Origin of the sequence: Erythrobacter ani (genome assembly GCF_019204025.1) — a bacterium.
Taxonomy (GTDB): Bacteria; Pseudomonadota; Alphaproteobacteria; order Sphingomonadales; family Sphingomonadaceae; genus Erythrobacter; species Erythrobacter ani.
The window spans coordinates 1,242,447-1,299,342 of record NZ_JAGSPB010000001.1 but is presented as its reverse complement, the minus strand read 5'-3'; the positions used below and the strand labels follow the sequence as shown (position 1 = coordinate 1,299,342).

At 60.7% G+C, this 56,896-nt stretch carries 54 protein-coding genes and 1 tRNA gene (1 of these 55 running past the window's edge); 19 read left to right on the top strand and 36 right to left on the bottom strand.

What is annotated here, in order from left to right:
- Window positions 1–229 precede the first annotated feature (229 nt).
- Complete coding sequence (locus KCG45_RS06280) at window positions 230–661, top strand: protein tyrosine phosphatase family protein (RefSeq protein WP_218316199.1); 432 nt, start codon at window positions 230–232, stop codon at window positions 659–661.
- A gap of 3 nt (window positions 662–664) precedes the next feature.
- Here the strand turns inward: KCG45_RS06280 and KCG45_RS06275 are convergent, their stop codons facing one another.
- Window positions 665–2,119, bottom strand: a complete 1,455-nt coding sequence (locus KCG45_RS06275; RefSeq protein ID WP_255547974.1) for an amidohydrolase — start codon at window positions 2,117–2,119, stop codon at window positions 665–667.
- Window positions 2,120–2,158: 39 nt separating this feature from the next.
- Between KCG45_RS06275 and KCG45_RS06270 the strand changes: the two genes are divergently transcribed.
- The 3 genes from KCG45_RS06270 to KCG45_RS06260 are packed head-to-tail and all read left to right on the top strand — an operon-like array spanning window position 2,159 to window position 5,162.
- Window positions 2,159–2,593 (top strand): hypothetical protein, encoded by a 435-nt coding sequence (locus KCG45_RS06270; RefSeq protein ID WP_218316198.1) that lies wholly within the window; start codon window positions 2,159–2,161, stop codon window positions 2,591–2,593.
- A complete protein-coding gene (locus tag KCG45_RS06265; RefSeq protein ID WP_218316197.1) occupies window positions 2,586–3,542 on the top strand; it encodes a sterol desaturase family protein in 957 nt (318 codons plus the stop codon). Before KCG45_RS06270 ends, KCG45_RS06265 begins: the two co-directional genes overlap by 8 nt.
- A 24-nt stretch (window positions 3,543–3,566) precedes the next feature.
- Window positions 3,567–5,162 (top strand): GMC family oxidoreductase, encoded by a 1,596-nt coding sequence (locus tag KCG45_RS06260; RefSeq protein ID WP_218316196.1) that lies wholly within the window; start codon window positions 3,567–3,569, stop codon window positions 5,160–5,162.
- 222 nt (window positions 5,163–5,384) lie between these two features.
- Here KCG45_RS06260 and KCG45_RS06255 read toward each other — a convergent pair whose 3' ends face one another.
- The 12 genes from KCG45_RS06255 to hisN form a co-directional block, all read right to left on the bottom strand.
- Window positions 5,385–6,716, bottom strand: a complete 1,332-nt coding sequence (locus KCG45_RS06255) for an ammonium transporter family protein (protein WP_218316195.1) — start codon at window positions 6,714–6,716, stop codon at window positions 5,385–5,387.
- 16 nt (window positions 6,717–6,732) lie between these two features.
- Window positions 6,733–7,071: a P-II family nitrogen regulator gene (locus tag KCG45_RS06250; protein ID WP_190788754.1), complete on the bottom strand. Its 339-nt coding sequence runs from the start codon at window positions 7,069–7,071 to the stop codon at window positions 6,733–6,735.
- Between the two features lie 214 nt (window positions 7,072–7,285).
- Window positions 7,286–7,846, bottom strand: coding sequence for a pyridoxamine 5'-phosphate oxidase family protein (locus tag KCG45_RS06245; protein WP_218316194.1), 561 nt, complete (start codon window positions 7,844–7,846; stop codon window positions 7,286–7,288).
- Window positions 7,847–7,864: 18 nt separating this feature from the next.
- The gene (locus KCG45_RS06240; RefSeq protein ID WP_218316193.1) at window positions 7,865–8,761 is read right to left on the bottom strand and encodes an alpha/beta fold hydrolase; all 897 of its coding nucleotides are present in this window, start codon (window positions 8,759–8,761) and stop codon (window positions 7,865–7,867) included.
- A gap of 38 nt (window positions 8,762–8,799) precedes the next feature.
- Window positions 8,800–10,332: a peptide chain release factor 3 gene (locus KCG45_RS06235; RefSeq protein ID WP_218316192.1), complete on the bottom strand. Its 1,533-nt coding sequence runs from the start codon at window positions 10,330–10,332 to the stop codon at window positions 8,800–8,802.
- A gap of 21 nt (window positions 10,333–10,353) precedes the next feature.
- Entirely contained in the window at window positions 10,354–12,765 is a 2,412-nt protein-coding gene (pheT, locus tag KCG45_RS06230) for a phenylalanine--tRNA ligase subunit beta (protein WP_218316191.1), read from the bottom strand.
- The gene (pheS, locus tag KCG45_RS06225) at window positions 12,762–13,880 is read right to left on the bottom strand and encodes a phenylalanine--tRNA ligase subunit alpha (RefSeq protein WP_218316190.1); all 1,119 of its coding nucleotides are present in this window, start codon (window positions 13,878–13,880) and stop codon (window positions 12,762–12,764) included. Before pheS ends, pheT begins: the two co-directional genes overlap by 4 nt.
- A gap of 111 nt (window positions 13,881–13,991) precedes the next feature.
- Window positions 13,992–14,894: a helix-turn-helix domain-containing protein gene (locus KCG45_RS06220; protein ID WP_218316189.1), complete on the bottom strand. Its 903-nt coding sequence runs from the start codon at window positions 14,892–14,894 to the stop codon at window positions 13,992–13,994.
- Between the two features lie 155 nt (window positions 14,895–15,049).
- Window positions 15,050–15,409 (bottom strand): 50S ribosomal protein L20, encoded by a 360-nt coding sequence (gene rplT, locus KCG45_RS06215; protein ID WP_218316188.1) that lies wholly within the window; start codon window positions 15,407–15,409, stop codon window positions 15,050–15,052.
- Between the two features lie 57 nt (window positions 15,410–15,466).
- Window positions 15,467–15,670 (bottom strand): 50S ribosomal protein L35, encoded by a 204-nt coding sequence (rpmI, locus tag KCG45_RS06210; protein WP_190788746.1) that lies wholly within the window; start codon window positions 15,668–15,670, stop codon window positions 15,467–15,469.
- Window positions 15,671–15,989: 319 nt separating this feature from the next.
- Window positions 15,990–16,922 carry an oxidoreductase gene (locus KCG45_RS06205; protein WP_218316187.1) on the bottom strand — a complete coding sequence of 311 codons (933 nt, stop codon included), beginning with the start codon at window positions 16,920–16,922 and terminating at the stop codon, window positions 15,990–15,992.
- Between the two features lie 27 nt (window positions 16,923–16,949).
- Complete coding sequence (hisN, locus tag KCG45_RS06200) at window positions 16,950–17,720, bottom strand: histidinol-phosphatase (protein WP_218316186.1); 771 nt, start codon at window positions 17,718–17,720, stop codon at window positions 16,950–16,952.
- A 273-nt stretch (window positions 17,721–17,993) separates the two neighbouring features.
- On the opposite strand from hisN, the gene KCG45_RS06195 reads away from it, so the two are divergent.
- Entirely contained in the window at window positions 17,994–18,938 is a 945-nt protein-coding gene (locus tag KCG45_RS06195; RefSeq protein ID WP_218316185.1) for a helix-turn-helix domain-containing protein, read from the top strand.
- Between the two features lie 13 nt (window positions 18,939–18,951).
- On the opposite strand, the gene KCG45_RS06190 is transcribed toward KCG45_RS06195, so the two are convergent.
- The 3 genes from KCG45_RS06190 to glpX all read right to left on the bottom strand — a co-directional run bounded on the left by KCG45_RS06190 (window position 18,952) and on the right by glpX (window position 21,901).
- On the bottom strand, window positions 18,952–19,887 hold the full coding sequence (locus KCG45_RS06190; protein WP_218316184.1) for a ribose-phosphate pyrophosphokinase: 936 nt from the start codon (window positions 19,885–19,887) through the stop codon (window positions 18,952–18,954).
- A gap of 136 nt (window positions 19,888–20,023) precedes the next feature.
- On the bottom strand, window positions 20,024–20,647 hold the full coding sequence (locus tag KCG45_RS06185) for a hypothetical protein (RefSeq protein ID WP_218316183.1): 624 nt from the start codon (window positions 20,645–20,647) through the stop codon (window positions 20,024–20,026).
- Between the two features lie 231 nt (window positions 20,648–20,878).
- Window positions 20,879–21,901, bottom strand: a complete 1,023-nt coding sequence (glpX, locus tag KCG45_RS06180) for a class II fructose-bisphosphatase (RefSeq protein ID WP_218316182.1) — start codon at window positions 21,899–21,901, stop codon at window positions 20,879–20,881.
- An 85-nt stretch (window positions 21,902–21,986) separates the two neighbouring features.
- Between glpX and KCG45_RS06175 the strand changes: the two genes are divergently transcribed.
- Both KCG45_RS06175 and KCG45_RS06170 read left to right on the top strand, forming a co-directional pair.
- Entirely contained in the window at window positions 21,987–22,598 is a 612-nt protein-coding gene (locus KCG45_RS06175) for a hypothetical protein (protein ID WP_218316181.1), read from the top strand.
- Entirely contained in the window at window positions 22,595–23,191 is a 597-nt protein-coding gene (locus tag KCG45_RS06170; RefSeq protein ID WP_218316180.1) for a hypothetical protein, read from the top strand. Before KCG45_RS06175 ends, KCG45_RS06170 begins: the two co-directional genes overlap by 4 nt.
- Before the next feature lie 3 nt (window positions 23,192–23,194).
- Here the strand turns inward: KCG45_RS06170 and KCG45_RS06165 are convergent, their stop codons facing one another.
- Together KCG45_RS06165 and KCG45_RS06160 are read right to left on the bottom strand one after the other, a co-directional pair.
- Window positions 23,195–24,517: a homoserine dehydrogenase gene (locus tag KCG45_RS06165; RefSeq protein ID WP_218316179.1), complete on the bottom strand. Its 1,323-nt coding sequence runs from the start codon at window positions 24,515–24,517 to the stop codon at window positions 23,195–23,197.
- Between the two features lie 98 nt (window positions 24,518–24,615).
- Entirely contained in the window at window positions 24,616–25,515 is a 900-nt protein-coding gene (locus KCG45_RS06160; RefSeq protein WP_218316178.1) for a hypothetical protein, read from the bottom strand.
- Window positions 25,516–25,884: 369 nt separating this feature from the next.
- Here KCG45_RS06160 and KCG45_RS06155 point away from each other — a divergent pair, with 369 nt between their 5' ends.
- The 5 genes from KCG45_RS06155 (at window position 25,885) to KCG45_RS06135 (ending at window position 30,509) form a co-directional block, all read left to right on the top strand.
- Window positions 25,885–26,550 (top strand): energy transducer TonB, encoded by a 666-nt coding sequence (locus tag KCG45_RS06155; RefSeq protein ID WP_218316177.1) that lies wholly within the window; start codon window positions 25,885–25,887, stop codon window positions 26,548–26,550.
- Between the two features lie 72 nt (window positions 26,551–26,622).
- Window positions 26,623–27,414 carry a MotA/TolQ/ExbB proton channel family protein gene (locus KCG45_RS06150; protein WP_218316176.1) on the top strand — a complete coding sequence of 264 codons (792 nt, stop codon included), beginning with the start codon at window positions 26,623–26,625 and terminating at the stop codon, window positions 27,412–27,414.
- Between the two features lie 90 nt (window positions 27,415–27,504).
- Window positions 27,505–28,032: an ExbD/TolR family protein gene (locus KCG45_RS06145; protein ID WP_218316175.1), complete on the top strand. Its 528-nt coding sequence runs from the start codon at window positions 27,505–27,507 to the stop codon at window positions 28,030–28,032.
- 53 nt (window positions 28,033–28,085) lie between these two features.
- Window positions 28,086–28,538, top strand: a complete 453-nt coding sequence (locus tag KCG45_RS06140; protein WP_218316174.1) for an ExbD/TolR family protein — start codon at window positions 28,086–28,088, stop codon at window positions 28,536–28,538.
- 216 nt (window positions 28,539–28,754) lie between these two features.
- Window positions 28,755–30,509, top strand: coding sequence for a coiled-coil domain-containing protein (locus tag KCG45_RS06135; protein ID WP_218316173.1), 1,755 nt, complete (start codon window positions 28,755–28,757; stop codon window positions 30,507–30,509).
- Between the two features lie 12 nt (window positions 30,510–30,521).
- Here the strand turns inward: KCG45_RS06135 and KCG45_RS06130 are convergent, their stop codons facing one another.
- From KCG45_RS06130 to KCG45_RS06110, 5 genes are all read right to left on the bottom strand, one after another.
- Window positions 30,522–32,999 carry a ligase-associated DNA damage response DEXH box helicase gene (locus tag KCG45_RS06130; RefSeq protein ID WP_218316172.1) on the bottom strand — a complete coding sequence of 826 codons (2,478 nt, stop codon included), beginning with the start codon at window positions 32,997–32,999 and terminating at the stop codon, window positions 30,522–30,524.
- Between the two features lie 49 nt (window positions 33,000–33,048).
- Entirely contained in the window at window positions 33,049–33,930 is an 882-nt protein-coding gene (locus KCG45_RS06125) for a DUF2059 domain-containing protein (protein ID WP_218316171.1), read from the bottom strand.
- 28 nt (window positions 33,931–33,958) lie between these two features.
- The gene (pgmG, locus tag KCG45_RS06120) at window positions 33,959–35,389 is read right to left on the bottom strand and encodes a phosphoglucomutase/phosphomannomutase PgmG (protein WP_218316170.1); all 1,431 of its coding nucleotides are present in this window, start codon (window positions 35,387–35,389) and stop codon (window positions 33,959–33,961) included.
- An 82-nt stretch (window positions 35,390–35,471) separates the two neighbouring features.
- Window positions 35,472–35,786, bottom strand: coding sequence for a J domain-containing protein (locus KCG45_RS06115; RefSeq protein WP_218316169.1), 315 nt, complete (start codon window positions 35,784–35,786; stop codon window positions 35,472–35,474).
- A 4-nt stretch (window positions 35,787–35,790) separates the two neighbouring features.
- Window positions 35,791–36,615 carry a division plane positioning ATPase MipZ gene (locus KCG45_RS06110; protein WP_218316168.1) on the bottom strand — a complete coding sequence of 275 codons (825 nt, stop codon included), beginning with the start codon at window positions 36,613–36,615 and terminating at the stop codon, window positions 35,791–35,793.
- Between the two features lie 114 nt (window positions 36,616–36,729).
- On the opposite strand from KCG45_RS06110, the gene panC reads away from it, so the two are divergent.
- The 5 genes from panC to KCG45_RS06085 all read left to right on the top strand — a co-directional run bounded on the left by panC (window position 36,730) and on the right by KCG45_RS06085 (window position 41,376).
- Entirely contained in the window at window positions 36,730–37,593 is an 864-nt protein-coding gene (gene panC / locus KCG45_RS06105; protein ID WP_218316167.1) for a pantoate--beta-alanine ligase, read from the top strand.
- A gap of 55 nt (window positions 37,594–37,648) precedes the next feature.
- Window positions 37,649–37,722 (top strand) — tRNA-Gly (locus tag KCG45_RS06100).
- Window positions 37,723–37,766: 44 nt separating this feature from the next.
- A complete protein-coding gene (gene cysD / locus KCG45_RS06095; protein ID WP_439648915.1) occupies window positions 37,767–38,714 on the top strand; it encodes a sulfate adenylyltransferase subunit CysD in 948 nt (315 codons plus the stop codon).
- Window positions 38,714–40,630 (top strand): sulfate adenylyltransferase subunit CysN, encoded by a 1,917-nt coding sequence (cysN, locus tag KCG45_RS06090; protein WP_218316165.1) that lies wholly within the window; start codon window positions 38,714–38,716, stop codon window positions 40,628–40,630. The genes cysD and cysN overlap by 1 nt, the downstream gene beginning before the upstream one ends.
- A gap of 8 nt (window positions 40,631–40,638) precedes the next feature.
- A complete protein-coding gene (locus tag KCG45_RS06085) occupies window positions 40,639–41,376 on the top strand; it encodes a 3'(2'),5'-bisphosphate nucleotidase CysQ (protein WP_255547973.1) in 738 nt (245 codons plus the stop codon).
- Here the strand turns inward: KCG45_RS06085 and KCG45_RS06080 are convergent.
- The 8 genes from KCG45_RS06080 to pepN all read right to left on the bottom strand — a co-directional run bounded on the left by KCG45_RS06080 (window position 41,373) and on the right by pepN (window position 51,250).
- Window positions 41,373–41,963 carry an OmpA family protein gene (locus KCG45_RS06080; RefSeq protein WP_218316163.1) on the bottom strand — a complete coding sequence of 197 codons (591 nt, stop codon included), beginning with the start codon at window positions 41,961–41,963 and terminating at the stop codon, window positions 41,373–41,375. The genes KCG45_RS06085 and KCG45_RS06080 overlap by 4 nt on opposite strands.
- A 39-nt stretch (window positions 41,964–42,002) precedes the next feature.
- The gene (locus KCG45_RS06075) at window positions 42,003–43,922 is read right to left on the bottom strand and encodes a cation:proton antiporter (protein ID WP_218316162.1); all 1,920 of its coding nucleotides are present in this window, start codon (window positions 43,920–43,922) and stop codon (window positions 42,003–42,005) included.
- Between the two features lie 87 nt (window positions 43,923–44,009).
- Entirely contained in the window at window positions 44,010–44,561 is a 552-nt protein-coding gene (locus tag KCG45_RS06070) for an adenine phosphoribosyltransferase (RefSeq protein ID WP_218316161.1), read from the bottom strand.
- Window positions 44,562–44,642: 81 nt separating this feature from the next.
- The gene (locus KCG45_RS06065; RefSeq protein ID WP_218316160.1) at window positions 44,643–45,506 is read right to left on the bottom strand and encodes a cytochrome c1; all 864 of its coding nucleotides are present in this window, start codon (window positions 45,504–45,506) and stop codon (window positions 44,643–44,645) included.
- 52 nt (window positions 45,507–45,558) lie between these two features.
- On the bottom strand, window positions 45,559–46,935 hold the full coding sequence (locus tag KCG45_RS06060) for a cytochrome b (protein WP_218316159.1): 1,377 nt from the start codon (window positions 46,933–46,935) through the stop codon (window positions 45,559–45,561).
- A gap of 55 nt (window positions 46,936–46,990) precedes the next feature.
- Window positions 46,991–47,569, bottom strand: coding sequence for a ubiquinol-cytochrome c reductase iron-sulfur subunit (gene petA / locus KCG45_RS06055; protein ID WP_218316158.1), 579 nt, complete (start codon window positions 47,567–47,569; stop codon window positions 46,991–46,993).
- Window positions 47,570–47,802: 233 nt separating this feature from the next.
- Window positions 47,803–48,564, bottom strand: coding sequence for a peptidoglycan editing factor PgeF (pgeF, locus tag KCG45_RS06050; protein ID WP_218316157.1), 762 nt, complete (start codon window positions 48,562–48,564; stop codon window positions 47,803–47,805).
- Window positions 48,557–51,250 (bottom strand): aminopeptidase N, encoded by a 2,694-nt coding sequence (gene pepN / locus KCG45_RS06045; RefSeq protein ID WP_218316156.1) that lies wholly within the window; start codon window positions 51,248–51,250, stop codon window positions 48,557–48,559. The genes pgeF and pepN overlap by 8 nt, the downstream gene beginning before the upstream one ends.
- 53 nt (window positions 51,251–51,303) lie before the next feature.
- Here pepN and KCG45_RS06040 point away from each other — a divergent pair, with 53 nt between their 5' ends.
- Window positions 51,304–52,092, top strand: a complete 789-nt coding sequence (locus KCG45_RS06040; protein WP_218316155.1) for a Rossmann-fold NAD(P)-binding domain-containing protein — start codon at window positions 51,304–51,306, stop codon at window positions 52,090–52,092.
- Here KCG45_RS06040 and KCG45_RS06035 read toward each other — a convergent pair.
- Complete coding sequence (locus KCG45_RS06035) at window positions 52,069–52,968, bottom strand: DMT family transporter (RefSeq protein WP_218316483.1); 900 nt, start codon at window positions 52,966–52,968, stop codon at window positions 52,069–52,071. The genes KCG45_RS06040 and KCG45_RS06035 overlap by 24 nt on opposite strands.
- A gap of 31 nt (window positions 52,969–52,999) precedes the next feature.
- Entirely contained in the window at window positions 53,000–53,998 is a 999-nt protein-coding gene (locus KCG45_RS06030; RefSeq protein WP_218316154.1) for a threonine aldolase family protein, read from the bottom strand.
- A gap of 52 nt (window positions 53,999–54,050) precedes the next feature.
- Here KCG45_RS06030 and KCG45_RS06025 point away from each other — a divergent pair, with 52 nt between their 5' ends.
- The gene (locus KCG45_RS06025; protein ID WP_218316153.1) at window positions 54,051–54,377 is read left to right on the top strand and encodes a GNAT family N-acetyltransferase; all 327 of its coding nucleotides are present in this window, start codon (window positions 54,051–54,053) and stop codon (window positions 54,375–54,377) included.
- On the opposite strand, the gene KCG45_RS06020 is transcribed toward KCG45_RS06025, so the two are convergent.
- The 3 genes in view from KCG45_RS06020 to KCG45_RS06010 are tightly spaced (at most 46 nt apart) and all read right to left on the bottom strand, a layout consistent with a single transcriptional unit that may run on beyond the window.
- Complete coding sequence (locus KCG45_RS06020; protein WP_369410740.1) at window positions 54,374–55,948, bottom strand: PH domain-containing protein; 1,575 nt, start codon at window positions 55,946–55,948, stop codon at window positions 54,374–54,376. The genes KCG45_RS06025 and KCG45_RS06020 overlap by 4 nt on opposite strands.
- Window positions 55,949–55,950: 2 nt before the next feature.
- Window positions 55,951–56,502, bottom strand: a complete 552-nt coding sequence (locus KCG45_RS06015; protein WP_218316152.1) for a PH domain-containing protein — start codon at window positions 56,500–56,502, stop codon at window positions 55,951–55,953.
- 46 nt (window positions 56,503–56,548) lie between these two features.
- Window positions 56,549–56,896: the 3' end of an acyl-CoA dehydrogenase family protein gene (locus KCG45_RS06010; protein WP_218316151.1), read on the bottom strand. Its footprint extends 822 nt past the window's final position; the window shows 348 of its 1,170 coding nt (coding positions 823–1,170); its start codon lies beyond the right edge, outside the window; it ends in the stop codon at window positions 56,549–56,551.

Below are 56,896 nucleotides of genomic sequence, written 5' to 3'. Positions count from 1 at the left end.
ACGGATCGAATATCGCTCTCTGTCGCGGGTCATAGCGCACAAAGAACCGCTTTGCGAATGATTTAACCCGCAACCGGTCTATCGCGAATATTTATGACAAATTCGCACCGCTAAGCTGCGTAGATCGCGTTTCTCCGGTCTATATCGGCGCTTTTGCTAGCAACCACCACGATTGGACACAAACGCTAACCGCTGTAAAACAGACAGCCATTTCAAGGATGAAAGCACCGTGAGCGAATTTCGACAATTGACCGATTCGGTGCTCGCCAGCCCGCAGATCGAAGTGAGCGACGTTGACGCAGCGAAAGACGCAGGCGTCACGCTTATCGTCAATAATCGTCCGGACGGTGAAGATCCTTCGGCACCGCAGAGCGACGAAATCGAAAATGCCGCGCGCAAGGCTGGCCTTGAATACATAGCCATTCCTATCGGGCATTCCGGCTTCAGCGAACCGCAGATCGATCAGATGATCGACGCGCTGTCTACGAGCGATGGAAAGGTGCTCGCTTATTGCCGCTCAGGGACACGGTCGACCCTGCTATGGGCTCTCGCGCAAGCGAAATCGGGCGGCGACCCGGAGGACATTTCCCAATCGGCGATGGCGGCAGGCTACGACGTGTCGCCTATCCGCCCTATGATTGACATGCTCGCCGCCCGCTGATCGTCATTTGCGATAGTCAAGCGGTGGGTCGCGATCACCCAAAAGCGAACGATACTCGTAATCTTCGCCCCGGGCGGCTTCGAACTCGGTCCGCGCGGCATTGCGCAGCTCAGGATTGGTGAACAGTTCGACCGCCATCAACGACATGGCCTTTGCCGCTTTCTGAGCACCCTTAAACCCGATCGAGTGGCCGCTCGCGGCGACAGCCTGCCAGCTATGCGCGCTGGTGCCCGGCACCCATGTCGCAGTCCGCAGCCCGACGGTCGGCGTAGCCCACGAGACATCGCCCACATCGGTCGAACCATAGCCAAGCTTCATTTCGTAAGGCTGGATCTCGCCGGCCTCGGATAGCGGTTCTGCCGCATCGCCCAGCGATGCCTGCAATTGCTCGGCCCATTCAAGCTCTTCGTCCGAATATTCGATCCCGCCAACGCTGCGTAGTTTGGCGTCCATCATTTTCGCGAGGGTTTCGTTCACCAGCAGCGGGTTGTTGCCGTGGATCACCTCCCAATCAACCTCGGTCCCCGTGCCCATTGCCGCGCCGCGCGCCGCCTGTTCTAGCCTGGTCCAGATCTCCTCGACACCGTCAGGATCGGGGTGGCGGACGTAATAGAACACTTCGGCAAAATCCGGCACGACATTGGGCGCGTTACCGCCGCTGGTGATGACGTAATGCATTCGGGCATCCTGCGGCATGTGTTCGTGCAGCATGTTCGCCATCATGTTCATCGCCTCGGCACCGTCGAGCGCGGACCGCCCGCGCTCCGGCGCGCCTGCGGCGTGGGCCGAAATCCCGATGAAGCGGAATTTTGCAGAGCGATTGGCGAGGCTGGTCCGCGCGGCGGCGCTGTTTTCATCGTCTGGGTGCCAATGGATCGCGATATCGACATCGTCGAACATACCTTCGCGGGTCATGTAGACCTTGCCCGATCCGCCCTCTTCGGCGGGCGTTCCATACAGCCGGATCCGGCCGGGCGTACCGGTTTCCTCGAGCCATTTTTTCACGGCGATCGCCGCCGTGAGGGACCCCGCGCCAAACAGGTTGTGACCGCAGGCGTGGCCTGCATGCTTTTCGGCGATCTGATCGCGAATCGCCGCTGCAGACTGGTTTATGCCGGGCAGCGCGTCCATCTCGGCTAGGATCGCGATCACCGGTCCACCTTCCCCCCACTCCGCGACAAAGGCTGTCGGGATTTCGGAGATACCGCTCTTGATCTTGAAACCCTCTGCCGAGAGTTCACCCTGCAACAGATCGGTAGAGCGCGTTTCGAGATAACCGAGCTCTGCATAATCCCAAAGCTGCTTGGCGACCCGAGCGGTCCGGTCGGCATCGGCCGTGACCAAAGCGACCGGATCGACTCCCGACTGAGCGTGGTTGTCTGCGGCAAGCGGTGCGGACCCAAATGCCAGCGCGGCAAATGCGGTGGCGGCGAGCGGTGTTGTCGGCAATTTCATCATATTCTCCCTGCACCCCCTGCTTGCCGCAAAGCGAGCCACATGCCAATCCGTCTTGGCATGGAAATTCATCCTCAGATCCTGATTTTTGCCGTGTCGCTCGCCGCGATAGTCGCTTTAAGCGGGCTCGCGCTGCTCCTGCGACTGGGCGGGACTGCGCAGCTCACTTCCGAGCCGGACGCCATTAAAGCCGCAGGCGAAGTTCACGACGGTTATCAGGCGGTCGAAGCCGCAGTCAGCGCAGACGGAGCGGCCGCGATCTTGAATGATGCCAGCGGGCAAATCATGCTGATCAAGCGCCATGGCGACCGGTTTGCCGGGAGGTTGCTGCAATCGAATGCCCGCGCCCAGGCAAATGGCGACCTCTTGTCCGTCGATACAGGAGAAAAGCGTTTCGGCCGCGTCCAAATTCAGCACACTGACGCGGCATCTTGGGCTGAGGCGGTCAATCGGTTAAAAGAACGCCGCAATGCCTGAATTTTCACCTACCGAATATGCTGTGCCCCTGTTTGTCGTGGCCGTTCTGGCCGAGATGATCTGGGCGAAATTTCGTGCTCCTGAATCCTACGAGCCCAAGGATACCTTGGTGAGCCTGGCATTCGGCCTTGGTTCGACTGTGGCAGGTGCGTTGCTCGGCGGATTTGCGCTATTCGTTTTCATCGCAGCCTATGAACATCGCGTCTTCGACTTTGGCGAGCAATGGTGGTCCGTGTGGTGGGCATGGCCGCTATGCTTCGTACTCGACGACCTAAAATACTATTGGGTTCACCGCGCAGGGCATCGCATTCGCTGGATGTGGGCTAGCCATGTGAACCATCATTCGAGCCAGCATTACAATCTCTCGACTGCGCTGCGGCAAAGTTGGACCGGGGCATTCACCTTCGGCCTGATGTTCGCCCTGCCTCTTATCCTGCTCGGATTTCATCCGGTCATGATCGCGATTTGTGGCGGCTTCAATCTCATCTACCAGTTCTGGATTCACACCGAAGCGATTGGCCGAATGCCGCGCTGGTTCGAGGCGGTCATGAATACCCCAAGCCACCACCGGGTCCACCACGCCACCAATCCGCGTTATCTCGATCGCAATTATGCCGGTGTCTTCATCATATGGGACAAGATGTTCGGCACATTCGAGCCCGAGCGCGAGGATGAACAGATCCGCTATGGCATCATCAAGCAGCTCGGCAGCTTCAATCTTTTATGGGCGGTGTTCCATGAATGGATAGGTATGTTGTCCGATATCTGGCGCGCGCCTTGGAAGCACAAGCTGTCCTACTTGCTGCGCGAACCTGGCTGGAGCCATGACGGCAGCCGCGACACTTCCGACATGATCCGGGACCGCTGGCGCTCGCGCGTCGCTGAACAACCGCCGACAAAACCGGTTGCTGCGCGAAACCCGATTGAAAGGCCAGGCGAAGCGGCTTAGTCGTGTCTCTCAAGAGGAGAGAGCATGGAAAGCTTCGATTATATCGTAATTGGCGGTGGTAGCGGCGGTAGCGCAGCCGCAGGACGTCTGGCCGTCGATGGCACACGCCGTGTGTGCCTGATCGAGGCTGGCGGCCGCAACAACGATGTCTTTATCAAGACGCCGGGCTTCATGCCCTTCATACGAAATTCCTCCAATTACAAATACGACACCGTGGCGCAGAAAGGCCTGAATGGGCGCATAGGTTATCAGCCACGCGGCAAGGGCCTGGGCGGATCGTCGGCCATTAATGCGATGGTCTATATTCGCGGCAACAAATGGGATTACGATAACTGGGCCGCGATGGGCTGCACCGGCTGGTCATACGATGACGTGCTCCCCTATTTCCGGAAAGCCGAAGCGAATGAACGCGGTGCCGACGATTATCACGGTGAAGGCGGCCCGCTCTTCGTGTCCGACCAGGTCGATCCCAACCCGACGAGCCATGCCTTTGTCGAAAGTGCCGCGGCGCTGCAGTTGCGGACCAATGACGATTTCAATGGCGAACGGCAGGAGGGCTTCGGTCTTTACCAGGTGACCCAGCGCAAGGGCGAGCGCTGGTCTGCCTCACGCGCCTATGTCGAACCGATCCGCGAGCAGGGCAATTTTTCGATTCGCACGAAGACCCTCGTCGAAAAATTGGTGATCGAGGGTGGACGCGTGACTGGTGTACGCGTGCGGCGGGGCAAGCGCAGCGAGATGATTTACGCACGCCGGGGCGTCGTTCTTTCCGCAGGCGCATTCAACTCTCCGCAGATAATGATGCTGTCAGGTATAGGACCCGCCCAGCACCTCAAGGAAAACGGGATCGATGTCGTGATCGACAAGCCTGCGGTCGGATCCGACCTGCAGGACCACATCGATTACGTTTCTGGCTGGGCGACGGAATCGGACGTTCCGATTGGCGGCACGTTGAAAGGGACGCTCAAAATGGCAGGGGCGATCATCCAGCACCGCCGTAGCCGAACCGGAGCGATGACCACACCCTATGCCGAGGCTGGTGGGTTCTGGACCGTGATGGACGATGCCCCGGCCCCTGATGTGCAGTGGCATTTCGTGCCTGCTGTACTCGAAGATCACGGACGCGAAAACGTGAAGGGGTATGGCTTTTCACTTCACGCCTGCGTCCTGCGCCCGGAAAGCCGGGGCACTGTTCGATTGGGATCGGGCGATGCGGAGGCTCCTCCGGTGATTGACCCCAATTTCCTCGATGATGATCGCGATATCGCAGTGCTTCGCGCTGGCGTACGCCTCTCGCACCGCATAGCCGATGCTCCGCCGCTCCAGGCCTATGGCCCCACCGATCGCCATCCCGTCGATCTCAATGACGACGCGGCATTGGACAATCTGATCCGCGAACGTGCCGATACAGTTTACCACCCAGTCGGTACGTGCCGCATGGGCGCCGATGCGGACGCGGTGGTTGCTCCGACCTTGAAAGTGAACGGCGTGGACGGTCTATGGATCGCCGATGCGAGCATCATGCCCAAGATCGTGAGCGGCAACACCAATGCCCCGAGCATCATGATTGGCGAGCGCTGCGCCGACTTCATCATGGCCGCAGAAAAGGTCACGGCGTAAGTCCACGCGGGCAGAAAAGCCGCGAGCCTGTCCGGTACGCGGCAATACGACCCCGCGTTTAGCGAGCGCGCGCCCGCAGTCACTGGCCTCCGAAGCGACAAAAAAAGGCCGAAGCGGTCATGCCGCTCCGGCCATCGTCAGTTTGTTCGTTCGCAGGAGGAACGCGTTGAGGCGGGGAAAGAGGGAGAGGAGAGAGTTCTTCCCCCGCCAAGGTCGTGATGCTCAGGTTGTCCGAGCGAATTCGGGATAGGCTTCGACGCCAATTTCTGCGTGGTCGAGCCCGCCAATCTCGGCTTCTTCCGACGGGCGAACCCCGATGGTCAGCTTGAGGGCGTACCAGACGACTGCGGATGCCAGACTGACCCAGACAGCAGTCAGTGCAACGCCCACAAACTGGCCGCCATAGGTCGCATCGCTGTTTGTCAGCGGAACGATCATCGTGCCCCAGATACCTGCGAACAGGTGAACCGGGATGGCACCGACGACATCGTCGATCTTGAACTTGTCGAGCATCGGGACAGCGAAGACCACGATGGCCCCACCGATGCCGCCAATCAGGATCGACTGGCCAACGGACGGTGCGAGCGGCTCGGCGGTGATCGACACGAGGCCAGCCAGTGCGCCGTTCAGCGCCATGGTAACATCGGCTTTCTTGTACAGGATCTGCGTCAGGATAATCGCGACCACCACTCCGCCGGCTGCGGCCATATTGGTGTTCACGAAGATCTTCGACACATCCGAAACATCGCCGACAGTGCCCATCGCGAGCTGCGACGCGCCGTTAAATCCGAACCAGCCGAGCCAGAGGATGAAGGTGCCGAGTGTCGCAAGCGGAATGTTGGCGCCAGGGAACACGTTCACCTTGCCATCCGCACCGTAGCGGCCGGCGCGCGATCCGATGATGATCGCGCCCATGAGAGCCGCCCAGCCGCCGGTCGAGTGGACGAGAGTGGACCCAGCAAAGTCGCTGAAGCCGTGCACGCTGTCGAGATAGCCAGCGCCCCATTCCCAGCTGACGACAACCGGATAGATGATACCGGTAAGGACAGTAACGAAGATGAAGAACGGAACAATCTTCACGCGCTCGGCAACGGTGCCCGAAACGATCGAGGCGGTGGTTGCGCAGAACACCATCTGGAAGAACCAGTCAGACGCAACCGAATAGCCGGTATCGAGGTCAGCCTCACCGACGCCCTGCATCGCATAAGGAAAGCCCGCAATGCCAAACAGGCCCAGCGAACCTTCTGCAAATCCAGGGTATGCGATCGAGTAACCGATCACCCAGAACATCAGGCCCGCAATCGAATAGAGGCCGATGTTTTTGAGACACTGTGTCGAGGTGTTCTTCGACCGGACCAAACCGGCTTCGAGCATGGCAAAACCCGCTGCCATCCACATCACCAGAAAGCCCCCGATCAGGAACAGCAAGGTATTGAGAATATAGGCCGTCCCGCCGCCGACAGCGTCGGCAGCCGGTGCCGCTGCGAGCGCAGGCTGCGCAAACAGGGCGACACCAGCGACAAGGGCGGAAAGTTTCAGGAAAGTACGCTTCATGATGCTTGTCCCCCTGTTAAAGTGCGGTTTCGCCGGCTTCGCCGGTACGGATGCGAGTCGCCGATGCGAGATCGAGGACGAAAATCTTGCCGTCGCCAATGGCTTCAGTGTTGGCGGTTTGCTGGATTGTTTCGACCACCTGCGCGGCGATATCGTCGCTGGCCGCGATTTCGAGTTTCACCTTCGGCAGCATGTTGGTCGAGTATTCCGCGCCTCGGTAAATTTCGGTCTGGCCTTTTTGCCGGCCAAATCCCTTGACCTCCGAGACGGTCATCCCGGCAACCCCGATAGCACCAAGCGCTTCGCGGACTTCATCGAGCTTGAATGGTTTAATGATGGCGATGATGAACTTCATGCCTGACCCCCTTTGGCTCACCGGACACTCCCCGGCATGCATCAATCAGCAAGAGGCGTGCCATTTATCAGCTGACAGGGTTACGCAACGGAATCAGGGAGTTTGTTCGCACATGCACAAACTGCAGTGCACAAATTTTAATCTTTTGGTTAGATTTTAGGCAATGGCTGCGGAATTCGCGCGCGCTAGGCCGCGCTTGCGCAAGTTTTATGCGCTATTCATCCCCTGCGATGTAACGTTCAGTCGGTCGGGTTGGCAATCCATCGATGCTGGATGTCCGGTTCGCGACCTTCGCCATCCATGCATCCGGTTCCAATTGGCGATGCGCTTTTTTCAGGGTCTCGCGCTCTGCTTCAAACCTCATGAAGGGCACACCCCAGCCGCACGATGTCTGTACGCTCTCGACCGCAATGTCGAAGATCTGCCGCGTTCCAGGCAGCATCGTGAAACGACTGGCCAGATCCCCCCAGCCGTCGTCCTGCGGAAGCACCGGCGCCCCCGTGCCATAAATGCGCAGGATCAGCGCGGGCTGTTCGAAATTACAGAACATCAGGGTGATCCGGCCATCCGCTGCGAGGTGAGCGTGCGTCTCGTTGCCGGACCCGCCCAGATCGAGATATGCAACCCGGGTCGGCGAAAGGATGCGAAACGCATCATAGCCCTTGGGACTGAGATTGATCCGTGCATCGGGCGCGGCCGTCGCGACGAAGAACACGGGCTGCTTCTCGATCATCGCGATATGCTTCGCATCGAGCGCATCGAAAAATTCAGCCATGTTGTGTCTCCGCTTGTGTCAGAGGAAGTCTCGCAGCACGCCGATGAACCTATCGAATTGATCGTGGTGAAGCCAGTGCCCAGCCTTTTCGAACTCGATCACCCGTGCTGTCCGGAAATGCTCGAGACGACCATCCTTCTCCGGATTGGAGGCCCAGCTGTCCTGGCCGTAGAGTAGCAAGGTCGGGCAGTCGATCGCCGACCAGGTTGCTTCCATGAATTCGTCCGCGACATCTTCGACACCCCAGACATTCAGGTGCGGATCGAACTTCCAGCTATAGGTGCCATCCTCATTACGGTTGATGCCGTGGACTGTAAGATGCCGGGCCTGATCCTCGGTAAGGTAGGAGTTCTCTTCGATCATCCGCGCAAACGCAGCTTCGATGCTTTCATATTTGCGCGGGGTCCGCCCCGCTGCCTTGCGCTTTTTCTCGACCCATTCGGCCATGCGCTGCGGATATGGGGTTTCGCGCTGCTTTTCCTTCCATTCGGGCGACGGGCCGAGACCTTCGATAGCAACCAGCTTGGTCACCATGTCGGGGAACATGCCAGCGTAGCGCAGCGCGACATTGCCTCCCATCGAATGCGATACGATGCGCACAGGTCCGACGCCGAGCTGGTGGATCAGCTGCGCGAGATCATACACCATATCGCCAGCCGAATAATTGCCATCCGAGACCCAGTCGCTGTCGCCATGGCCGCGATGATCCATGGCGATGACGTGGTAATCGTCGCGCAGAGCCTCCGCAGTCCAGTCCCAGCTGCGCGCATGATCGCGTCCGCCATGAACCAGGACAAGGGGAGGTTTGCTGCGATCGGCAGCGCTTGTCGCCCAATCTTCGTAATTGAGACGCAAACGCTGCGAGATGAAGGTCTGCGAGGTAGGGCCGAAGCGCGAAGGTGTGTAGCCGTTCATGCCCGTTCACATGCCGCGATGCAGCGCGGCGGGCAAGTCTAGCGTTCCTTCGTCGCTGAGAAGGTAAGCTCCGGGTTCTTTTCGACCTGATAGTTCACGTCCCACGGGCTTTTGGCCATGAACACGAGGTCTCCGTCGCGGTCGCGGGCCAGATTTGCGCGGTTGAAGCTTTCAAACTCGTCGAGCAACTTCTGCTCGCCTTTCAGCCAGCGCGCAGTCGCAAACGGTGAGGCTTCGAGCGCAGCCCCGACCTTGTACTCAGCCGAAAGCCGCGAGATCAGCACGTCCAGCTGCAGCTGACCGACGACGCCGACAATGTGCTGCGCGCCAATCTCGGGATAGAACACCTGGATAACACCTTCTTCGGAAAGGTCATCGAGCGCCTTGCGCAGCTGCTTTGTCTTGGTCGGATCCTTCAGCTGGACCCGGCGGAGGATTTCAGGCGCAAAATTCGGCAGGCCGGTGAAACGCACCACGTCTTTCTCCGACAGCGTATCGCCGACGCGCAAGGTGCCGTGGTTTGGAATGCCGATGATATCGCCCGCTTCAGCGGTGTCGGCGATCTCCCGGTCCTGCGCGAAGAACAGGATCGGAGAATGGATCGCGATCGGCTTTCCAAGTCCCGAAGGCGTCAATTTCATGCCGCGTTTGAAGGTGCCCGAGACCTGCCGCATGAATGCGATCCGGTCACGGTGGTTGGGGTCCATATTGGCCTGCACCTTGAAGATGAAGCCGGTAACCTCGTCGTGCTCGGGCGTAATCCGCGCTTCGCCCGCCGGTTGCGGACGCGGCGGCGGAGCGTATCGGGCAATCGCATCGATCAGCTCGGTCACACCGAAATTCTTGAGCGCAGACCCGAAATAGACCGGCGTCAGGTCACCGCTGCGATAGGCTTCCAGATCGAATTCTGGATAGCCAGCCTGCGCGAGCTCGGCCTCCTCCGCCCATTCCTCTGGGATCTCCGGATCACTGTCACGTGTCCCTAGGAATTCCTTCGACGGCCCTTCGGGACGGCTGACCTCTCCGCTGGCGAAATCAAGCAGCCCTTCGAACTGGCCGCCCATCCCGATTGGCCACATTTGCGGGCTGACATCAAGCGCGAGCATATCGGCAACTTCGTCCAGTGTCTCGAACGGATCGCGACCTTCCCGGTCGACCTTGTTGACGAAGGTGATGATCGGCACGTTGCGCAGGCGGCAAACCTCGAACAGCTTGCGGGTCTGCGGTTCAATGCCCTTGGCCGCGTCGATCACCATGACTGCGCTGTCTACGGCCGTCAGGGTGCGATAGGTATCTTCCGAGAAATCCTCGTGCCCCGGCGTGTCGAGCAGGTTGAAGGTGATCGTCTCGCCTTCGTATTCCTTTTCAAACGTCATCACGCTGGAGGTGACCGAGATGCCGCGCTGCTGCTCGATCTTCATCCAGTCCGACCGGGCGCGGCGGGCCTGGCCGCGGGCCTTGACCTCGCCGGCGAGGTGGATCGCGCCGCCCTGAAGCAACAGCTTTTCGGTGAGCGTGGTCTTACCCGCATCGGGGTGCGAGATGATTGCGAAGGTGCGCCTGTTGGACATGGATGGTTCGGACGGCAGGGCTTAGCCGCGCAGTTCCGCTCCCTGCTTTGCCGCCGCAGCGACAATCGCGTCCGAAATCGCTTTCAGATCGGCATCCTTGTAGGATTTCTCCCCCGGCTGGAGTGTCACTTCAACAGCGACCGATTTGCTCCCTTCCGGAACGCCCTGCCCCGCGAAAACATCGAACACCCGGACGTCGGTAATGTTCGCCTTGTCCGCACCCTTGACCGTGCGAACCAGTTCGGCGGCAGCGAGGTCTTCGGGCACCAGGAACGCGAAATCGCGCGTTACCGATTGCAACGCCGGTGGTGCGAAGCTTGGCCGGGCGAAGCTTTTCGCGCCCTTAGGTGCCTTCTTGCTTGGGAGGGCGTCGAGAAACACCTCGACCGCCGCAACCGGACCATCGACATCGAACGCCCTCAAAGTCGCCGGATGCACCATGCCAAATCGCGCGAGCACCTTTTTTGGACCCAGTCGCAGGGTCGCAGATTGGCCGGGATGAAATTGCGATCCCGCCTCGTCCATCACCATCAGATTATCCACCGGAGCACCGGCTGCTTCGAGCAGCTGGATCGCTGCCGCCTTGGCATCATACGCATCGAACATCGCCGCTTTTCCGGACGCCCAGCCGCGCGCGGCCTTTTCCCCGGCGAGCACAGCGCCAACCGTCGCGCGTTCATCGCTGAGGCCATCGCTCCCACGGAAATACCGGCGGCCGATTTCGAACAGACGCACCGAAGCGCTGCCGCGCGTCGAAGCGCGCTTGGCAGCAGTGAGCAGGCCCGGAAGAAGAGAAGGCCGCATGATCTTCATGTCCTCGCTGATCGGGTTCGACAGCCCCCAAAGATCGCCTCCGTCGGCGAAATGCGCGGCTTCGTTTTCAGGCAGGAAAGACCAGGTGATCGCCTCATGCAAACCGCTCGCCGCGGCGGCGCGGCGCAGTTTGCGCTCGATCGCCTGCTGCGGTGTCGCGGTCGGCCGCGCAACGCCATCCATGCGCGGCAAGGCAACGCTTTCAACCGTGTCCAGTCCGTGAATGCGCACGACCTCTTCGACGATATCGGCTGGCCCTTCTATATCGTGACGGCGGAGCGGGCAGGTTAACTTGCCGGCTTCTGGCCAGTTGCCACCAACCGCGAAATCGAGACTTTCGAGAATACGGCGCTGTTCATCCGCAGGCACGTCCACTCCGCCAAGCCGGGCGGTGTGCGCCGTGTCAAACGACAAAACTTTCGGCTCGCTCGGCGGCGAACCGGCTTGGACCGACTCGCTCGGCTGACCACCCGCCAGTTCCACGATCAGCCCCGTGAGCAGGTCGAGCCCGTCTTGCAGAAACGCGGGATCAACTCCGCGTTCGAACCGCGTGCGCGCATCCGAGGCAAGACCAAGCTTGCGCCCTGTCACGCCGATACGGGCAGGCTCGAAATAGGCGATTTCGAGCAGGACATCTGTCGTATCGTCGGACACACCTGAATTCTCGCCGCCCATAATGCCTGCGATGTCGTGCACTTCTTCATCGTCCGCGATCACCACCATGCTTTCATCGAGCGTGTAGGTCTTTTCATTGAGCGCCAGCACCTGCTCGCCCTTCTTCGCCCGGCGGGCGACGACCGCACCAGTCAACTTGGCGAGGTCATAGGCATGCGCGGGACGGCCGAAGGCCAGCATCAGGTAGTTGGTGAGGTCGACCAATAGCGAAATCGGGCGTTGCCCTGCGCTCTTCAGCCGCTGCTGCAACCAGTCGGGCGAGGGGCCATTTTTCACGCCCCTGATCACCCGGCCATAGAACGCTGGACAGCCTTCGGGATCATCGGTGCGAATTTGGACCGGGCATGCGCCCTCTGCAGTGAATTCGGGAAACGCAATCGGTTTCAGCGCGCCAAGGCCAGCCGCCGCGAGATCGCGTGCGATGCCGTACACTCCCATGCAATCGGGACGGTTTGGCGTAATCGCGACGTCGATGATCGGGGAGGAACCGTGGTAGTTGGCGAAACTGTGCCCAACGGGAGCGTCATCCGGCAGCTCGATAATGCCGTCGTGATCTTCGCCCAGTTCGAGCTCGCGCACCGAACACATCATACCGTTCGATTCGACACCGCGGATTGCGCTCTTGCGCAGCTCCATACCGTTCGAAGGGACGATCGCGCCCGGCTGACCGAGAACGCCTTTCATTCCGGCCCGCGCGTTGGGCGCGCCGCAGACAACCTGCAGCGGATCACCTTCGCCCGTGTCAACGGTGAGGATTTGCAGTTTGTCGGCGTCCGGGTGTTTCTCGGCCGTCAGCACTTTGGCGACAGTGAAACCAGCCAAGCGCTCAGCAGGGTCTTCGACGCCTTCGACTTCTAGGCCGATCGCATTCAGCGTGTCCGTGATTTCCTGAAGCGAGGCACCGGTTTCGAGATGGTCCTTCAGCCATGTTACCGAGAACTTCATGCGCCCGCTCCCACGCCAGCGGAAAGCGTCGGCTGGTCGACCGCCGCAAACCCGTAATGCGCAAGCCAGCGCGGATCGCCATCGAAGAAAGCGCGCAGATCGTTCATTCCGTACTTCAGCATGGCCAGCCGGTCGACACCGAGACCCCACGCAAATCCCTGCCATTCGCCTGGATCAAACCCGCCCATCTGGAGCACACGCGCATTGACCATGCCGCTGCCGAGCAATTCCATCCAGTCATGGCCTGCATCATCGCCCGATCCGCCGACCACACGGCGACCTTCTTCGTTCGAATAGCCGACATCGACTTCGACGCTGGGCTCGGTGAAGGGAAAATATGAAGGACGCAGGCGGAGCACGATATCATCGCGCTCGAAGAACGCCTTGAGGAAGGTTTCTAGCGTCCATTTGAGGTGGCCAAGGTGGATGTCGCGGTCGATCACGAGTCCCTCGACCTGATGAAACATCGGTGTGTGAGTTGCGTCGCTGTCACTGCGGTACACGCGCCCCGGCGCGATCAGGCGGATCGGCGCCCCTCCAGGAGAATTCTCGGAAACCGCTTTCATCGTCCGGATCTGGACCGGCGAGGTGTGCGTGCGCAGCAGCATTTGACCGCCATCGGGTGCGGCATCCGGGAAGTAAAATGTATCATGCATCGCGCGCGCAGGATGGCTTTCATCCATGTTGAGCGCAGTGAAGTTGTGCCAGTCGTCTTCGATTTCCGGCCCCGTCGCCACTTCGAAACCGAGGTCGGCGAATATCTCCGCCAGCTCGTCCATGACCTGGCTCACAGGGTGAACTGAACCCTTGGCTTGCAAGGGCGCTGGCAGGGTCAGGTCGAGCGTTTCACTGGCAAGCTTCGCTTCCAATTCAGCCGCTTCCAGTTCAGCCTTTTTGCCCTCGATTGCGCCGGCAATTTCTGCCCGCACCGACTGGATTGCAGGGGCTGCTTCCTGCCGCTCTTCAGGGCTCATGCCTCCAAGCGTTTTCAGCGCGAGGCTCACCCAGCCCTTTTTCCCGAGCGCCGCGACGCGCTGCTCGTCGAGAGCTTCTAGCGAAGCTGCCGCGGCAATGGCCGTCAGCGCTTCATTTTTTTGTTGTGTCAAATCGGTCATGTCATGGCTCAATCAAATGAGCGCGTCCGCTAGCGGCAAATGGCCGACAAGGCAAAGATGCAATGCGGTGGCGAATGGTTTTCCGGGCGAAGGGCCAGGTTCGGCGCTATCTCAATTGGTCGGCACGTCGAGCGCCTGCGCTGCGCTGCCCCAGACCCGGGCCCTTGCCTCCATGAAAGATGACAGGATCGGATGATCCAGCGCGGCATATTCGCTGGGATTCATCGTCATGAACTCGTGAAATTCGCGAGTGAACTGCGCCTGGTCGTGATAGTCGGCGTCCATTGCCTCGGTCCAGCGACTGTCCTGGTGCAGCATGAAGGTGGTCAGGCTGCGGACGAACCTTTGGCGACGCATCAGACGTTTCGGGGTGAACCCGAAATACCGACCGCAAACCCGTTCGAGCGTGCGGATGCTCATGCCGCACGCATCGGCAAGTTCTTTGACAGCAAGGAATGAGCCATCGACCAGCGCCTTGTGCACGCGCAGGATTTTCGATTCGTCACGGTGGGGTCGCATCAAGCGACGCATCGTCTCGACAATGTGCGCGACCTGTTCCTCGCGGGTCACCTCCCTATCGCAGAGAATCTCCGACAGGCCATCGAACTTGGCAAAGGCCGTGTGCTGCGATCCGTCCCATAGCGTGTTGGCGAGGCTGTGCGCGTCGGTGTCGACGAAGCGTGCCCAGCCGAGCGGGAGAAAGCCGATACCCCACATCTCTGCGGTGCCAAGCTCAAAATGGCATGGCAGCGAACTCGGCCCGGTTGCGTTGAACCGCGCTCCGTCGACGCTAAACCCGTTAATCTCGGCTGTAGGATTGGCGCCGCAGAAGAAGCGAATATTGGCCCATTCAGGTTGCAGGTAATCCTGCACGGTGCCGCCACCTTCAACTTGAAGCGACAGGTGGTAGAACGTCGTGAAGCAGCCCTCGAACTCGCTCGGCGGTGTGTAGAAGTGGCTTCGAACCGTATAGTCCGACTCACCGACTCCGCCATTTGCGTTCCGTGCGACCATGGCGGTTGCATGTGCCGCAATTGACGGTTTTGTACAAGGAAGTTGGCAAATTCCTACAAGGCCGGACTTCCAGCCCTCTCAACAAAAAAGGGGCGGTCGCCAATGCGCCGCCCCTCTTGTTCGATTTCGTCACGACGCCTTTCGGCATCGCCGGCTTACGCCGGCAGAGCGCTTTTCGCCTGAGCGATGATCGTTTTGAATGCCGCTTCTTCATTCATGGCCAGATCGGCCATGACCTTCCGGTCAAGCTCGATCCCGGCGAGTTTCACGCCGTGCATGAACTGAGAATAGGTCAGCCCTTCGGCGCGGACGGCGGCGTTGATACGCTGGATCCACAGAGCGCGGAAATTGCGCTTCTTGATGCGGCGATCGCGATAGGCGTACTGGCCGGCTTTCTCGACGGCCTGACGCGCGACGCGAATGGTGTTCTTGCGCCGACCGCGATAGCCCTTGGCCTGTTCGAGGAGACGTTTGTGCTTCTGGCGGGTGGTAACGCCGCGTTTAATGCGAGGCATGATTGTATATCCTTGTGCTTATGTGAGGGAGCGAGCAGGCCGCAGCCCGCCCGGCCATCAATCGAGCCCGTACGGCGCCCATTTCTTGATCGTCTTGGCATCGGCATCGGAGATGACCGTGGTGCCGCGATTCTGGCGGATATACTTCGCATTGTGGTGAGTCAGGCGGTGACGCTTGCCAGCGACTCCGTGCTTGACCTTACCCGAAGCGGTGATCTTGAAGCGTTTCTTCACGCCGCTCTTGGTCTTCAGTTTGGGCATTTCTATCTCCTTTGGTCAGAGACACATTGGACCAGCCCTGGCAGCCCTTGTCGCCAGGCCGGACTCGCAATCTGTGTCGTTGAAGGTCGCGCACATAGCGATTTGGCAGGAGGATGCAAGCGATTCGCGCACCTGGCGGATGAGACATGGACCGCATGTTACACGGTCCTGAGCCGGAAACACGACCCCGCAAAAACCGGCCTACCGAAGGGCGCCAGACTGCGGTGCTGTCCATCCCTGAAGAGTGAGCCGGTCATCGGCCAGTGATGCCATCCGCTAGCGGGGTAGGAAAGCGCGCCGCCGTCGAACGGGCCTGGGCTCAGATGGAAAAGCTTTCGCCGACTAATTCCTCGCTCACTTCCCACAACCGTTTCGCCACGTCTGCGTCCAGCGCGCGTTGTTCGACATCGGCATCACCGACAGGGCCGCGCGCATCGAAGAAGCCGGTGGGTCCGTAATAGCCCCCGCTGACCGCGTCAGGATCGCCCGCAGCGAGCGCCGTCGGATAGGCACCCAGTTTCGCTGGCTGCGCGACAATAGCATTTGTGATCTTGTAGATCGCCTTGAACAGAGCTGTCGGTCCGCTGAACTGCAATTCGGTATCCGAATAGCCCGGATGACAGGCGATCGACTTGATCCGCGAGTCCGCCTTTTCGAGACGGCGGTGCAATTCCATCGCGAACAAGAGGTTGGCAAGTTTCGAGCGGAAATATGCCCGGCTCGCATCGTATCCGCGCTCCATCATCAGATTGTCGAAGTCGATCCGTCCGAATTTATGCGCGATGCTCGATACGGTCACGATCCGTCCGCCGCGTCCGTCGACCTGGTCAAACATCAGGGCTGACCAGAGGAAATGGCCGAGATGATTGGTCCCGAGCTGCATTTCGTAGCCGTCTTTGGTTTTTTGCTTGGGCGTCTGCATGACGCCCGCATTATTGATAAGGGCCGCAATGGCTCCGAAACGATCCTGCGCCTCTTTCGCAGCGTTACGGATCGAAGAGCTGTCAGCGAGATCGACCTGAAGCAGCTCGCATCTTCCCTCGCCCAGGTTGACGATCTTGGCGAGCGCCTTCTTCCCTTTCATCTCGTTGCGCGCAGCGATCACCACATCGGCATTCTTGCGCGCAAGGATACTCGCCGCCTCGAAACCAATGCCGGAATTCCCGCCCGTGATGATGCAAAGTTTTCCTGATAGATCGGGAAGATCGTCAGGTGTCCAGTCGTTGATCCCGCTGGTTTCCATATGCGCCATGACATTTCCTGTTTTGCTGCGGGTGTGTCACCCCATCGCTTCCAGAACGTCTTCGAGCCGCGCTGGGTCCCCAAGCGCGATGACGCGGCCATCGGAACCTGCATCCAGCGGGTTGCCCTGCCAGTCGCTCATTAGGCCTCCCGCCCCTTCGACCACAGGGACGAGCGCAGCGTAATCGTGCAGCTTCAGGCCCGCTTCGATTACGACATCGACATGACCGCTCGCGACGAGGCCGTAATTGTAGCAGTCGCCGCCATAGATGATTTTGCGCTCGGCCACCGATTTAGCGACACCCATGAAGGCATCGACATCATCGCCGGTGAACTGATGCGGAGTGGTCGTACCGAGCACCGCCTCGTTCAGTTCCTTGCAGGCGCATACCTGCGCCGGCTTGCCGTTAAAGGTCGTCCCTTCACCGATACGCCCGACCCAACGTTCGCGCGCGATTGGCTGATCGATCACACCCAGCACTGGCCAGCCATCCTGCAACAAAGCGATGAGCGTGCCGAATATAGGCCGGCCCGCAATAAAGCTGGTGGTGCCATCGATCGGATCGAGCACCCATTGCCGGCCCGCACTCTCGTTGCGGGTTCCATATTCCTCGCCGATGATACCGTCGTCGGGGAATCTGTCCTCAATCAGGGCGCGCATCGCAGCCTCGGCAGCCCGATCCGCTTCGGTCACGTAAGATCGGTCGGCCTTGCGCTCCTCGCTCCACTCGCCGCGGAAGAGCGGCCGGATGGCAGCGCCAGCTGCATCGGCAAGAGCATTGGCAAGATCGAGATCGGCAGGGGTCATCGGGCATTTCCGGCAAAAGCTGGGACTGGAAGGCGGTGCCTAAGCATTGAAAAGTTCGGCTGGTCAAACATTTGGCGCCAATCTTAACATAGGAAATTGCCGCTCCCGCGAAACAGCTGTACAAGCGGCGCAATTAATAATCCGAACTTAGTTTTTCTCGCGGGGTCGCATCCAAGGCAAAACAAGTCAGGGTCGAAAATGGTCTCCAGGGGGGCGAATAATTCCGGGCAACCAGCGCCCGTCGAACACGAATTCGGCGGAGCGAGCCGGGATTTGCGCTCAGCTCACGGCTATTCGAAGGCAGGCGAACCGCTGTCAAACAATCGCGCACCGGCAAAGGAAATCGCGCCGTGGGTTGCGCGGGTATACTCGACACGAGTGGATCTTGATCCGGGAGTTGAGATCAAGTGCGGTTTGATCTCCGACGCGCCGGTGCTGCGAGTGCTGTTCAGCGGATCGTGGACAGCAGAAACGCGCGATGGCGTGGGGCGCTATGGTCCAAGCGCCCTGTTATTCGGCCCCCATACAAAGCGCTTGGCCGTCAGCGTCCGCGATTCCTTTGCAACCGTGGGCGTCTGGCTACGCCCCGGCGCCATGGCAGCACTTGGTGGGCCGGACGTTGCCAGCACGCTCAATCGGATAATCCTTTATGATCATATTTATGGCGACAAGGAATGGGGCACGAGCGAACAATTGCTGGAATGGTTCGATCCTGCCGGACCGCCAGAACGATGGATGAGAGTCGCCGAAAAGCTCATCATGCAGCTCATCGAACGAACAGGCAGTACCCGGCCTGAAAAAGTAATCGAGGAATTCGACAAGGAGGTCTTTCGCGATCCGAATATGCAAATCTGCGATTTCGCCGAGGAGCATGGGATCGAACGGAGGCGGCTGGAGCGACTAATTAAGCGCGCATATGGCCAGACCGCGACGCAGGTTCTTCGCCGGGCGCGCGCGCTCGATATTGCGGCCCATCTGCGCGGTGTCGCCGATGACCGGGAGGCCGAAGAGGCCGCGCTCAAATTCTTCGACCAATCGCACATGATCCGCGAATTTCGCACTTTTTTCGGCATGACGCCGCGGCAGTTCGCGACGACACCGCAGCCGTTCATGACGATAACCCTGGAAGCGCGTCAGGCGCGGCGGATGGAGGTGTTGGGGCGCATCGAACCCAATACCCCGCCGCCTTGGCGTGATCCGTCGATCACTATTTTCTAGTCGTTTGCTGCAATCAGTCGAAGAGCGAGCTGACACTGCTTTCATCGGCGATCCGGCGGATGGCTTCTCCCACCAGCGGGGCGATGGTCATGATCCGGATACGTTCCGACTTCTCGGCCGCCTCGGTCGGACGGATCGAATCGGATATGACCAATTCCTTCAGCTTCGACCCGTCGATCCGAGCGACCGCGCCGCCCGACAACACGCCGTGAGTGATGTAGGCGGCGACCGATTTCGCACCGTTTTCCAGAAGGGCCTCCGCAGCGTTGCACAGCGTGCCCCCTGAATCGATGATGTCGTCGATGAGGATGCAGTGCCGCCCCTCGACTTCGCCGATGATATTCATCACCTCGCTCTCACCCGGACGGTCGCGGCGTTTGTCGACGATGGCGAGCGGCGCGTTGTCGAGCCGCTTGGCCAGAGCGCGGGCACGGACCACACCGCCGACGTCGGGGGAAACGACCATCAGATCCTGGTCACCGTAGCGCGCCTGAATGTCCGCGGCCATCACCGGCGCGGCATACAGGTTGTCGGTTGGGATATCGAAAAAGCCCTGGATCTGACCAGCGTGCAGATCAACCGCGAGCACCCGGTCAGCGCCCGCTTCGGTCACGAGATTGGCGACCAGCTTCGCTGAAATAGGCGTGCGTGGGCCGGGTTTGCGATCCTGCCGGGCATAGCCGAAATAGGGTATCACCGCAGTAATCCGGCGCGCCGATGCCCGGCGCAGCGCGTCGATCCCGATCAGCAGTTCCATCAGATTGTCGTTCGCCGGAAAGCTGGTCGACTGGACGACAAACACGTCTTCGCCGCGCACGTTCTCATGTATCTCGACGAACACTTCCTCATCGGCAAAGCGCCGGACGCTCGCATCGGTGAGCGGCATTTCGAGATAACCTGCGATGGCGCGGGCGAGCGGCAGGTTCGAATTGCCGGACATGATCTTCATGGGTCGCGAATCCCTGCATGAGAAGTGATTGCTCTCGCCTAGCCGAGAGTCATGGAAACGCAACAGAGGGGCGCTGGTTGTCTACGGCTCAGGGCTTTAAAGACGACCCACCATGCGGTCGAGATGGAGCGCCGCACTAATTGTCATGCACGAAGATCACCTGATCGGCATCGTCCACGCGCACCCACACCTGGTAATAACCTGGCTCATTCTCTCCGCGCTTGTTGGCCATGGGCCGAGGCGTACCAAAGCGGGAGTCGATCCATTGCAGCCGCACTTCGCCATCGACCACGATCCGTCTGTTGCCGAGCCTCTGCATCATCGTGAACATGTTGACGTCGAAATTTACATCCTCGCGGCAGCCCTTCACATCGATCTGGCCCGGGCGAAATTCTCGCGCGCCGCAGACCCGCGCCCGCCGGAGCAGGTTGTACAACGCATCGGGTGTGATTGCGATCGTCAGCGTCCCGAGCTCCGCATAATCCTGATGCGAGCTTACGAAGAAAAGCTCCTCCAGCGAACCGCTCATGCTCTGGCCGCCGCCGCGAATATCGAGGATGAACCGGCCGGCGCGCGATTGCCCCTCACCCGCCGCAAAAGCCATTTGCGTGGCTTCGCTGGGCGTTATGCAGCCAGGCTCGCAATCGGGGGACGAGGCACGCACCGCATCGAGCGGGCCGTCTGTCCGGGAGAGAGCCAGCAGGCGCTGCTCCAACGGCAGGGCGGCTCCAGCATCGTCGACCTCGTCAGCGATCGCCATGGCGGGCGGAAAAAGAACGGCGACACAGAAGGACAGCGACAATAGGGGTCGCGATGTTCGGCACCGCACACTCAGTCTCCTGAACTGTCCGCTCTGTTTGCAAGCTCGATCGTCTGGATATTGCGGCTCGTCCCTGAATGACGGGTGAGCGACCACCTTGGCCAAGGTTGCCCTTCAATATCTCACCGTCGCTGGTCGGTGCCCTTGGAGCGCGAAATCCGCTCCTGCAGGCTATCCGATCTTGTGTTCTCCGCGGACCCACCGCACCGTTCCGGACGAGGCGCGCATTACGACGCTGTCGGTGGTCATGATCGTTTCGCCGGTGGGCTTGCGGCGCTTCTTCACGCCATCGAGCAGCGAACCCTCGGTCACGCCCGTCGCGGCAAAAATGCAGTCGCCCTTGGCGAGGTCCTGCAGCTTGTAGATCCGATCGAGATCATCGATGCCCCATTTGCCTGCCCGGGCGCGCTCATCGTCGTTGCGGAACACCAGCCGCCCGTTGAATTGCCCCCCGACACAGCGCAGGGCCGCCGCTGCAAGCACGCCCTCGGGTGCGCCGCCCTGGCCCATATACATGTCGATCGTCGTGTCTTCGTCGGTCACTGCGATCACGCCCGCGACATCGCCATCACCGATCAGCACGACACCGCATCCAAGCCCGCGCAGCTCGGCAATCAGGTCCGCATGGCGCGGACGGTCGAGTACGCAGACGATGATCTGCGATGGCTCGACACCCTTGGCCGCGGCGACAGCTTTCACATTTTCGCTCGGGCTCTTGGCAAGATCGATAACGCCCTCGGGATAGCCGGGCCCGACCGCCAATTTATCCATGTATACGTCCGGCGCATTCAGGAGGCAGCCCTCTTCCGCCGCGGCCAGAACCGCGAGCGCATTCGGCCCCGCCTTCGCGGTGATGGTCGTGCCTTCGAGCGGGTCGAGCGCGATGTCGATCTTTGGCCCCTTGCCCGGTGCGCCGCCGACCTTCTCCCCGATGTAAAGCATGGGCGCTTCGTCGCGCTCACCCTCTCCGATGACAACAGTGCCATCCATGTAGAGCGTGTCGAAAGCGCGGCGCATCGCCTCGACCGCGGCGGCATCGGCGGCCTTTTCATCTCCGCGTCCCACCAATTGCGCGGCGGCGACTGCAGCAGCTTCGGTCACGCGTACCATTTCCAGCACCAGCACGCGGTCGAGCGCGCTTCCGGATTTTGGTTCTTTATCAGCGAGAACGTCTGTCTTATCGGGGGTGTTCATGACAAATTCAGTCCCTGTACTCTTTCCATCGCGCAGCCGAACGTGCACGGTGACGTACCAACCGCTTAAGCCGAAGGAGACGGGCTTGTCGAGCAATGCTAAGCCCGTTTTGCGCTTTTCTGCACTACCCGTAATCTTCGCCGCGCTCGTCGGAATTTCTGGCGCATTGTCGGCGCAGGATGACAATGGAGCGACGCCCGCGGCCCAAGAGGCATCGGGCGGAGATGAAGCGCCCGCAGCCGCCCGGCCGAGACCGCAGCGGCTCGACCTGTCGGTCACGGTCCCGCGGGAAGAATCGGACAAGCTGCTCGAACAGGACTGCGAAGAAGAAGCCGATGCAGGGCGCATTGCGGGCGAAATTGTCGTCTGCCGCCAGCTCGGAGAGGCGAGCGACGGATCGTGGAACAAGGAAGACTGGCAGCGCCGCTATGCCGAGCGCACCCAGGGGATAAGCACGCCCAACACTTTCGGCATCGCCAATCACGGAAACGCGATCGGCTTCGGATCCGTGCCTCCGCCAGCTCTGCTGATCGACGTCGAGGCCCTGCCCGAAGCGCCGGAAGGGTCGGATGCCGACCGGATCGCACGCGGACTGCCCCCATTGGGCGAAGATCCGGAACCGACACCTGAAGAGATCGCCGAGCGCCGTCGCAAGCTCGGCCTGGATGCGCCTCCGCCCGGCGGCCAGCCCGAGTGACCGGCACAGCGCGCCTTCGTGATGTCGGCGTTTTGCTGATGGCGGTCATCGCGATGCCCCCGCCTGGAGCAAGCGCGCAGGAGCCGACCGAGGAAGAGCAAGGCGAGGGATCGGTGCGGATCGATATCCTTGCGCCCCCGCCCGCGGCCCGTCCCCCGACCGAGGCCGAAATCCGCGCATGCGAGGAGGATGTCGACGCGGCAACAGTAACCGGCGAAATCATCGTGTGCAGGCAGATCGGCGACGATCCGGGCAATTATTACAGCGGCAGCCGTGCCGAAGCGCAAAGGCGCTACGCGGAGGAGACCGCGTTCGCCGGCGATATCCTTGCCCCCGACGTCGCAGGCGCGGGGATATTCCGTGGTCCGGCCACGCTCGGCGGGCTCTGCCTGATCCCGCCTTGTCCGAAAGACCCGGCTCTCATCATTGACGTCGAAGCTTTGCCGGATGCTCCTGAAGGTTCGGACGCGGATCGAATCGCGCGCGGCCTGCCACCGGCGGAGGATGCAGAGGGGCTGAGCGAGGACGATATCCGCAGGGCGCGGCAGGCGCTGGGCCTGCCGGAGACCAGCAGACGCTCCGCAAACGAATAGTGATCAGTTCGGCAGGATTGGCATGACGAGCGGTTCGCCGGTCAGGCTGTCGGAGCCTTCGAGCAGGTCGAGCGCTTTACGAACGCACCGTTCGGGGCCCTCATGCGTGACCATCGCAACCAGGACTTCTTCGCCGTTATTCGCGCGGCCTTGCTGGATCAGGCTTTCGATCGAAACGTCCGCATCGCGCATTGCGGCGGTGATTTCCGCAAGGACGCCGGGTCGGTCATTGACTGTGAAGCGAATATAGGTGCGCTCCATCCGGTGCCCCGGCTCGGCCGGTGCTAATGCCGCAAGCTGACCGACCGGCATGGAAAACGGCGCGCCAATATCACTGCGGCAGATATCGATCAGGTCGGCAACGACGGCACTGGCTGTTGGACCATCGCCCGCGCCAGCACCCTGAAACAGCAATCGCCCTGAAAAATTGCCTTCGGCGACGACCGCATTGGTTGGTCCGTCGACAGGGGCAAGCGGGTGGTCTTTTGCAACGAGACAAGGCCGAACGCGCTGAAGTAGCCGGGCATCGTCGCCCTCGCCTTCGACATCGGCCTGAGCGATCAGGCGGATGACAAAGCCCAGCGCGTCGGCCTGAGCGATGTCGGCAGCACGCACCTGTACAATGCCGGTGGTATGGACGGCCGCGAAATCGACCCGTGCGCCGAACCCGATCGCGGCGAGGATCGCCAGCTTGTGCGCCGCGTCGATACCTTCGATGTCGAAGGTCGGATCAGCTTCGGCGTAACCCAGCTTCTGCGCCTCGGCGAGCGTTTCGGCGAAGTCCGCACCGGTCTCTTCCATCTCGGAAAGGATGTAATTGCAGGTGCCGTTGAGTATGCCATAGACATTGGTGAGCGCATTGGCCGAGGTGCCTTCGCGAAGGCCTTTCACAACTGGAATGCCGCCCGCAACGGCTGCTTCGAATTTGAGCGGCACGTGCGCGGCTTCGGCCAATTCCGCCAGATCGAGCCCGTGATGCGCGATCATCGCCTTGTTCGCGGTGACGAGGCCCTTGCCAGCCTTCAGTGCGGAGCGCGACGCTGCAAGCGCCGGACCATCGGAGCCTCCAACAAGCTCAACCAGCACATCGACATCGCCGCGCGCAGCGAGCGCGGTCATGTCATCCTCCCAGGCATAGCCTGAAATGTCGACACCGCGATTGAGCGTGCGATCGCGCGCGCTCACGGCCACCACCTCGATTTCGCGTCCGGCGCGCGCCGCGATCAGATCGCGGTTGGTGCCAAGCAGCCTGATGACCCCCGCACCGACAGTGCCGAGGCCGGCAATCGCTATGCGTAATGGCGAGGAGGATTTGGGATCAGACAAGAAAGCGCTCCAATGCTGCGATGCAATAAAGCGCGCTTAAACCAAGCAGAGGTGTGGTCAAGCTGGAGCGGCCGTTTGCTGACGACGCACGTTGCGCATCAATCGGTAATGGCGCGGTCGCATCTGCCGAGCTGGTCCATCACGAACGCGTAATCTTCCGCCGCAAGCCTGCGTGCCGCAGGATCGCGGGCCAGGTTCGCGCTGCTGGGAAGTTCCGCCGGGAGCGAGCAGGCAAGCCGGTACCAACGCAGGGTTTGAGGCTCCGGAGATCGAGCAGCAGCATCGATGATCTCACCCCAAGACACACCCCATACCGGGGTCTGGCCCGGACGGCGCAGCACTGTCAGCGAGACGGGTGAATTGTCCTGCGTGTCGAGAAAAATCTGAGTTTCCGATTCTCCGGTCAGCGTGCCTCGCACCGCGAGCGCATCGGCAATACCGTCGATCACCGGCGGCGTGTCCGCTTGGGCGAGCGAGGCCAGAACCGGGCGCAAGCGCGCTTCGAACGCCGGCGAATATTCGAGCTGTGCGTTTTCCGCGGTCAGCTGTATTTCCCGGCCCCGCTTGGTCGCCGGTCGACCCGGCAGCGCATTGGCGAACAGGATGACTTCCTGCTTCTTGAGCCTGGGTGCCTTGCCCTTCGCGTCGCGCGGAACATCGACGAGGTAGACCAGCGACTCGCCTATGGCGGTGTCGCCCGCGATCAACGCGAGCGTGTCCGCCTCGATATAAAGACGCGCAAATCCGGGCTGCAATCCAGGCGCACGCTCGGCGCTCACCTCGTTCTGCCGTCGAATCTCGGCGCGGATCACCAGGTCGCTGCGCTCTGCCAGATCGACCATATCGGCGTAGGTGGCCATTTCGGTCAGATTTGTGGCGGACATCGATGCATCTTGTGCAACTGCCGTTGCTGCACCGCCCGCAGAGAGCATGACGGAAGCCGCGAGCGCGCCTAGCCCTTTGAATTCAGTCCTTAAATATCGGTTAATGATGGTCATGGTCAAGAAATCCTACGCCAGCCGGGCGGCATTATTCGCACACTTTGTCATCGGAGGGGAAGCGCGGTGAATCGCCGCTGAACCGATAAAGCGTTTGATTGCCTAGGGGTTGACCGTTAAAGCCATCTCCGCTCGCACGGCAATTGGGGACATCGACCATGCGAGCGTACACGCCGTTCATATGGTATATGTTTGGTGTCTTGCAGGGCGGAGACTGGCCATTGTTTGGGAACCAGCGACCTTCCCGTGAGGTTTAATATTCTGGGATTCGCGTCTTGGCGGTCCGATTCGGAAACATCTGATTCGGACCTGACGCGAGAATTGCGCCGGTATGTCCACCGGCCTGAGTGATGGAGAGAAAGCGACTGGATGGCCTACGCTGACCAACAAATGAGTGGGAACAAGGTAGTTTCCATTATCATCGTGGCGTTGATCCATGTGCTGATCGGGTATCTGCTCATCTCCGGCCTGGCCATTTCGGCCGTTAAAGAGGTCGTAGAGCGCGTTACCACGGTCGACATTGAGGAGCCCCCACCCCCTGAAGAGCCGGACGAGCCGCCACCTCCGCCTGAGGAAGTGACCGCACCGCCGCCACCTGTGGCGCCGCCGCCTCCAATTAGCATCGCGCCGGCTCCGCCGCAGATCCAGACGCAGTCTGAGATTCCGCCGCCAGCTCCGCCGGCCCTGCTTATTCCGCCACCTGCCCCGGTAGCGCCCCCGGCGCCGCCTCCGCCTTCCTTGGCCCGTGGTCCGACCACGCGCGGGGAACGTCGCTGGGCAGCCCGGATTCAGGAAAACTATCCCTCGCGTGCACTGCGCGAAGAGGTCGAGGGCACGGTCGGCGTCCGCGTTACCGTGACTGCCGATGGACGTGCCACCGGTTGCTCGGTCACCGCGTCAAGCGGGTCCAGCATCCTGGACGATGCGGCTTGCCGCGGGATGGAACGGTATGCTCGGTTCAACCCGGCTCTGAACGATGCCGGCAATCCGACGACGGGCAGCTATTCGACACGGATAACCTATCGTTTGAACTGATGACGCTTTTCGGGTGTGCCTGGTTGGCCGGGCACATAAAATGAGACGAAATTTTCAAGAGGAATACTCGCAATGAACCTTTATACTCTTACGGCTGCAGCGACTGACGCGCCGGTCAACGAATTCGGCTTCTGGAAAGCCATGGAAGAAGGCGGCCCAGTCGCCTGGTCGATCCTCGGCGTGATGGTCATCATGTCGGTCGGATCGTTCTACATCCTCTTCACCAAGCTGTTCGAACAGAACAAGGTGATGAAGCAGTACAAAGCCGTGAAGAGCTCGTACTGGCGCGCGCCGACGCTGAAAGAAGGCGCGACCAAGCTCGAGAAAAACAGCGCATGGCGCCAGCTCGCTGACGATGCCGTCACCGCGCAGGAGCATCACTCCAAGATGGAAGGCGCCGGCAACGAAATCCACTTCGTCGAAGAAGAGCTCGCTCACTCGCAGGACACGATCAACCAGAGCCTTTCGGGCGGCCTGTCGTTCCTCGCATCGGTCGGTGCAACCGCACCGTTCATCGGTTTGCTCGGGACGGTTATCGGTATTTACCGCGCTCTGATCAACATCGGCATTGAAGGTTCGGCCTCGATCGACAAGGTTGCTGGTCCGGTTGGTGAGGCGCTCATTATGACCGCCATCGGTCTGCTCGTCGCTGTGCCTGCCGTGCTTGCCTTTAACTGGCTGCAGTCGCGCAACCGCCGCATCAACGCGCTGATGACCGATTTCTCGAACGACATCGTTGCCTACATCGGCTCCAACGGCGCGGTTAAGCCTACCGTCGCTGCCAGCGCCGCGAGCAAGCCGAAGGTCGCTCCGAAGCCCGCAACGACCTCGGGCGGTGTCCGCACCCCGCCAACCAAGTCGTAATTCCGGGAGAAGCGGTGGGGGACGAGGCTGGTCCTCGCTCCCTCCGCTCCCAAACGGCGACTGAATTTTAAAAGGGATAGGAATTAGGCAATGGCGATTTCGATGGGAGGCGGGGAGACCCCGATGTCCGACATCAACACCACCCCATTGGTGGATGTGATGCTCGTGCTTCTGATTATCTTCCTGATCGCGGTCCCGGTCGCGATCCAGACGATCGAGAAACTCGAAATTCCGGTCTTTGAATCGGTGGAATCGAAGAACAAGGTCGAAAACCTCCTGCTTACGGTCAGCACGACCGATGCCGCCGGACGTAGCGCCGGTGAGCCGGGCTTCGAAGGCGCATCGCGCGGCGGCGAATGCCGGGTTTACTTCAACAACATCACCCCGGTGACGTCCGAAGAGCTTTACGATCGTTCGTTCACGCGCCTCGACAACATCGTTCAGGCAGCTGGCGGCCCCGAGGCGATCATGGAAGATCCCGAGCGTATCCCGCAGGTTCACATTCGCGGTGATACAAATGCGCCGTGGCGCTGCGTCGCGGGTGCGATCTACAACGTGCAAGCAGCCGGCTATCCGATCGTGGGCTTCATTTCGAACCCGGTCGAACCTGGCATCTGATTGCGCAATTCATCCGGCGAATGCGCTGGGTAGATAGTTAAGGAGTAAGAATCATGGGTATGGCAGGAGGCCAGCTAGACGGCGAGCCGATGCTCGACATGAACATGACGCCGCTGATCGACGTTTTGCTCGTGCTGCTCATCATGTTCATCATCACCATTCCGGTGGCGACCCATTCGGTCGATATTGATTTGCCGCAGGACAATGCGAACAACCCGCCGCCGGATATTGATCCGATCAAGAACAAGCTGGTTCTGACGTCCGCCGACCAGATCCTCTGGAATGGCGAGACGATTACGCAGGGAACCCTGGTCACGCTGCTGCGCGATTCGACTGCGATGGCCGTCGAGCCGGAATTGCAGTTCGAACCTGAAGCGCTGGCGAGTTATGACCTTTCGGCCAAGGTGCTGCAGATCATCAAGACTTCGGGCGTTACCAAGTTCGGTTTCGTCGGCAACGAGAAGTACCGCGTCTTCGGAAGCGGCGGTCCGGGTGCGGGCGGTTAACCCGACCGACATGATAACGATACAAGGGGCGGGCCTGCAGGTCCGCCCTTTTTCGTTCGGGCGTTTCTCATTCGGGTAACGCGCGTTCAAGCGCAGGTGGCCGGGCCGGCGCGCCATCATATCTGCCGACTTGGCTGATCGCCCCGGCCGCTTCGCTTAACCAGTCGGGCTGGACAGCTTCATCCGTTCGCGGAAAGGTAGCTCGCGGGAGGCTTCATGCGCGCATTAAAGGCTCTGTTCGGCTGGATTTTTCGGAATGCGCTGCTCTTTGCGCTAATCGTCGCTGCGCTCGTCGCGCATGCGATCTGGACGCAAAATCAGGTCGACGACACCGCCGCCATCGCGGACACGAACAAACGGATACTCGAACTCGAGAGAGCCGGCGAGAAAGCGCGCAAACTCCAGGAGGCATTGCGAACCGAAGCGGAAACGGCGAATGCCGAGCTCACGCAGTTTGCAATCGACAGCCACGATGCGACGCTCGATCAGCTTCAGGCCGCCCGTACAGAAGCGAAGAGCAATCTTCGCCGATTGGAAGGCGATCTGCCGTCCGGTTTCGAAGAAGCCCGTCAGATCGCCATGGCCGATGCCGAGGCCTTGGCGGCGACAGCCCTTACCAAGCTCCAGATCACCAGACTGAACCGGCAGATCGATTTTCTCGACGAGTCAATCGCAATCGCCAGCGGAAATGTCTCGACGCAGGCGCTGATCGACGGTCTCAACACCCAATTGAAAACCGCGCGCCAGACATTCGACGATGCGGAGGAAAAATGTGACGCTGCCGCGGATGCCTTGCAGAAATTCGATGACAAATGGTTCGTCGGCAAATTTCTCGCTGGCGGCAAAGCAGAGCGTCGCTCACTAGAGCGCGTCAAGACAACCCAATGCGGAGCGCGAGATGCAGCGCGCACGGCGCGCCAAGCGCTGGACAACTCACTTAGAAATGCAAAGAAGGCGCTCGATAATAGCGAAGCTGCAATGGACGGGGGCATCGCTGCCGCCACAGCAGCCCTGGCAGAGCTTGAGCGCCAAAGCGACGAGACTAGAGCGTTACTTCTGAGTACGCTCGACGAAGGGGAGGAGGAGGTCGGCCGTCTCGCGCAAGAATATCAGCTTGCCCTTCAGGCCCGCAATGCGCTCCTCATCCTCATCGGCATTATCGCGACCCCGTTTCTCATCCGTGCCCTATTCTATTATGCAATTGCGCCCCTGGCAGAACGGCGCGCTGCTATCCGTATCGCCGTACCAGGCTCATCCGGCTTGCCCAAACCCGCGACAGAGCCGTCGCGGGTCTCCATCCCTGTCACGCTTTCCGGCGGTGAAGAGCTTCTGGTGCGTCAGGATTACCTCCAGACCAGCTCGGTTGACGGAGAAAAGTCAACGCGATGGCTGCTCGATTATGGCCATATCCTTTCCAGCATCGCGACCGGCCTAACTTTTCTCACGCGCATTCGTGGCACGGGCACGACCACTATCTCTGCTGTGAAGGACCCCTTCGCCGAATTGACGGAAATCGACATGCCAGACGGCGCATCCTGCGTGCTGCATCCGCGCGCGCTGGTCGCGGTGGTCCAGCCTTCGGGCAGGACGATGCGCATATCGAGCCATTGGCGACTGTTCTCCCTCAATGCGTGGCTAACGATGCAGCTGCGCTTCATGGTGTTTCACGGCCCCGGAAGGCTTATTGTGAAAGGCGGCCGCGGAGTCCGGGTCGAAGCCGCCGAGCAGGGCCGTATTTTCGGACAGGATCAACTTGTCGGGTTCAGCGCCGAACTGTCCTATTCTGTCACGCGAACGGAGACTTTCGCGCCCTACCTTTTCGGATACGAGCAATTGTTCAAGGATAAGGTGCTAGAAAGCAACGGCATCCTCATCATTGAGGAGGCGCCGCTCGCTGGCCGGGGCAAGTGGGAGGTTCGCCGGGGGCTGGAAGGAGCGCTCGACGCCGGGATGAAGGCTTTCGGACTTTAGAGAGACCGGGCGCTATTCCTCTGCCGGCATTTCTTCCGGCGCGATACGCATCGCTTCTCCTATGAGGCTCTCGGCCTCGATCAGCAATTCGTCATCGACCGCACCCTGAGGCACCGCTTCGCGGCCGATCATCGTCATCACGGGAACGGCAAGCGGTGATACGCGGTCCAGCTCGACATGCACCAATTCGTGTTGTGAGCGTTCGAGCAGGCTCGCCAGCCTGCCCACGTCGGTCATCCGGGCGCGCGCATCAGCCCATGCCGCTTCGAGCAGGATGTGATCCGGCTCGTACCGCTTCAGAACGTCATAGATCAGATCGGTCGAAAACGTGACCTGCTTGCCGGTCTTGCGCTTGCCCGGATGCTGCCGCTCGATCAGACCGCTGATAACGGCCACTTCCCTGAAAGCGCGCCGCAGCAGGTGGCTCTCGGTCACCCAATCGGTGAACTCATGGGTCAGGATATCGGGCGAAAGCAGCGGTTTGGGATCGTCGACTGGCTTCAGCCCCCACACCGCTAGGCAATAATCGTTTGCCACGAAGCCCCCCGGCATCAATCCGCGATCGTCCATCCGCCGCGTAATCAGCATTCCCAGGCTCTGGTTCGCGTTCCAGCCCTCGAATGTATAATACACCGTATAGTGCTTGCGGGCGTGGATGAAGCTTTCCACCAACAGCTCTCCCGGTGCGGGCAAGCGGCTGCGGTAATCCTGCACCTCCAACCACTCGCGCACATCGTCTGGAAAGCGTCCCCAGCCTGCGCGATCGTTCAGCATTTCCTGCACGCGCGTCGCCAGATGCGTGGTGAGCGGCAGCCTTAGCCCCCCATAGGAAGGGATCGACGCGGATGTCTTCGCCGCGCGCACGATCACATCCATGTCCTGAACTTTCTCGACCTCGAGGCTCATCCCCGAAAAGAAGAACGTGTCGCCTGCCGATAGCTGCGCTGCGAAGCGCTCTTCGACCTTACCTAGCTGGCGGCCGTTCTTGAACCGCACCGTCAGCATCTCGCTGTCGACAATTATTCCAGCATTCATCCGGTGGCGCTGCGCCTGGTTCGGATGGGCGAGGCGCCAGATGCCATCCTTGGAACGGACGATCCGTTTGAACTTGTCGTAAGCGCGCAGCGCATAGCCGCCGTTTTCGACAAAGCCGAGGATGCGCTGGAACACCTCATCATGGAGCCATCCGTAGGCGAGCGAGGACCGGATTTCCGCTAGCAGCTCGTCCTCATGGAAAGGCGCGGCGCAGGCGCACGCCATCACATGCTGGGCGAGTACATCGAGCCCGCCCGCGCGGAAATCCTCGCCGTCGCGCTGGCCTTCATCAACGGCGTCTTTGGCGGCCATCGCTTCAAGGAATTCGAACCGGTTGCCAGGCACCAGCACAGCGCGGCTGCGGGTGTCGAGCCGGTGCCCCGCACGCCCGATCCGCTGCAATAGCCGCGATGAGCCCTTAGGCGCGCCCATCTGCACGACGAGATCGATATCGCCCCAATCCACACCAAGATCGAGGCTGGCCGTGCAGACCAGCCCGCGGAGCTCGCCGGCTGCCATCGCATCTTCCACCTTGCGGCGCGCTTCCTTGGACAGGCTGCCATGATGGACGCCGATCGGCAGATGGTCCTCGTTCTCCTCCCACAGACATTGGAATATGAACTCGGCGAGAAAGCGCGTGTTAGTAAAGACAAGCGTCGTGCGGTTGGCCTTGATCGCTTCGTAAAGCTGCCCGACCGCCCACCGGCCGGCATGGCCGCCCCACGGCACGCGCTCATCGATCGGGAGCAGAATCTCCACCTCAGGCTCCGCGCCCTTTTCACCGAGCACGAGGTCCGCCGCCTGGATTTCACCGGTCCCATCGACCGGTTGCGGGGCAAGCCATTCTTGAAAGCTCAGCGGATTGGCGAGCGTGGCCGACAACGCGACCCGCTGCATACCGGGCGCTATCTTTTGCAACCTCGCGAGCGACAGCGCGAGCAGATCGCCGCGCTTGCCCGTGGCAAAAGCATGAACCTCGTCGATCACAACCCGTTTCACGCTCGCGAACAGTGCGAGGCTTTCCGGATAGGACAACAGCAGTGAAAGGCTTTCAGGCGTGGTCAGCAAGACATTGGGCGGCTTTTCGCGCTGGCGCTTTTTACGGTCGGACGACGTATCGCCGCTGCGCGTTTCAACCGTGATCGGCAGGCCGATCTCGTCAATCGGCGTGAGCAGATTGCGCTTCACATCGTGCGCGAGCGCCTTCAGCGGCGAAACGTACAGCGTGTGCAGGCCCTCCGGCGGAGGACTACCCGAAGACGGTGCGAAGTCGCACAGAGTGGGCAGGAACCCTGCGAGTGTCTTGCCTGCACCGGTTTCGGCGACGAGCAGCGCATGCCGCCCCTCGCGCGCTTTGGCGAGCATATCGAGCTGGTGGCGGCGCACGCGCCATCCGCGCGCATCGAACCAGGCCTGGACTTCTTTTGGCACTGATCGCGAGGGGCTTGTCTTCATGCAGGTACAACCTGCATTGCGGCGTGGTCGTTCCGAGACGAAGCCGCCGTCAGGTCACCCCCTCACCGACACCGTCCGCATCTTCGGTGTCGGCCTGCGGGGCCAGCGCTTCCAGCTCGGCCGTGCTCTTGCCGAGCAATTCCGAAAGTCTCAGCCGTTCGGCTTCGCTGAGATCGGAGAAAACGCGAGCCGCCGGAAATTCGGCTTCCATGGCGGCAAAACCTTCCATGATGGACGGCATGACTTGGACCATAGCCGGTCCCATTTCTTCCATCACGCTGACCATTTGCGGATCGTATTGGACGCGAAAGCTTTCGACCGCGAACTTGCCGCCCACAGGCGTTTCGAAAAATGCCAGAAGTTCGGTCATCTCAGCATCGGTGAAACGTGTCGCGAATGCGCGCGCAAGAGCCTCGCGATAGGCTGGTTCCATCGCGCTGAACATCTGGCCGATCATACCTGTGAGCAAGCCGACCATCTGATCAGCGCGCGCCGAATATTGCGGATCCAGCACATCGAGCGCGGATTGCGCGGTCTCGTCTTCCAACACCTCCAGATCATCGCTCGGCACGCCCGTAAGCTTGGCCAGTTCCGTTCGTGGGTCGCCGGTAACCGCCCCCATGATGCCCATCATCATTGGCTGCATGCTTTCCTGCATTACGATAGCGAAGGTCCCCTCAGGAAAGACCTTGGCCGTCATCTCCGTCGCCAGCGGCAGGCGGGCTTGCTGCTCCGGCGTCAGTGGTGCCGCGGCAAACAATTCGCCGAATATCGCAAAGGCGTCGGTCATTTCCTGCTCGAAATTCGCGAGTTCTTCCTCTTCTTCCGTCACGAAGATCGGGGCGTCGTCATTTCCCTCCTGCGCCGCAGCGGGCGCGGCAGCGATAGCGAGAGAAAGGCAGGAAATGGCGGTGAGTAGATAGTTCTTCATTCTTGCGTCCCCTAAAAATTCACTCGCCTCAGTGACCAACGCTCTCGCCGCGCTCGAGTCCGGATAGCGCAAGCTGTTCGTCGATCTGGGCCATCAGCCGCTCAAGCCCTTCTTCGCTGTCGCTTTCGGCGCGGGCGACCAGAACGTCCTGCGTGTTCGAAGCGCGCAGCAGCCACCAGCCGTCTTTCGTGTTTACTCGCACCCCGTCAGTCGCGTTGACTTCTTCAACCTGCGGCCCCGGATTGCTCGTCATACGCTCGGTCACTTCGGCAATGGCCGGGAACTTGCGCGCCTCATCCACCTGGAACCGCATTTCCGGGGTATTCAGCATATCGGGCATCGCGCTTTTCAGCTCCGTCACCGATTTGCCCAGACGCGCGGAGGCGGCGAGCAGGCGGACACCAGCGTATAAGGCGTCGTCGAAACCGTAATATTCGTCGGCAAAGAACACATGCCCGCTCATTTCGCCCGCGAGCGGAGAATGAGTTTCCTTCATTTTGGACTTAATCAGGGAGTGTCCGGTCTTCCACATCAGCGGCTTGCCGCCATACTGCGCGACAGCATCGAACAGCGCCCGGCTTGCCTTCACATCGGCGATCACCGTAGCGCCCTGATGGGTCTTGAGCACATCTTCGGCGTAGATCATCAGCAGCTGGTCGCCCCAGATCACCCGGCCCTCGCCATCGATCGCCCCAATACGGTCGCCATCGCCATCGAAAGCCACTCCGAAATCGAGCTTCTTCGACGCGACCAGCTCGCACAGATCCGCCAGATTGGCTTCGACAGTTGGATCAGGATGGTGATTGGGAAAATGTCCGTCGACTTCAGTGAACAGCAGATGATGCTCCCCGGGAAGTTTCGCAGCCAGCGCCTCCAGCGCGGGTCCTGCGGCCCCGTTGCCAGCATCCCATCCCACCTTGATCCCGGAAAGAGCATCGCCATCGATCCCGGCGAGACCTTCGAGCATCCGATCGACATACTCGTCCAGGATATCGATGGTGGCGACCTCTCCTGCTCCGTCGGTCCAATCCCCGGACGCGGCGAGTTTCCCGAGTTCCTGGATGTCCGCTCCGAAGAACGGACGCCCCTGAAATACCATTTTGAAGCCATTGTAATTGGGGGGATTGTGGCTGCCAGTTATCTGAATGCCGCCATGCACCTCTTCGCTTGAGGCTTCCGCATAATACAGCATCGGGGTCGCACCCATGCCGATGCGCCGAACATTGCAACCACTCGCGGTCAGCCCTTCGACCAGTGCATGTTCGAGCATCGGCGAACTTACTCTGCCGTCATAGCCCACGGCCACCGTTGGGCTGGCCAGCCCCTCACCGCTGGCGCGGATCAGCAAAGTGCCGAAACTGCGGCCAATTGCCCGCGCATCGTCCGGGCCCAGCGTCTCGCCAATAATGCCGCGAATATCGTATTCGCGAAGGACGGTCGGATCGAATGTATGCTTCATGGGATGGGACGTCCTGTAATTCTGTCAGGGATGATAGCCGCAAATGCACCGTAAATGGTCGATTCTTGCAATGGCGTAACTCTTAAGAGTGTTCGTCCCGGCCGATCCCTGTGTCACCATCGGGCAGTTCGGACAGGAGGAGATCGCGCGCATCGTTGGCGTCGTGCACCTGCCCGTTGCTGCCGCCCTTATCGGGATGGACTGTCGCCATCAGCCGCTTATGCGCGGCGAGAATGTCATCGCGGCTGGCCCCGGCCTCGATCTTCAACAATTCGCGCGCGCGGCGGATTTCCTGCTGGCGGGTCGGTTTTGTGCCGAGTGTCTGCCACGGCCATTTGCCGAACGCCCACCTGAACAGCAGGGTAAGGATGATGAGGATTATGGCGATACGGAACATGCGGCTACGCTAGCTCCAAACGGGGCTGGCCGCGAGTGAATTCGGGCAAGTTCAACGCTTTAAGCAGCGCACGAAGCTCCTGCCGCGCGATAAGGTGGCTTGTGCCCAGCTCACCCAGATGCCCCTTGTCGAGGAGCGTCAGGCCAGAGGGGAACAGTTCGCGGTAAATGACGCGTTCGGAAAGGCCGTGCGCGACGCGAAAGCCGACCCGTTTCGACATTTCTGTCAGCGCCTGTTCGATCCTTGCCATGTTGCGTGCCTCGACATGGCCCGTGCGATTTCTCACCACGACCCAATCCATTTCGGGACGCCTGCCATCTGCCGTGGCGCGGCTGCGTTTGAGCCGCGCTTCCCAGATCAGCTCGGCAAAGAATGACAGCTTTTTCACCTTGAAGGTTTCCGCGTCGACCTGACCGATCAGGTCGAAATCGACGAAACTGTCGTTCATTGGCGTGACGAGAGTATCTGCGTTCTCCGCGGCAGTCCGCGCGAGCGGATCGTCACGCCCCGGATTATCGATGACGAGAAAATCGCACAGCTTTTCCATCCGGTCGATCGCCACCAGCAGTGCCTGCTCGCTCCGCCCGCGGAAGACCTCGCAACCTGGCGTCGGCAGCGTAATGCGCCGTTTTTCAAGCGTGTTAAGACGGTTTTCGATATAGCGATGGGTCGTGCGCTGACGAGGATCGAGGTCGAGCGCCATCACCCGCGCGCCGAGATAGGATAGCGCAACCGCAATATGCACCGCCGTCGTCGACTTGCCGGTACCACCTTTCTCGTTGGCGAAAACGATCCGGTGAGCAGGTTTTCCGGGAAGCGGTGCGGTCATGATCGGTAGAATTATCCTGTGAAGCTGGGACCATAGTAACACGCCGCAGGAGCTTGTAGGCAGGCGTCGCGCACGTGTATTGCTGCGGGACAATCTATCGGTGGAGGAGAGTACGTGCAAACCGCAAACACGCTCGATGTGTTGAGAACGCAGGTTGCGAAGCTTCGGGCAGGCGGGGAGACCCTTGCTCTCGTGCCGACGATGGGGGCGCTGCACGAAGGGCATTTGACGCTGGTGAGGCGTGCGCGAGAGATGTGCGATCATGTCGCCGCCTCGATTTTCGTGAACCCCACCCAATTCGCTCCTAGCGAGGATCTCGATGCCTATCCACGCCAGCTCGAAGAAGACGCCGCCATGCTGGAAAGCGAAGGGTGTGCGCTGCTCTGGGCACCTGACACCGAGGTTATGTATCCCGATGGTTTCGTAACAAGCATCTCTGTGAGCGGTGTCAGTGAAGGGCTATGCGGTGCCTCCCGGCCTGGCCATTTCGATGGGGTAGCGACAGTGGTGTGCAAACTGTTCAACCAGGTTAGACCGACACACGCCTTCTTCGGCGAGAAGGATTTTCAACAGCTCGCAGTGATTCGCGCCATGGCTCGCGATCTCGACCTGACCGCGCCGCGTGTGCATTCGATCATCGGCGTACCCACCGTGCGCGAGGCGGATGGTCTCGCGATGTCGAGCCGCAATCGCTACCTTTCCGAGGAGCACCGCACTGCCGCAGCGACCCTCCCGCGCGAAATGAAGGAAGCGATCGCGCGCATCAAGGATGGTCAGGAAGCCGCGCCGACACTCGCGGCGCTGGAAGACGCTTTGCTGGGCGCCGGCTTTTCAAGTATCGATTACGCCGTGCTGGCCGACGCCGCGTCACTCGCGCCGCTCGATACGCTTGGCAATTCGCCCGCGCGATTGCTGGTAGCGGCCCGGATCGGCGGGACGCGGCTGATCGATAACATGGCGGTCGAGCAGGACCGTTGACGCGGGGCCAGCAAGCGTGGCAAAGGGCCAGCGCCCGGCACAACAAGTGCCCTAAGCGGGTATAGCATAGTGGTAATGCTCCAGCCTTCCAAGCTGGCTAGAGGGGTTCGATTCCCCTTACCCGCTCCAAACCCTCCTCAGCGAGAGCAGGCCGAGCTTGCGGGCACCCAAAGATTTCTTTGCTTGTTTTGGAGCCAGAGGGGTCTAGCTCGAAACCCATGCACACGCTGACCCATCTCGAACGGCTAGAAGCCGAAAGCATTCATATTTTCCGCGAAGTCGCGGCCGAAACCGAAAAGCCGGTGATGCTTTATTCGGTCGGCAAGGACAGCTCGGTCATGCTGCATCTTGCGCGAAAGGCGTTCTACCCCGCACCGCCGCCTTTTCCGATGCTGCACGTCGCAAGTGGATGGGATTTTCAGGCGCTGCTCGATCACCGCGACAAGACAGTGGAGGAATACGGGCTCGACCTGATCGTGGCGCAGAACGAGCAGGCGGAGGAACAGGGGATCAACCCGTTCGACACCGGCAGCGCGCTGTACAGCCAGGCGCAGTTGACCGATCCGCTCAAGAAGGCCCTGAGCGAGCACGGCTTCGATGCGGCATTCGGCGGGGGGCGGCGCGACGAAGAAAAAGCGCGCGCGAAGGAGCGTGTGTTCAGTTTCCGCAGCGCATCGCATCGCTGGGATCCGAAGAACCAGCGCCCCGAGCTATGGAACCTATACAACACCAAGAAGAACAAGGATGAAAGCATCCGGGTCTTCCCGATCTCAAATTGGACCGAGCTCGATATCTGGCAGTACATCGCGCTCGAGAAGATCGACATCGTCCCGCTCTACCTGTCGCAAAAACGCCCCACGGTCACGCGCGATGGCATGCTGCTGGTGGTCGATGATGATCGGTTCCGCCTCGAGAAAGGCGAACAGCCGGTTGAGCGCTCGGTCCGATTCCGCACGCTCGGCTGTTACCCGCTGACTGGTGCGACCGAGAGCAAGGCGACCGACATGAACGCGATCATCCAGGAAATGCTGCTCGCAACTGGCTCCGAGCGACAGGGCCGCGCAATCGACAAAGGGCAGTCCGCTTCGATGGAAGACAAGAAGCAGGAGGGGTATTTCTGATGGCTGAGCGCGACCCTTCATTCCAGACCGACGCCCTGATCGCCGAAGACATTGACGCCTATCTGGAACAGCACCAGCACAAGAGCCTGCTGCGCTTCATCACCTGCGGCAGCGTGGATGACGGCAAATCGACGCTGATCGGTAGGCTGCTTTACGATTCGAAGATGATCTTCGAGGACCAGCTTTCCGCGCTTGAATCCGACAGCAAGAAGGTCGGTACACAAGGCGACGAGATTGATTTCGCGTTGCTCGTCGATGGTCTCGCTGCCGAACGCGAGCAGGGGATCACGATCGATGTCGCATACCGGTTCTTCACCACAGAGAAGCGCAAATTCATCGTCGCCGACACCCCTGGCCACGAACAATATACGCGCAATATGGTCACCGGCGCTTCGACCGCGGACCTGGCCGTTATCCTTGTCGATGCGCGCAAAGGCGTGCTTCAGCAGACGCGGCGGCACAGCTATCTCGTGCACCTACTGGGCATCAGGCATCTCGTTCTCGCCGTGAACAAGATGGATCTGGTGGATTACGACCAGGCAACCTTCGACAGCATCGTCGCCGACTACGCAGCATTCGCCGAAGAGGTCGGCATCGAGACGTTCACGCCGATCCCGATTTCGGGGTTCAAGGGCGACAACATCACCGCCTCTCCATCGCCCAACACACCTTGGTACAACGGCCTGTCGCTGATCGACCATCTCGAAACGGTCGAGGTCGCAAACACGGCCGCGCAGGAACGCTCTTTTCGCATGCCGGTGCAATGGGTGAATCGCCCGAACCTCGATTTTAGAGGGTTTGCCGGGCTCATCACCGATGGGACGGTCCAGCCTGGCGATCCGGTCCGCATCGTGCCGGCGGGCAAGACCTCGAAGATCAAATCAATCTCGACATTTGACGGCGATCTCGACGAAGCCGGGGCCGGGCAATCGGTCACGCTCATGCTCGAGGACGAGGTCGATTGCAGCCGCGGCGACGTTATCGCAGCCGCCGATGACCCGCCCGAAGCCTCGGACCAGTTCTGCGCGACGTTCGTCTGGATGGATGAAGAGGCGCTCAAGCCGGGGCGCGGCTATTGGCTGAAGCTAGGGAACCAGATGGTGACCGCCACCGTCCAGCCGCCGAAATATGAAATCGATGTGAATTCGCTCGAACATCTCGCCGCAAAAACGCTCAAATTGAACGCGATAGGCGTGGCGGAGTTTTCGACCGACCGTCCGATCACGTTTGAAGCCTACGCCAAAAGTCGCCAGCTCGGCGGGTTCATCCTGATCGATAAGTTCACCAATGCGACCGTGGGCGCGGGGATGATTGAATTCAGCCTCCGCCGGGCGCAGAACGTGCATTGGCAGCCGACAACGATCACGCGCGAAGATCACGCTGCGCTCAAAAATCAGACCCCGCGCGTCCTGTGGTTCACCGGGCTGTCGGGATCGGGCAAATCGACGATCGCCAATGAGGTAGAAAAGCAGCTCGCACTGATGAACCGGCACACCTTCCTGCTCGATGGCGACAATGTCCGCCATGGCCTCAACAAGGATCTCGGCTTTACCGAAACCGACCGGATCGAAAACATTCGCCGCATCGGTGAAGTTGCCAAGCTGATGGCGGATGCCGGCCTGATCGTGCTCACCGCCTTCATCAGCCCGTTCCGTGCCGAGCGACGGATGGTCCGCGAGATGCTTCCCGAGGGCGAATTTGTCGAGGTGTTCGTCGACACCCCGCTCGAAGTGGCCGAAAAACGCGACGTGAAAGGTCTCTACAAGAAAGCACGCGAGGGGCAGCTCAAGAACTTCACCGGGATCGACAGCCCCTATGAAGCACCGGAACATCCCGAAATTCGGGTGAACACAGTCGATATGACGCCTGCCGAAGCGGCAAATTACATCATCCAGCAGATCCTGCCGCTCAAATGACAGGACAGATGACAGACGCTCGGCTGGCCGCGCATCTTGCCACGATCGCAGGGCGCATTCTGCTAGATGTGAGAGACAGCGCTGTGTTCGAAGGCAAGGTCCTTGGCAATGCCGGTGATGCAACGGCAAATGAGTTCCTGTGCCACGCGCTGCGCCATGCCCGCCCCGATGACGGGCTGCTTTCTGAAGAAGAGAAAGACGACATCGCCAGATGCGCGATGGACCGAGTGTGGATCGTCGATCCGGTCGACGGAACACGCGAATATGGCGAGCAGCGCAGCGACTGGGCAGTGCATGTCGGGCTTTCCATCGGCGGCGTGGCCGCAGTGGGCGCCGTCGCTCTGCCTGGCCTCGATGGCGGGATCGTCCTGTCGTCGGACCAGGTCTCTGCCATGCCTGAACCCGTTAAGAAGCCGCGTTTTCTCGTCAGCCGGTCCCGTCCGGCGAAGGAGGCGGTCGCCCTCGCCAAAGCAATGGGCGGCCAACTCGTCAGCATGGGCAGCGCAGGCGCAAAGGCGATGGCCGTCGTCCGCGGCGAGGCTGAAATCTACCTGCATTCGGGCGGGCAGTATGAATGGGATAGCTGCGCGCCGGTTGCAGTCGCCGCTGCGCACGGCCTGCATTGTTCACGTATCGACGGGTCGCCCATCCGGTATAATATGGCCGACCCCTACCTGCCCGATCTCCTGATCTGCCGCCCGGCATATGCGGAGCGGGTGCTCGATCTGGTTGCCTCGCTCGATTAGTCGTCGGCGGTGGAAGCCTCATCAGCTTTCGGTTCCGCCTGTTTCAACGAAACCTCTATGTCGACCCGCCGGTTTGCCGCGCGTCCGGCCTCGTTTGGTTCGCCATCGGGCAAGGCATTCGGCTCGATAGGGTTCTGTGCGCCAAACGCGATGAGTGTGATGCGATCGGCATTCACCCCATTTTCGACCAGCCATTCCCGAACCGCCTCTCCGCGCGCTTCGGATGCGCGCGCATTGGCGGCGTCGCTTCCGCTTGCATCGCTATGCGCTCGCAGAACGACCACGCTATCTTGCGCGACCTGGGCCGACCCGGCGAGCTCTTCAAGTGCCAGCAGCGCCGCCTCGTCCAGTCCGCTGCCCCCTTCGGGAAATCCGATGCTTGTTTCGATCGGCTCAATCACGGCGTTGTCAGGTTGTTCGATATCGGCCCGGATGATCGAAACGGGCGCTTCCGGGCTCGGTGCGGCGGTCTCATCCGCATTCGGTCCCCCGGACTGGCCCGTTTCGCGCACATCGGATGCCTGGTCATTGCAGCCAGCCAGCAGGATACCGGCAGCGAGGATCAGGGCGGTGGGCAAGTTACGCATGGGGGCCTCTTTATCGAAGTCTTCTCTGTTCAATTCGGTTTAGCTCGGCTGCGGTTTGGGCTTCGATTGATCGCCTCTACCGCGGCCGCTTTCCTTTGCTGCCCTGCGCGCGACCTGTTCTTCGGCCGATTTGAGTTGCGGGGGAGAGAAACTGAGAATGGTGTCGCCGGCACGCGGTTCGGGGCGCGCGGCATGGGTGAAGAAACGCAGCCTCCCGCTATTCCTCAAAAGAAGCAGCATGTTCGCGCTATCGGGCAGCTTCTCCTGGGCGTCTTCGAAGTCGAATTCATCGGACAATTTGGTTTTTCGGAACACCCAGCCCTGCTGCTGGCGTTCGTTCACATCGGTTACGCCAAACCCGCTTTCAAACAGCGCGCGTCCGCGCAACGTTTGAGGGAGCGCATGTTTGTCGTCCTCGCCATCCGCACTTTCGCCGAGTTGATAAACACTATCGCGGCCAATCTCATGCGCAAATTCGTTGCAGACGAGCGTGTTGTATGCCTCGTTATCGGTCGCCGCGACGAGCACCTGATACGGGGTCAGGTCGAGATTGTGCTCGGTCACTTCGTTCAGGATTTCGCCGTGGTAGAAAGGCAGACCTTCGCGCCGGGCCGGGCCGAGGCTCTGCCAGCTGGGATCGACGATCATGATGGGCGTTTTCAGCGCCTGCATCTCTTTCGCCAGCGCGATCGTCCAAGGAGTCGATCCGACTATCAGCAGGCCCGGGCGCGAGGTTCCCTTCACACCCAGCCATTTGGCGACGATATTCACAGTAAAGCCATGCGCCACCACGGTGGCCACGACTACAGCAAAACTCAGCGCTGTCAGGACTTGCCCGTCGCTGTAGCCGAGATCGGCGAGCCTCAGCGCGAACAGCCCGCTGATAGCCACGAGCACAATCCCGCGCGGTGCAATCCACGCGATGAACAACCTTTCATTCCACGGCACCGAGGATCCAAGCATGCTGATGATGACAGTCAGCGGCCGGACAACGAACAACAGTGCGAGAAGGAAGAGGATGAAACGCAGACCGACCTCTGTCGTCGGATCGAGATAGACGAGGTCGCTCCAGCTGAGGCTGGCCGACAGCAGGATGAAGATGCCGGAAACCAGCAGAACCGCGATGTTCTCCTTGAACGGGTGGATCGAACGAATGCTGGAAAAGCCGGTATTGGCCAGGGTAATTCCCATCACCGTGACTGCGACCAGGCCGGCTTCATGTTCGATCTTGTTTGTCAGCACGAATACGAAGATGACCGAGATGAACAGGACGGGCACCTTAAGGTATTCTGGGATCGCTCCGCGCGGGAACAGGTAAGCGATCATGCGCGCCGCGGCATAGCCGATCAGCCCTGCCAGGATCGCCGCGATGATAAGCGGCGGGACCACTTCGATCACGGATGCATTGGGGCTTTCGGCGACGCGGCGGAAATATTCGTAGGCGATCACGGCGCACAGCGCGCCGGTAGGATCGTTGACTATGCCTTCCCATTTGAGGATCGAGTTTGGCCTGGTCTGCACATTTGCCTGCCGCAGAAGCGGGATAACCACAGTCGGGCCGGTCACGATGAGGATGCCCCCAAAAAGGATGGCGACCGGCCAGGCAAGGCCAGCAATCTGGCTGGCAGCGACCGCGCCGAGCGCCCAACCGACAACGACCCCGACCGTCGCAAGCCGCCACACGGCGCTGCCCGAATGCCGGAGCTCGCGCAGATCGAGGCTGAGCCCGCCTTCGAACAGGATCAGCGCAACGCCGATGCCGATGGCTGGATCGAGCAGGTCTCCGAATGCGGCCTCTGGATCGAGCAGACGAAATCCCAATTCGCCCGCAACCGGCCCGGCGAGAAACCCCGCAGCCAGCATCAGAACGATCGCAGGCCAACCCGTGCGCCATGCGACCCACTGCGCCCCGACACCGAGAACGCCAATCGTGGCAATTACGAGCGCTTGCGATTCCATTTGGTTTCCTGAACTTCCCTCATGCCAACAATGAACCGCATGCACACTCGTTCCATCGGTGGTTGGCGCCGCGGAAAGCCGTCGGCCTTATTCGCCGTCGAATTGCATCAGGGTTTGAACCTGAACCCCAGCCTCCTGCAGCTTTGCAGCGCCTCCCAGATCGGGCAGATCGATGACGAACAGGGCCTCATTCACCGTGCCGCCAGCCTCGCGCAGCAGCTGCGCTGTGGCAAGCGCAGTGCCGCCCGTCGCGATCAGGTCGTCGACGATAACGATGGATTCGCCCTGCGTGATGGATCGGGGATCTACCTCGAGCCTGTCGGTCCCGTACTCGAGCGCGTAATCGACGCCGATTGTTGTCACCGGCAGCTTTCCCGGCTTTCGGACCAAGACGAAGCCGATGCCGAGCTGGACTGCGACGGCGGCGCCAAAGATGAAACCTCGCGCCTCCATACCTGCGATCTTTTGCGCGCCCCTCGCCTTCGCCAGTTCTGCGAGATGATGCACGCTTGCCGACAACCCTTCGGAATGTCCGATCAACGTGGTGATGTCGCGAAACTGGACGCCGGGCTCCGGAAAGTCTGGCACGGTGCGGATCAGCGCCTTGAGTTCGCCGGGCGAGAGTTTTGGATGGGTCACTGCAGCTCCGCAAATGCAAAGCGCCCCACCATCCGCGAAGGATGATGGGGCGCTTGATGAGAGGTTATGTCGATGGGGTGATTACTTTGTCTTTGACTTCTTGCCTGCCCAGATTTGCTTGTAGGACAAGAAAGCGAGGCCGGTCGCGAAGATCAGGAACGCGATCACGAACCAGCCGGTCTGCTTGCGCTGGATCAGGGATGGCTCGGCAGTCCAGGTCAGGAACGCGGCAATGTCTGCCGACATCTGCGGAACTGTCGCTTCGGTCCCGTCATCATAGGTGATGAGGTCAGGGTAAAGCTGCGGCGGCATCGCAAGGTTCACGTTCGAGAACCAGGGATTGAAGTACAGACCCATCGGAGTTTCGAAGCCCTGCTCCTGCGCCTTGGCAAGCTTTTCGGGATCCGGATCGACATAGCCGTTGAGCAGCGAATAAACGTAATTCGTGCCATCCTTGCGCGCTTTCGTCATCAGCGAAAGATCAGGCGGGATTGCATTGTTGTTGGCTGCGGCAGCAGCGACGTTGTTCGGATACGGGTCGGGGAAGTAATCGGTCGGCTCACCGGGGCGGGTGGTCGCCTCGCCCGTGTTCGGATCGATGCCGGGTACATTCCAGGTCGCAGCCTCCGCGCGAACCTGTGCGTCGGTGTAGCCCAGTTCCTGCAGGTTGCGGAAAGCGACATATTTCAGGCCGTGACAGGCCGAGCAGACCTGCTTGTAGACCGCATAGCCGCGCTGCAACTGAGCGTAATCCCACTTGCCCAGAGGTCCGTCGAACGAAAACCCGCCCTCAGGGGCTACTGGCTTCTCCTTGAAGACGTAGTAGGCGGGTTTTTCTGCCGGGGGGCCGAAAGCATAGTTGTACGCGCCGGGGATCAGCGACCACAGCACCAGCACGGCGGTTATGCCGAGACCGATGAGGATGCCTGCAAGACGGATTGTCATGACCGAACTCTTTCTCGTTATCGGATCAGTAAAAGGAGCGATAATCTAGCGATTATTCGGCTGGCTGAAGCGAACCGTCGGGATCACTGCCCGGCAGCGGCTTGACTGCAGCCTGCGGGTTTTCCCCGCCACCATCAGTACCGCCAGGCTTATCGTCGGAACCGAGTACCGCTTCGGTGATGGAATACGGCAGCGGTTTCGGCACCTCAATCTGGCTGACGATCGGCAGGATCACCAGGAAGTGCAGGAAGTAATACGCTGTCGCGATCTGGCTGAGCAGCACATAGGGCTCTTCGGCAGGCGCACCGCCGACATAGGTGAGCAGCGCCATGCAAGGGATGAGGCCGAACCAGAAAAACTTCTTGAACATCGGACGGTAATGGCCCGAACGAACCGGGCTCTTGTCGAGCCATGGCAGGAAGAACCAGACCAGGATCGAACCGAACATCGCGATCACGCCCAGCAGCTTCGCCTCGATCAGGACGATGCCGGTGAACGGGATCGTCAGGTCGGCGGTGAAGGCGCGCAGGATCGCGTAGAACGGCAGGAAGTACCACTCTGGCACGATCAGGGCCGGGGTCGAGAGCGGGTTGGCTTCGATATAGTTGTCTGGGTGACCGAGCATGTTCGGCAGGAAGAACACCATGAAGGTGAACAGGATCAGGAAGACGCCCAGACCGAAACCATCTTTCGACGTGTAATACGGGTGGAACGGGATAGTATCGCTTTCCTTCTTCACTTCGACCCCGGTCGGGTTCGAAGATCCCGGAATGTGCAGTGCCCAGATGTGGAGTATGACCACACCGGCAATGACAAACGGCAACAGGAAGTGGAGCGAGAAGAAGCGGTTGAGCGCAGCGTTGTCCGGGGCGAAACCACCGAGCAGCCAGATTTGCAGCGGCTCACCGATGAATGGAATGGCACCGAACAGACCGGTAATCACCTTCGCACCCCAGAAGCTCATCTGGCCCCATGGAAGGACGTAACCCATGAATGCGGTGGCCATCATCAGCAGGAAGATGACCACGCCGAGCAGCCAGATCATCTCGCGCGGTGCCTTGTAGGATGAATAATACAGGCCGCGGAAAATGTGCAGGTAAATGACGATGAAGAAGAAGCTCGCGCCATTGGCGTGAGCGTAGCGCATCATCCAGCCGTAATTTACGTTGCGCATGATGTGTTCGACCGTACCGAAAGCGACTTCGGTATTGGCGGCGTAATGCATCGCCAGAATCACGCCAGTGACGATCTGCAACACGAGGCAGAAGCCGGCGAGGACGCCGAAATTCCACATATAGTTGAGATTGCGCGGAACCGGATAACCCGCACCCACGGCATTGTAGACAAGGCGCGGCAAAGGCAGCTTTTCATCGACCCACTTGGTGAAAGCGGATTTCGGTTCGTACTGCTTGGCCCAGGCAAAACTCATAATGGTCTCTCGGTTCTCAGCGTGTGATCACAGAATCAAATACAGGTACGAAGCATCACCCTACGCGGATGGTGCTTTCGGAAGTGAACGAATATTCCGGCACTTCGAGATTGGTCGGCGCGGGGCCTTTGCGGATCCGCCCCGCAACGTCGTAGTGCGAGCCGTGGCACGGGCAGAAATATCCGCCGAATTCGCCCTTATTCTCACCTTCGGCAGCGCCCAGCGGAACACAGCCGAGGTGGGTGCAAACGCCCATCGTGACGAGAATATCTTCATTGCCTTCGGTAGTGCGTTCGGCCAGCGTCTGCGGATCGCGCATATTGGCCGCGTCATCCGCTTTCGCCTCGGCGACTTCTTCAGGGGTCAGGCGCTTCACGAACAAAGGCTGCTTGCGGAACACCGCCTTGATGCTCTGACCAGGCTGAATCGCGCTCACATCGACATCGGTCGTGCTCTCCGCGAGAACGTCCTTTGATGGAGCCATCTGGCTGACCGCCGGAAGCAATACAGCGATGCCGCCGACACCGGCAGTGCCCAATGCGGCGACGTGAATCCAATCGCGGCGACGAACACCTTCATCACCGTCTTTCACTTCGGGGGGCTCAGCTCCAACAGAAGCACCAGTAGAAGCCATCGTGTCTTACCTTGCTCATATACCTGCGCTGACACTACGCCGACGCGGGATGATGTTAAACCTGTTTGCTCTTAGGCGCGATCGCAATCAATCACCCCTTCAAACCGTGTTGGTAGCGCTTTACGCTGCCATAAAGTTCCGGCTCGCCGCGCGAATAGACGCAAAGCTCGCGAAAACCAACCGTGTTTTGAGCACACCCTGTTCGCTTCGGTGCAATACCTGGCTCCCCGGTATCAGCGCATGCCGATCATACTGATCTGGCGTCCATAGTTTGGTTCACCGCGCTGAGTAGCTCTTCGGTAGGAATAATAACGCTCGAAATTCGAGAAAGTATCCCGAGCGGCATCCTCTATTTTGATAAGTCCCGCCTCGCGCAGCCGAGAGTTGATGTATCCGGGGAGGTCGAAATGCCAGCGTGCCTGGCCCTCCCGCATCGGTGCCGCCTTGAAATGAAGCTCGTCCTCGGGCCCAAAATTCTTGCGGAAGGCTGCGTCGACTTCATAATTGCGCTGCGCGATAGTTGGCCCGATTGCCGCGGAAATATTCTCGCGCTCCGCGCCAAGTGCCTCCATCGCGGCAACAGTGTTGGCGAGCACGCCGCCATGCGCGCCGCGCCATCCGGCATGGGCTGCGCCGATCACGCCTGCGCGCGCATCGGCGAAGAGAACCGGCGCACAGTCGGCGGTCACGATGCCGAGCACGATGTTGGGCCGTGAGGTGACGAGAGCATCTGCGACCGGCCTGCCTTCTGCGGCATCGGGCCAAGGGACAGGCACGGTGACGACATCGGGTGAATGCACCTGATGCGGTGCAACAAACGCTGCGCTTTCAACCAGATGATCGGCTGCCGCTGCGCGCAGCTTGCGGATGTCCCTCTCCTCACCCGGACCGCCGAAACCGAACTGGTGGAGGCCGCCGCCACTTCCGAAAAAGCCATGCGGCATACCGCCGTGCACATCGGAGGTGGCAATGTCGAACGGTTTCAGGTCAGCCATCGAGGCTGCGCGAAACCTGTTCGAACGTGTCGCGCGATAGGCCCTCAGTCCCTGCGATTCGCTCCAGCTCCGCCTTCATCAGCCCCGCCTTGACCGATTCTATCCGCCGCCAGCGTCCCAGCGGCGATACAAACCGCGCTGCGGTCTGCGGGTTGATCGGGTCAAGCGCAAGGATCACGTCCGCGATCATGCGGTAACCCGAGCCGTCCTGGGCATGGAAAGCATGCGCATTGCCGGCGAACGCCATGTAGAGTGAACGGACACGGTTCGGGTTCTTCATCGTGAAGTCGGGATGTTCGGCCAGCGCTTTCACATGGCTGAGGACGTCGGGGTGCAGCGAGAGCGCTTGCAGCGTGAACCACTTGTCGATCACCAGTGCGTTGCCCTGATAGCGGTCGTAAAACGCCTGCAAACGCTCATCGCGTGCCGGATGTTTGAGCCCGCACAGCACCATCAGAGCGCCTTGCCTGTCGGTCATGTTGTCGGCTTGGTCAAACTGGCGCGAGGCCATGATTGCCGCGCGCTCCGGATCGCTGGCTGCGAACAGTGCGGCGATCTGCGTCTTGACCTTGCGGGCGCCGCGGCCTGCGGGATCATCGTAGGGCACATCGGCGACCTGTGCGTAGAGCCCTTCCAGCTCGCGCTTCAGTGTTACACCGATCACGGTCTTGAGCTGCTCGCGCTCCTTGTGAATCTCGAGCGGTTCGGCCTTGCGTATCCCGGCGGGGTCGCTGCCTGCCATTGCTTCGAACAGATAGGTCTCGCTCGGCAGCATCATCAGCTCGCCGCGCATCGAGTGATCAAGCTCCGGATCGGTCAGGATCGAGCGAAACGCATCGCATACGAGCCGTTTGCCCTCGGCACGTCCCGCCTGATCGAGCTGCTGGCTCGCCGCCGCAACCAGATGGCGGACCGCGAGGTCCTGCAAGGCTTCGTACCGCGCGAACGGATCGTCGTCCTTTGCCGCGAGAAAGACGAGGTCTGCGCTATCAAGCTCACGCTCGATGATGACGGGCGCGGTGAACCCGCGATTGATCGACAGCACCGGAAAAGGGCCGGAAAGCGGAAGGGTGATCGTCTGTTCGTCCTGCCGCAGTTCGATAAGCTGCTCTGCGCCGAGCGCTCCGGTTTCGCGGCAGTGCACCGCGACCCGCAGCGGGATGTGCATCGCCCCCTTGTTGCGCTGACCCGGCGTGTCGGGAACCGTTTGCCTGAACGTCACATCGAGCCCGTCATCGCCGAGCGTCTGTCTCACTGCGATCCGGGGCGTGCCCGCTTGCCTGTACCAGCGTCGGAATTGCGCCAGTTCAAGACCGGTTCCATCTTCGATCGCGGTGATGAAATCCTCGCAGGTGGCCGCTTCGCCGTCATGGCGGTCGAAGTAGAGATCGGTGCCTTTGCGGAAATTGTCGACCTGGCCCCCGAAATTAGCGAGCGTCCGCATCATACGGATCACTTCGGCACCTTTATTGTAAACGGTCGCCGTGTAGAAATTGCTGATCTCGCGGTAACTGTCCGGGCGGATCGGGTGGGCGAGCGGGCCGGCATCCTCGGGGAACTGCGCCGCGCGCAGAATGCGCACATCCTCGATCCGCTTCACCGCCTCGCCCTGCACATCCTGGCTGAAAAGCTGGTCGCGCAGCACGGTGAAACCTTCTTTCAACGACAGCTGGAACCAGTCCCGGCAGGTGATGCGGTTACCCGACCAATTGTGAAAATATTCGTGCGCGATCACGCCTTCGACCGCGTCGAAATCGGCATCGGTCGCGGTGTCGGGGTCGGCCAGCACATATTTCGTGTTGAAGACGTTGAGGCCCTTGTTCTCCATCGCGCCCATGTTGAAATCGGAGACGGCGACGATGTTGTAGAGATCGAGATCGTATTCGCGGCCGAACACATCCTCGTCCCATTTCATCGATCGGTGGAGCGATTGCAGCGCGTGATCGGTGCGGGCGAGGTCTTCCTCGCGCACCCAGACATTGCATTCGACCACGCGGCCCGACCGGGTCGTGAAGGGAGCGGAATTGGCAACGAGATCGCCTGCGACGAGCGCGAAAAGATAGGAAGGCTTGGGCCAGGGATCGTGCCATTCGGCCCAGTGCGTGCCGCCGTCACCCTCGCCTTCGCCCACCTTGTTGCCGTTGCATAGCAGGATCGGGAAACGGTCTTTCGATCCGCTCATCTTGACGCGGTAAGTCGAAAGGACATCAGGCCGGTCGGGGAAGAACGTGATGCGGCGAAAGCCCTCCGCCTCGCACTGTGTGCACAGCATCCCGTTGGAAGCGAACAGGCCCATCAGAGCGGTGTTGGCGCTCGGATCGATCTGCGTCACGATTTCCACCGTATGGCTCTCTCCCGGCAGGTTCACGACGAGATCGCCTTCGTCCATCGACCAGTCGCCAAACCGCGCGCCATCGACCATGACCATCTCTGTTGTCAGTCCGTCGCCATTGAGGCGCAATTCCGGCGAGGTCGACTCCGTTCCCGGATTGCGCTTGATCTTCAAACGCGCGGCGACGCGGGTGCTGCCGATGCCGAGTGCGAAATCAAGCTCTGTCTCGGGCACGATCCACGGATAGGGCTCGTAATCCTCGCGCCGGATTACCGGCGGATCATGGGGCATGGGCGCTGCATCGGCCAGTTCGGGATTGCCTTCGGGGTTCTGGGGGGTGGTTGCAATATCCATGGAAGCTCGATTTCAGTTGATTTGTGCAGGCGTCAAGCGATTAGAACGATTGTATGGCGCGATTGTTCATATTTGGCCTCGGCTATACGGCGAAGCGCATCGCCGCGGTGGCGCGCTCGCGGGCATGGCACATCGACGCCACCGGCAGCGCGGGGAATGTGGATTTCGCGGATCACGCTGCGGTCGTTCAAGCCTTGGAGGCCGCGACCCATGTCCTGTCTTCGGTGCCGCCGGACCGCAAGACCGCCAGCGACCCCGTGCTCGATCGGTATCGTGAGGCACTTCAAGGCCGCCCGCTGTTCTACCTTTCCTCCACTGGGGTCTACGGCGATCAGCAGGGGGCGTGGGTTGACGAAAGCTCGCCCACCGGCACCGGCAGACGTAACGCCCGCTCCGATGCCGATGCCGCCTGGATGGCAATGAATGCCCACGTGTTCCGTCTTCCGGGGATCTACGGGCCGGGACGCAGCGCGCTCGAGCGGGTGTGCGACGGCAAGGCGCGGCGGATCGACATGCCCGGTCAGGTGTTCAGCCGGGTCCATGTCGATGACATCGTATCGGGCGTGATCGCTGCGCTGATCCAAGACGCGCCGCCCGGAGCGTACAACCTGGGTGATGATTTTCCCGCGAGCGGAAACGCGGTAACCGAATTTGCCTGCCGCTTGCTCGGCGTCGAACCACCACCGCTGCAGACACTGGAAGAAGCGAACCTCAGCGAAATGGCGCTCGGCTTTTATTCCGAGAACCGCCGGGTTGCTAACGGCAAGGCCAAGCGTGTGCTTGGCTGGCGGCCAGAATATTCGACTTTTGCTGAAGGACTATCGGCGCTGCTTGGCTCTTAGCGCGATCACCATGCCGATCACCGCCAGAACCATTCCCCCCGCGGTGAGCGCAGTCCAGCGGTAATCCTCGAACAGGGTTGAAATCGCCATCGCGACCGAAATGGTCAGGATTGAGTTGTACGCGGTGCGGCCCGCGCCGATCTCGCGCACGAGGTTGTAATGCAGCGGAAACGTCACGACCGACCCGATAAGCGCAAGGTAAACGATCCCTGCCCAATACTGTGGGCTGGTCGGCAGCGGCGGCGGACCGGCTGTCAGCGCGGCAAATCCCAGATCGAATACTGTTCCATAAAGCATCGCCCAGGCGAGCAGGCTGACCATCGGCACTGCGCGCCCCGTCGGGTTGGCCTGAACAACATTGGCGATCGAGGCTGCAAGGATGCCGAGCAGCGCGAGCAAGATGCCGAGCGCAACATTGCCCCCGATCACCCCGGCATCCGGGTTGGCCCGCCATTCGTGCACGAGCAGGAACGACACCCCGATGATCGCGATGAGGCTGCCGCTGAAGAACCGTCCCTGCACACTCTCGCCGAGAAAAATTCGGCCGAACACCGCATTGGGAACCATCAGCAGGCCGAACATCATCGCAACAATGCCCGAGGTCACGTAAAGCTCCGCATGGTACACGAACAGGAAATTGCCGCTGAACTGGAAGATGCCGACAAACGCCGCAAGCAGGTGCTCCGGACGCGTAAGTTTCAGTCGCCGCTTCATAAGGTATGCGACAAGGAACAGCGCCGGCGTAGCGAGGGCAAAGCGATAGAACACCGACCACGCAGCGGGCACTCCGTCGATCTGTCCGGTTATGACGAACCAGGTCGAACCCCAGATTGCACCGGTCAGGACGAATGGTAGGATTACGCGCCATTGCAGCATGGAAGACTGCGCCGCGCTCAATGTCTGCAGCTCATAACGAGGCGATGGCCTTGCCCAGAGCTTCGGCATCGTCGGCACGGGTGTTCCAGGCGGTCACGAACCGTGCAGCATCCGCGCCCCAATCGTAGAACTCGAAACCTTGCGCGCGCAGCGCCTTGCGTTCGTTTGCCGACAGACGCACGAACAGCTCATTCGCCTCGACCGGGTGCATCAGGCGTTCCTCGCATCCGCCAGCAATGCTCTGCGCCGCAGCATTGGCATGGCGCGCATTGGCGAGCCACAGGTCATCCTCCAGCATGGCGAGGATCTGGGCGGCGAGATAACGTCCCTTGCATTGTAGGTGGCCTGCACGCTTGCGGCGATATTTCACGAGCTCGGCGCGCTCCGGATCGAACAGGACAACTGCCTCGGCGCTCATGCCGCCATTCTTGATGAAGCCGAATGCAAGGCTGTCGGCGCCGTGCGCAGCGTAGGCTGCCGCGCCGTCCAGCGATGCCGCCGCATTAGCAAACCGGGCCCCGTCCATATGCAGGCCCAATCCGTGGGAGCGGGCGAAGTGCTGCAACGCGTCAAGTTCTTCGCGGCTATAGATCAGCCCATATTCGCTTGCCTGCGTAATCGCGACCGCATGCGGCTGGACCTGATGTACATCGTCGCGGATCGGGTCGATCAGCTCTGCGATTCCGGAAGGCGTCAGCTTGGCGCCCTCGCCCGGACACAGCATCAGTTTCGCGCCGTGGAGATAAAATCCCGGTGCGCCGCCTTCGTCGACCTCGATATGCGCCTCTTCGTGACACACCACTCCGCCATGGGGCTGGCACATGGTCGCCAGCGCCAGGCAATTTGCGGCGGTGCCCGTCGCCACCCACATCGCAGCACACTCACGCCCGAAAAGGTCAGTAAACCGGGCATCGAGCTCGGATGAAAGCGTGTCGCCATCATACGGGTTGTCGGCCTCGTCGGCTGCGCGCATGGCCTCCCAGACCTTGGGATGCACAGGCGCAGCATTGTCGGACAGGAACTTGGTCATATCGGAACGCCTCTAACCGCAACGGCGTTGATGGCAAGAAGGAGCATCACAAATGACCGACAAGGCACAGGTGACGATCACCCATCACGCGCAGGGACAGGGCGGCAAATATGTCGCTAAAGTCGCAGGAGAAGATCATCAGGGATATCTCGAGTGGGAGCCGAAGACTGGCCTGCCGCGAGAAAACGTGGCGAGCAGCGTGAGAGTGGCAACGCACACAGTCGTACCCGATGCGATCGGCGGGCGCGGTATCGCTGCGCAATTGGTCGAACGGTTGGTGGCCGACGCGCGCAAGCAGGAGTTCAAGATCGACCCGCGCTGTTCGTACGTCGCGGCAAAGTTCGACAAGAACCCCGACTGGGCCGATTTGCGGGCCTAGGCGGTTTCGAGGTCGGAAAAGTCGGTGGCCGCGATAGTCTCGAGTACCTCACGGCGAACCTCGCGCGCGCGTTCCAAGGGAACTCCCGGTATCGCGAGCTCACCGCCCGCAAGGCCAAGATGCACCGTCGCATAACCGCGCAACCGCGCGACCGGGCCCTGTACAATTTCCGCGGAATGCAGTTTGAGCCGCGTCGCAATCTGGCTGCGCGGTGAGAGCACGCCCTTGGTCACGATCACCTGCGAGGGATCCAGAGCGTGCCTTTGGAAGCGCCATGCGAGCATGTTCGCACCCGCCGCGATGGCCGCAAGCACTAGCGGGATCAACACGGCGAACAGGAGCCATTCGGGAGCGATCAGCAACGCGACCGTTCCCGTCGCAATCGCCGTCAGGATGAAGATCGACGAATCGACGATGGCGCTGTCCGTGCGGTAGCGCTTGCTCGCGCGGTGCCAGTCCGCGTCTTCACGCGGCAGGTCGAACCCTGCGGCGGCGATGATGGGCCTGATTTCCTCCATCCTCGCAAATGGCGCGACCACGTGGCTGGACGACCCCGCATCCTGGGCCAGACTGACAAAACGCAAATTGTGCCAACCGAACCGGTATCTGAGCGCGCGTGTTCCGATCATCACGCCCTGCACGCGGTGGATCGGCATGACGACATCGGTGCGGGTAAACAGGCCGCGACGCCTGCGAAAACCCCGCGCGGTGCGTTCGAGCAGGAAATTCCATTCGCGGGTGAAGACGCGGATCATGCCGGTAGCGGAGCCGACGATGAACACCACGAACAGGCCTGCGAGCGCGCTCAGGATCTGCAAAGTGGCGCCCAGCGCCGCGACTTCTTCACCGCGGTCGGAGAACCATGACCCGGCAAGGTCGATCGCATCACCGATTTCGATGAACCCGTCTGCATATTGCGCAAGGCCTGCGAGAACCGCGAACACCGCAAGTGAGAATTCGAACAGACCGAACGTGAAAAGCCGCTCCGGCCCCATCGCGAAAAGCGTTTCGGCGGCTGGTTCTTCGACAGTGCCGGGCGTTTCGCCTCTGGCTTCACTTGCCTCCGCCACCTGTGCATCGCGCCGCTCACGGATCAGCTGGCGAAGCTCTTCGCCCGCGTCTTCGGTCAGGTAGGCGAGGCTGAGATCATCACCGCCGCCCGCCCCGGTCTCGAACTTGACGGCGACCAGACCGAACAGGCGCGGCAACAGCTTTTGCTCAAGGCTGACGTCCTGGATGCGTTCATACGGCACCGAGCGCGCCGCACGGCTAAGAACACCGCTTTCGACCCGGATGTCCTGCGCGCCGATCGTGTAGGTCAGTCGCCGCCATCTGAGATACGAAAAAAAACTGCCGATAACAATGATCGCCGCGCCAATCCCGAGGGCGGCAAGAATACCGTAGCCGCGCCCGCTATTGCTGAACGCGACAAGAGCTATGGGCACGATCGCGTTTTGCGCCGAACTCAGCAGCCCGATAGCCACGCTGAGCGGAGCTGTGCGCTGCGGCTGGGCTTTGGGTGCTGTTGCAGTCACCGGTACCGAAACCGATCGGGGAGCAGGCGCTGTCACGCTCACATGCTCTCCCGCTTGATATGGGCGCGGATTTGTTCACGCATATCCGTAGCGAGCGCATGGCCAAGACCTGGCAGCTTTACCGATGCGTTGTGATTGCCGGCGGTGTGCAGCGTCAGTGTCGCGATGTCGAAGAATCGTTCGAGCGGTCCTTGATCGACATCGATATGCTGAACTCGTCCGAAGGGGACGACCGTGTCGGAGCGCCACAGAATACCGCGCACGACCCGCAGCCGATCGCTCGAAATCTGATAGCCGCGCGCCAGATAGCGCCGCGATGGCAAGCGGACGATCAAAAGCACCGCCAGAAAGACGACGGTTCCGATAATCACACCGAATGGCAGCGGCGATTGCCCCCGCAGCGACCCTTCGAGCACCATCGCGCCAACCACGATAGGGATCGCGGTGAGCGCCGCGTGCACGCGCAGCGCCGTTTTGTAATTGGGATGCACTTTCGTGAGTTCGGCATCATCATCGACAATATTGCCTAGCTGGCCGATGAGTGCTTCGCCGGGCGAAGCATTCGGCGCTGGCTGCGCGGTGGTTTCCATGCCGCACTAAATGAACAGCCAATCGAACCGGCGCAAGCGCTAAACCCTATTTGCGCTGATCGAACCTCCGCCCGATCATTGCGCTGGCAATATTGGTTTTCTGTACGTCGATCGCGCCGCCGGCAATCCCCCAGGCATAGGCATCGCGCAAACGCTGCTCCATGCCGTAATCCTTGTGATACCCGTATCCGCCCATGACCTGCATGCCGAGAGCGGTCACTTCGCGCACGATCTCGTTCGCGTAGCATTTGGCTAGGCTGCTTTCATAGACGCTGGGGAGCCCGTCCGCATTGCTCGAGGCGTTGACCGCAGCACGGTGGATCAGCAGCCGTGCGGCCTCGACCTTCATCGCCATTTCGGCGAGCTTCAGCTGCACGGCCTGAAAATCGACGAT

Bases quoted from the DNA above. Each gene is read 5' to 3' on its own strand.
- KCG45_RS06085 (WP_255547973.1), top strand. From the start codon at position 40,639: ATGACAGACGCTCGGCTGGCCGCGCATCTTGCCACGATCGCAGGGCGC.
- glpX (WP_218316182.1), bottom strand. From the start codon at position 21,901: ATGAACACCCCCGATAAGACAGACGTTCTCGCTGATAAAGAACCAAAA.
- KCG45_RS06240 (WP_218316193.1), bottom strand. From the start codon at position 8,761: ATGAACGGCTACACACCTTCGCGCTTCGGCCCTACCTCGCAGACCTTC.
- pgeF (WP_218316157.1), bottom strand. From the start codon at position 48,564: ATGGCTGACCTGAAACCGTTCGACATTGCCACCTCCGATGTGCACGGC.
- KCG45_RS06255 (WP_218316195.1), bottom strand. From the start codon at position 6,716: ATGAAGCGTACTTTCCTGAAACTTTCCGCCCTTGTCGCTGGTGTCGCC.
- KCG45_RS06190 (WP_218316184.1), bottom strand. From the start codon at position 19,887: ATGAAGATCATGTCCGGCAATTCGAACCTGCCGCTCGCCCGCGCCATC.
- KCG45_RS06015 (WP_218316152.1), bottom strand. From the start codon at position 56,502: ATGGAAACCACCGCGCAGCCAGCGCCGAATGCTTCGCCCGGCGAAGCA.
- KCG45_RS06135 (WP_218316173.1), top strand. From the start codon at position 28,755: ATGCGCGCATTAAAGGCTCTGTTCGGCTGGATTTTTCGGAATGCGCTG.
- KCG45_RS06265 (WP_218316197.1), top strand. From the start codon at position 2,586: ATGCCTGAATTTTCACCTACCGAATATGCTGTGCCCCTGTTTGTCGTG.
- KCG45_RS06025 (WP_218316153.1), top strand. From the start codon at position 54,051: ATGACCGACAAGGCACAGGTGACGATCACCCATCACGCGCAGGGACAG.
- KCG45_RS06110 (WP_218316168.1), bottom strand. From the start codon at position 36,615: ATGACCGCACCGCTTCCCGGAAAACCTGCTCACCGGATCGTTTTCGCC.
- petA (WP_218316158.1), bottom strand. From the start codon at position 47,569: ATGGCTTCTACTGGTGCTTCTGTTGGAGCTGAGCCCCCCGAAGTGAAA.
- pepN (WP_218316156.1), bottom strand. From the start codon at position 51,250: ATGGATATTGCAACCACCCCCCAGAACCCCGAAGGCAATCCCGAACTG.
- pheT (WP_218316191.1), bottom strand. From the start codon at position 12,765: ATGAAGTTCTCGGTAACATGGCTGAAGGACCATCTCGAAACCGGTGCC.
- KCG45_RS06250 (WP_190788754.1), bottom strand. From the start codon at position 7,071: ATGAAGTTCATCATCGCCATCATTAAACCATTCAAGCTCGATGAAGTC.
- KCG45_RS06080 (WP_218316163.1), bottom strand. From the start codon at position 41,963: ATGCGTAACTTGCCCACCGCCCTGATCCTCGCTGCCGGTATCCTGCTG.
- rpmI (WP_190788746.1), bottom strand. From the start codon at position 15,670: ATGCCCAAACTGAAGACCAAGAGCGGCGTGAAGAAACGCTTCAAGATC.
- KCG45_RS06140 (WP_218316174.1), top strand. From the start codon at position 28,086: ATGGGTATGGCAGGAGGCCAGCTAGACGGCGAGCCGATGCTCGACATG.
- KCG45_RS06185 (WP_218316183.1), bottom strand. From the start codon at position 20,647: ATGGCGATCGCTGACGAGGTCGACGATGCTGGAGCCGCCCTGCCGTTG.
- KCG45_RS06260 (WP_218316196.1), top strand. From the start codon at position 3,567: ATGGAAAGCTTCGATTATATCGTAATTGGCGGTGGTAGCGGCGGTAGC.
- pheS (WP_218316190.1), bottom strand. From the start codon at position 13,880: ATGACCGATTTGACACAACAAAAAAATGAAGCGCTGACGGCCATTGCC.
- KCG45_RS06060 (WP_218316159.1), bottom strand. From the start codon at position 46,935: ATGAGTTTTGCCTGGGCCAAGCAGTACGAACCGAAATCCGCTTTCACC.
- KCG45_RS06205 (WP_218316187.1), bottom strand. From the start codon at position 16,922: ATGGCGCATATGGAAACCAGCGGGATCAACGACTGGACACCTGACGAT.
- KCG45_RS06130 (WP_218316172.1), bottom strand. From the start codon at position 32,999: ATGAAGACAAGCCCCTCGCGATCAGTGCCAAAAGAAGTCCAGGCCTGG.
- KCG45_RS06150 (WP_218316176.1), top strand. From the start codon at position 26,623: ATGAACCTTTATACTCTTACGGCTGCAGCGACTGACGCGCCGGTCAAC.
- KCG45_RS06270 (WP_218316198.1), top strand. From the start codon at position 2,159: ATGCCAATCCGTCTTGGCATGGAAATTCATCCTCAGATCCTGATTTTT.
- KCG45_RS06155 (WP_218316177.1), top strand. From the start codon at position 25,885: ATGGCCTACGCTGACCAACAAATGAGTGGGAACAAGGTAGTTTCCATT.
- KCG45_RS06160 (WP_218316178.1), bottom strand. From the start codon at position 25,515: ATGACCATCATTAACCGATATTTAAGGACTGAATTCAAAGGGCTAGGC.
- KCG45_RS06065 (WP_218316160.1), bottom strand. From the start codon at position 45,506: ATGACAATCCGTCTTGCAGGCATCCTCATCGGTCTCGGCATAACCGCC.
- pgmG (WP_218316170.1), bottom strand. From the start codon at position 35,389: ATGAAGCATACATTCGATCCGACCGTCCTTCGCGAATACGATATTCGC.
- KCG45_RS06035 (WP_218316483.1), bottom strand. From the start codon at position 52,968: ATGCTGCAATGGCGCGTAATCCTACCATTCGTCCTGACCGGTGCAATC.
- cysN (WP_218316165.1), top strand. From the start codon at position 38,714: ATGGCTGAGCGCGACCCTTCATTCCAGACCGACGCCCTGATCGCCGAA.
- KCG45_RS06030 (WP_218316154.1), bottom strand. From the start codon at position 53,998: ATGACCAAGTTCCTGTCCGACAATGCTGCGCCTGTGCATCCCAAGGTC.
- KCG45_RS06040 (WP_218316155.1), top strand. From the start codon at position 51,304: ATGGCGCGATTGTTCATATTTGGCCTCGGCTATACGGCGAAGCGCATC.
- rplT (WP_218316188.1), bottom strand. From the start codon at position 15,409: ATGCCTCGCATTAAACGCGGCGTTACCACCCGCCAGAAGCACAAACGT.
- KCG45_RS06275 (WP_255547974.1), bottom strand. From the start codon at position 2,119: ATGATGAAATTGCCGACAACACCGCTCGCCGCCACCGCATTTGCCGCG.
- KCG45_RS06145 (WP_218316175.1), top strand. From the start codon at position 27,505: ATGGCGATTTCGATGGGAGGCGGGGAGACCCCGATGTCCGACATCAAC.
- hisN (WP_218316186.1), bottom strand. From the start codon at position 17,720: ATGACCCCTGCCGATCTCGATCTTGCCAATGCTCTTGCCGATGCAGCT.
- KCG45_RS06115 (WP_218316169.1), bottom strand. From the start codon at position 35,786: ATGTTCCGTATCGCCATAATCCTCATCATCCTTACCCTGCTGTTCAGG.
- KCG45_RS06245 (WP_218316194.1), bottom strand. From the start codon at position 7,846: ATGGCTGAATTTTTCGATGCGCTCGATGCGAAGCATATCGCGATGATC.
- KCG45_RS06075 (WP_218316162.1), bottom strand. From the start codon at position 43,922: ATGGAATCGCAAGCGCTCGTAATTGCCACGATTGGCGTTCTCGGTGTC.
- KCG45_RS06220 (WP_218316189.1), bottom strand. From the start codon at position 14,894: ATGGTCGCACGGAACGCAAATGGCGGAGTCGGTGAGTCGGACTATACG.
- KCG45_RS06235 (WP_218316192.1), bottom strand. From the start codon at position 10,332: ATGTCCAACAGGCGCACCTTCGCAATCATCTCGCACCCCGATGCGGGT.
- KCG45_RS06125 (WP_218316171.1), bottom strand. From the start codon at position 33,930: ATGAAGAACTATCTACTCACCGCCATTTCCTGCCTTTCTCTCGCTATC.